Origin of the sequence: Bradyrhizobium sp. 191 (assembly GCF_023100985.1) — a bacterium.
In the GTDB taxonomy this organism is placed as follows: Bacteria; Pseudomonadota; Alphaproteobacteria; order Rhizobiales; family Xanthobacteraceae; genus Bradyrhizobium; species Bradyrhizobium diversitatis.
Genome location: NZ_CP064692.1, coordinates 7497682 through 7552975, shown reverse-complemented (window position 1 = coordinate 7552975; position 55294 = coordinate 7497682). Strand labels below are relative to the sequence as shown.

59 protein-coding genes (2 of these 59 running past the window's edge) are annotated in these 55294 nt (G+C 64.9%); 32 read left to right on the top strand and 27 right to left on the bottom strand.

Features of this window, described 5'->3' with window-relative positions; genetic code table 11:
* The 11 genes from adhP to IVB23_RS35365 all read right to left on the bottom strand — a co-directional run.
* A protein-coding gene (adhP, locus tag IVB23_RS35415) for an alcohol dehydrogenase AdhP (RefSeq protein ID WP_061882908.1) crosses the window boundary here: on the bottom strand, window positions 1-748 show its 5' portion. The gene continues 278 nt to the left of window position 1, outside the view; 748 of the gene's 1026 nt are visible here — the first part of the coding sequence; its start codon is at window positions 746-748; the stop codon falls past the left edge of the window.
* 136 nt (window positions 749-884) lie between these two features.
* Entirely contained in the window at window positions 885-1295 is a 411-nt protein-coding gene (locus IVB23_RS35410) for a DUF2000 family protein (protein ID WP_247801597.1), read from the bottom strand.
* A gap of 161 nt (window positions 1296-1456) precedes the next feature.
* The gene (locus tag IVB23_RS35405) at window positions 1457-1846 is read right to left on the bottom strand and encodes a DUF4189 domain-containing protein (protein WP_061882910.1); all 390 of its coding nucleotides are present in this window, start codon (window positions 1844-1846) and stop codon (window positions 1457-1459) included.
* A gap of 203 nt (window positions 1847-2049) precedes the next feature.
* The gene (locus tag IVB23_RS35400; RefSeq protein ID WP_247801595.1) at window positions 2050-3654 is read right to left on the bottom strand and encodes a molybdopterin-binding/glycosyltransferase family 2 protein; all 1605 of its coding nucleotides are present in this window, start codon (window positions 3652-3654) and stop codon (window positions 2050-2052) included.
* Window positions 3651-4352 carry an XdhC family protein gene (locus tag IVB23_RS35395; protein WP_247805019.1) on the bottom strand — a complete coding sequence of 234 codons (702 nt, stop codon included), beginning with the start codon at window positions 4350-4352 and terminating at the stop codon, window positions 3651-3653. The genes IVB23_RS35400 and IVB23_RS35395 overlap by 4 nt, the downstream gene beginning before the upstream one ends.
* A 2-nt stretch (window positions 4353-4354) precedes the next feature.
* Window positions 4355-4678 (bottom strand): XdhC family protein, encoded by a 324-nt coding sequence (locus tag IVB23_RS35390; RefSeq protein ID WP_007602422.1) that lies wholly within the window; start codon window positions 4676-4678, stop codon window positions 4355-4357.
* A 9-nt stretch (window positions 4679-4687) separates the two neighbouring features.
* The gene (locus IVB23_RS35385; RefSeq protein WP_247801594.1) at window positions 4688-5890 is read right to left on the bottom strand and encodes a VWA domain-containing protein; all 1203 of its coding nucleotides are present in this window, start codon (window positions 5888-5890) and stop codon (window positions 4688-4690) included.
* A gap of 99 nt (window positions 5891-5989) precedes the next feature.
* Complete coding sequence (locus tag IVB23_RS35380; protein ID WP_061882914.1) at window positions 5990-6913, bottom strand: MoxR family ATPase; 924 nt, start codon at window positions 6911-6913, stop codon at window positions 5990-5992.
* Window positions 6914-6975: 62 nt separating this feature from the next.
* Complete coding sequence (locus IVB23_RS35375; RefSeq protein WP_247801593.1) at window positions 6976-7782, bottom strand: xanthine dehydrogenase family protein subunit M; 807 nt, start codon at window positions 7780-7782, stop codon at window positions 6976-6978.
* Window positions 7783-7809: 27 nt separating this feature from the next.
* The gene (locus IVB23_RS35370; protein WP_028137319.1) at window positions 7810-8295 is read right to left on the bottom strand and encodes a (2Fe-2S)-binding protein; all 486 of its coding nucleotides are present in this window, start codon (window positions 8293-8295) and stop codon (window positions 7810-7812) included.
* Between the two features lie 134 nt (window positions 8296-8429).
* On the bottom strand, window positions 8430-8876 hold the full coding sequence (locus IVB23_RS35365; RefSeq protein WP_131871258.1) for a carbon monoxide dehydrogenase subunit G: 447 nt from the start codon (window positions 8874-8876) through the stop codon (window positions 8430-8432).
* A 171-nt stretch (window positions 8877-9047) separates the two neighbouring features.
* On the opposite strand from IVB23_RS35365, the gene IVB23_RS35360 reads away from it, so the two are divergent.
* The 3 genes from IVB23_RS35360 to IVB23_RS35350 all read left to right on the top strand — a co-directional run bounded on the left by IVB23_RS35360 (window position 9048) and on the right by IVB23_RS35350 (window position 11706).
* Window positions 9048-10403: a 3-carboxy-cis,cis-muconate cycloisomerase gene (locus tag IVB23_RS35360; protein WP_247801591.1), complete on the top strand. Its 1356-nt coding sequence runs from the start codon at window positions 9048-9050 to the stop codon at window positions 10401-10403.
* Between the two features lie 19 nt (window positions 10404-10422).
* The gene (gene pcaD, locus IVB23_RS35355) at window positions 10423-11205 is read left to right on the top strand and encodes a 3-oxoadipate enol-lactonase (RefSeq protein ID WP_247801590.1); all 783 of its coding nucleotides are present in this window, start codon (window positions 10423-10425) and stop codon (window positions 11203-11205) included.
* Window positions 11206-11313: 108 nt separating this feature from the next.
* Complete coding sequence (locus tag IVB23_RS35350) at window positions 11314-11706, top strand: carboxymuconolactone decarboxylase family protein (protein ID WP_028179272.1); 393 nt, start codon at window positions 11314-11316, stop codon at window positions 11704-11706.
* Here the strand turns inward: IVB23_RS35350 and IVB23_RS35345 are convergent.
* Complete coding sequence (locus IVB23_RS35345) at window positions 11668-12237, bottom strand: hypothetical protein (RefSeq protein ID WP_061882919.1); 570 nt, start codon at window positions 12235-12237, stop codon at window positions 11668-11670. The two genes, IVB23_RS35350 and IVB23_RS35345, sit on opposite strands and share 39 nt — an antisense overlap.
* Window positions 12238-12511: 274 nt before the next feature.
* The gene (locus IVB23_RS35340) at window positions 12512-12697 is read right to left on the bottom strand and encodes a hypothetical protein (protein WP_063195310.1); all 186 of its coding nucleotides are present in this window, start codon (window positions 12695-12697) and stop codon (window positions 12512-12514) included.
* Between the two features lie 290 nt (window positions 12698-12987).
* On the opposite strand from IVB23_RS35340, the gene IVB23_RS35335 reads away from it, so the two are divergent.
* The 5 genes from IVB23_RS35335 (at window position 12988) to IVB23_RS35315 (ending at window position 18081) form a co-directional block, all read left to right on the top strand.
* The gene (locus tag IVB23_RS35335; RefSeq protein WP_028179275.1) at window positions 12988-13905 is read left to right on the top strand and encodes a branched-chain amino acid ABC transporter permease; all 918 of its coding nucleotides are present in this window, start codon (window positions 12988-12990) and stop codon (window positions 13903-13905) included.
* Between the two features lie 27 nt (window positions 13906-13932).
* Window positions 13933-15234 (top strand): high-affinity branched-chain amino acid ABC transporter permease LivM, encoded by a 1302-nt coding sequence (gene livM / locus IVB23_RS35330; protein ID WP_247801589.1) that lies wholly within the window; start codon window positions 13933-13935, stop codon window positions 15232-15234.
* Window positions 15231-16064, top strand: a complete 834-nt coding sequence (locus IVB23_RS35325) for an ATP-binding cassette domain-containing protein (protein WP_247801588.1) — start codon at window positions 15231-15233, stop codon at window positions 16062-16064. Before livM ends, IVB23_RS35325 begins: the two co-directional genes overlap by 4 nt.
* The gene (locus IVB23_RS35320; RefSeq protein ID WP_247801587.1) at window positions 16061-16804 is read left to right on the top strand and encodes an ABC transporter ATP-binding protein; all 744 of its coding nucleotides are present in this window, start codon (window positions 16061-16063) and stop codon (window positions 16802-16804) included. Before IVB23_RS35325 ends, IVB23_RS35320 begins: the two co-directional genes overlap by 4 nt.
* 158 nt (window positions 16805-16962) lie before the next feature.
* Window positions 16963-18081: a branched-chain amino acid ABC transporter substrate-binding protein gene (locus tag IVB23_RS35315; protein WP_247801585.1), complete on the top strand. Its 1119-nt coding sequence runs from the start codon at window positions 16963-16965 to the stop codon at window positions 18079-18081.
* 82 nt (window positions 18082-18163) lie between these two features.
* On the opposite strand, the gene IVB23_RS35310 is transcribed toward IVB23_RS35315, so the two are convergent.
* Complete coding sequence (locus IVB23_RS35310) at window positions 18164-18550, bottom strand: response regulator (RefSeq protein ID WP_061882925.1); 387 nt, start codon at window positions 18548-18550, stop codon at window positions 18164-18166.
* 238 nt (window positions 18551-18788) lie between these two features.
* On the opposite strand from IVB23_RS35310, the gene IVB23_RS35305 reads away from it, so the two are divergent.
* The gene (locus IVB23_RS35305) at window positions 18789-21614 is read left to right on the top strand and encodes a PAS domain S-box protein (protein ID WP_247801583.1); all 2826 of its coding nucleotides are present in this window, start codon (window positions 18789-18791) and stop codon (window positions 21612-21614) included.
* A gap of 58 nt (window positions 21615-21672) precedes the next feature.
* Entirely contained in the window at window positions 21673-22668 is a 996-nt protein-coding gene (locus tag IVB23_RS35300; protein ID WP_247801581.1) for a P1 family peptidase, read from the top strand.
* 1241 nt (window positions 22669-23909) lie between these two features.
* On the opposite strand, the gene IVB23_RS35295 is transcribed toward IVB23_RS35300, so the two are convergent.
* Together IVB23_RS35295 and IVB23_RS35290 are read right to left on the bottom strand one after the other, a co-directional pair.
* The gene (locus tag IVB23_RS35295; RefSeq protein ID WP_247801579.1) at window positions 23910-25280 is read right to left on the bottom strand and encodes a transposase; all 1371 of its coding nucleotides are present in this window, start codon (window positions 25278-25280) and stop codon (window positions 23910-23912) included.
* Between the two features lie 98 nt (window positions 25281-25378).
* Window positions 25379-25906, bottom strand: coding sequence for a MaoC family dehydratase (locus tag IVB23_RS35290; RefSeq protein WP_276578554.1), 528 nt, complete (start codon window positions 25904-25906; stop codon window positions 25379-25381).
* Between the two features lie 730 nt (window positions 25907-26636).
* On the opposite strand from IVB23_RS35290, the gene IVB23_RS35285 reads away from it, so the two are divergent.
* Complete coding sequence (locus IVB23_RS35285; RefSeq protein ID WP_247801577.1) at window positions 26637-26885, top strand: KTSC domain-containing protein; 249 nt, start codon at window positions 26637-26639, stop codon at window positions 26883-26885.
* Here the strand turns inward: IVB23_RS35285 and IVB23_RS35280 are convergent.
* Window positions 26862-27647, bottom strand: a complete 786-nt coding sequence (locus IVB23_RS35280) for an EF-hand domain-containing protein (protein WP_197969625.1) — start codon at window positions 27645-27647, stop codon at window positions 26862-26864. The two genes, IVB23_RS35285 and IVB23_RS35280, sit on opposite strands and share 24 nt — an antisense overlap.
* Before the next feature lie 250 nt (window positions 27648-27897).
* Between IVB23_RS35280 and rpe the strand changes: the two genes are divergently transcribed.
* The 5 genes from rpe (at window position 27898) to IVB23_RS35260 (ending at window position 29867) form a co-directional block, all read left to right on the top strand.
* Complete coding sequence (gene rpe, locus IVB23_RS35275) at window positions 27898-28599, top strand: ribulose-phosphate 3-epimerase (protein ID WP_247801575.1); 702 nt, start codon at window positions 27898-27900, stop codon at window positions 28597-28599.
* 85 nt (window positions 28600-28684) lie between these two features.
* Complete coding sequence (locus IVB23_RS35270) at window positions 28685-29209, top strand: hypothetical protein (protein WP_247801573.1); 525 nt, start codon at window positions 28685-28687, stop codon at window positions 29207-29209.
* A gap of 131 nt (window positions 29210-29340) precedes the next feature.
* A complete protein-coding gene (locus tag IVB23_RS39380; protein ID WP_256469037.1) occupies window positions 29341-29475 on the top strand; it encodes a hypothetical protein in 135 nt (44 codons plus the stop codon).
* A gap of 4 nt (window positions 29476-29479) precedes the next feature.
* Window positions 29480-29659, top strand: a complete 180-nt coding sequence (locus tag IVB23_RS35265; protein ID WP_239624932.1) for a hypothetical protein — start codon at window positions 29480-29482, stop codon at window positions 29657-29659.
* Window positions 29660-29684: 25 nt separating this feature from the next.
* The gene (locus IVB23_RS35260) at window positions 29685-29867 is read left to right on the top strand and encodes a hypothetical protein (protein WP_247801571.1); all 183 of its coding nucleotides are present in this window, start codon (window positions 29685-29687) and stop codon (window positions 29865-29867) included.
* A gap of 26 nt (window positions 29868-29893) precedes the next feature.
* Here IVB23_RS35260 and IVB23_RS35255 read toward each other — a convergent pair whose 3' ends face one another.
* The 5 genes from IVB23_RS35255 to IVB23_RS35235 form a co-directional block, all read right to left on the bottom strand.
* Window positions 29894-31333, bottom strand: coding sequence for a bifunctional serine/threonine-protein kinase/universal stress protein (locus tag IVB23_RS35255; RefSeq protein ID WP_247805018.1), 1440 nt, complete (start codon window positions 31331-31333; stop codon window positions 29894-29896).
* A 5-nt stretch (window positions 31334-31338) separates the two neighbouring features.
* A complete protein-coding gene (locus tag IVB23_RS35250) occupies window positions 31339-32079 on the bottom strand; it encodes a metallophosphoesterase family protein (RefSeq protein WP_247801570.1) in 741 nt (246 codons plus the stop codon).
* 117 nt (window positions 32080-32196) lie between these two features.
* The gene (locus IVB23_RS35245) at window positions 32197-32802 is read right to left on the bottom strand and encodes a hypothetical protein (RefSeq protein WP_247801568.1); all 606 of its coding nucleotides are present in this window, start codon (window positions 32800-32802) and stop codon (window positions 32197-32199) included.
* On the bottom strand, window positions 32795-33481 hold the full coding sequence (locus IVB23_RS35240; protein ID WP_061882936.1) for a hypothetical protein: 687 nt from the start codon (window positions 33479-33481) through the stop codon (window positions 32795-32797). Before IVB23_RS35240 ends, IVB23_RS35245 begins: the two co-directional genes overlap by 8 nt.
* The gene (locus IVB23_RS35235; RefSeq protein ID WP_131871279.1) at window positions 33478-34248 is read right to left on the bottom strand and encodes a MotA/TolQ/ExbB proton channel family protein; all 771 of its coding nucleotides are present in this window, start codon (window positions 34246-34248) and stop codon (window positions 33478-33480) included. Before IVB23_RS35235 ends, IVB23_RS35240 begins: the two co-directional genes overlap by 4 nt.
* Before the next feature lie 199 nt (window positions 34249-34447).
* Here IVB23_RS35235 and IVB23_RS35230 point away from each other — a divergent pair, with 199 nt between their 5' ends.
* From IVB23_RS35230 to IVB23_RS35220, 3 genes are all read left to right on the top strand, one after another.
* Window positions 34448-35815, top strand: coding sequence for a histidine kinase (locus tag IVB23_RS35230; RefSeq protein WP_061882938.1), 1368 nt, complete (start codon window positions 34448-34450; stop codon window positions 35813-35815).
* Window positions 35816-35822: 7 nt separating this feature from the next.
* Window positions 35823-36476 (top strand): response regulator transcription factor, encoded by a 654-nt coding sequence (locus IVB23_RS35225; RefSeq protein ID WP_061882939.1) that lies wholly within the window; start codon window positions 35823-35825, stop codon window positions 36474-36476.
* A 112-nt stretch (window positions 36477-36588) separates the two neighbouring features.
* On the top strand, window positions 36589-36894 hold the full coding sequence (locus tag IVB23_RS35220; RefSeq protein ID WP_061882940.1) for a hypothetical protein: 306 nt from the start codon (window positions 36589-36591) through the stop codon (window positions 36892-36894).
* Between the two features lie 60 nt (window positions 36895-36954).
* On the opposite strand, the gene IVB23_RS35215 is transcribed toward IVB23_RS35220, so the two are convergent.
* Window positions 36955-37542: a TetR family transcriptional regulator gene (locus tag IVB23_RS35215; RefSeq protein ID WP_197969619.1), complete on the bottom strand. Its 588-nt coding sequence runs from the start codon at window positions 37540-37542 to the stop codon at window positions 36955-36957.
* 541 nt (window positions 37543-38083) lie between these two features.
* On the opposite strand from IVB23_RS35215, the gene purB reads away from it, so the two are divergent.
* Both purB and IVB23_RS35205 read left to right on the top strand, forming a co-directional pair.
* Entirely contained in the window at window positions 38084-39391 is a 1308-nt protein-coding gene (gene purB, locus IVB23_RS35210; protein WP_247801566.1) for an adenylosuccinate lyase, read from the top strand.
* 172 nt (window positions 39392-39563) lie between these two features.
* Window positions 39564-40736, top strand: a complete 1173-nt coding sequence (locus IVB23_RS35205; RefSeq protein ID WP_061882943.1) for a M20 aminoacylase family protein — start codon at window positions 39564-39566, stop codon at window positions 40734-40736.
* A 125-nt stretch (window positions 40737-40861) separates the two neighbouring features.
* Here IVB23_RS35205 and IVB23_RS35200 read toward each other — a convergent pair whose 3' ends face one another.
* A complete protein-coding gene (locus tag IVB23_RS35200) occupies window positions 40862-42769 on the bottom strand; it encodes an acyl-CoA synthetase (RefSeq protein ID WP_247801565.1) in 1908 nt (635 codons plus the stop codon).
* Window positions 42770-42997: 228 nt separating this feature from the next.
* On the opposite strand from IVB23_RS35200, the gene IVB23_RS35195 reads away from it, so the two are divergent.
* The 9 genes from IVB23_RS35195 to IVB23_RS35155 all read left to right on the top strand — a co-directional run bounded on the left by IVB23_RS35195 (window position 42998) and on the right by IVB23_RS35155 (window position 50601).
* Window positions 42998-44080, top strand: a complete 1083-nt coding sequence (locus IVB23_RS35195) for a preprotein translocase subunit SecD (RefSeq protein WP_247801563.1) — start codon at window positions 42998-43000, stop codon at window positions 44078-44080.
* A gap of 256 nt (window positions 44081-44336) precedes the next feature.
* On the top strand, window positions 44337-45143 hold the full coding sequence (locus IVB23_RS35190) for a cyclic nucleotide-binding domain-containing protein (protein WP_061883060.1): 807 nt from the start codon (window positions 44337-44339) through the stop codon (window positions 45141-45143).
* 108 nt (window positions 45144-45251) lie between these two features.
* Window positions 45252-46049 carry a glutamate racemase gene (murI, locus tag IVB23_RS35185; protein WP_247801561.1) on the top strand — a complete coding sequence of 266 codons (798 nt, stop codon included), beginning with the start codon at window positions 45252-45254 and terminating at the stop codon, window positions 46047-46049.
* Window positions 46050-46110: 61 nt separating this feature from the next.
* A complete protein-coding gene (locus IVB23_RS35180) occupies window positions 46111-46884 on the top strand; it encodes an aldolase/citrate lyase family protein (RefSeq protein ID WP_247801559.1) in 774 nt (257 codons plus the stop codon).
* A gap of 312 nt (window positions 46885-47196) precedes the next feature.
* A complete protein-coding gene (locus IVB23_RS35175; protein WP_061882947.1) occupies window positions 47197-47964 on the top strand; it encodes a hypothetical protein in 768 nt (255 codons plus the stop codon).
* Between the two features lie 297 nt (window positions 47965-48261).
* Complete coding sequence (gene rpsD / locus IVB23_RS35170; protein WP_061882948.1) at window positions 48262-48879, top strand: 30S ribosomal protein S4; 618 nt, start codon at window positions 48262-48264, stop codon at window positions 48877-48879.
* Between the two features lie 113 nt (window positions 48880-48992).
* Window positions 48993-49220 (top strand): hypothetical protein, encoded by a 228-nt coding sequence (locus IVB23_RS35165; RefSeq protein WP_197967348.1) that lies wholly within the window; start codon window positions 48993-48995, stop codon window positions 49218-49220.
* Window positions 49199-49501 (top strand): type II toxin-antitoxin system RelE/ParE family toxin, encoded by a 303-nt coding sequence (locus IVB23_RS35160; protein WP_247801558.1) that lies wholly within the window; start codon window positions 49199-49201, stop codon window positions 49499-49501. Before IVB23_RS35165 ends, IVB23_RS35160 begins: the two co-directional genes overlap by 22 nt.
* Before the next feature lie 32 nt (window positions 49502-49533).
* Complete coding sequence (locus tag IVB23_RS35155) at window positions 49534-50601, top strand: threonine aldolase family protein (RefSeq protein WP_247801557.1); 1068 nt, start codon at window positions 49534-49536, stop codon at window positions 50599-50601.
* Here IVB23_RS35155 and IVB23_RS35150 read toward each other — a convergent pair whose 3' ends face one another.
* From IVB23_RS35150 to grxD, 3 genes are all read right to left on the bottom strand, one after another.
* Window positions 50602-51864 carry a serine hydrolase domain-containing protein gene (locus IVB23_RS35150; RefSeq protein WP_247801555.1) on the bottom strand — a complete coding sequence of 421 codons (1263 nt, stop codon included), beginning with the start codon at window positions 51862-51864 and terminating at the stop codon, window positions 50602-50604.
* Window positions 51865-51975: 111 nt separating this feature from the next.
* Entirely contained in the window at window positions 51976-52533 is a 558-nt protein-coding gene (locus IVB23_RS35145; RefSeq protein ID WP_247801554.1) for a macro domain-containing protein, read from the bottom strand.
* A 3-nt stretch (window positions 52534-52536) separates the two neighbouring features.
* Window positions 52537-52863 carry a Grx4 family monothiol glutaredoxin gene (gene grxD / locus IVB23_RS35140; RefSeq protein WP_061883061.1) on the bottom strand — a complete coding sequence of 109 codons (327 nt, stop codon included), beginning with the start codon at window positions 52861-52863 and terminating at the stop codon, window positions 52537-52539.
* 237 nt (window positions 52864-53100) lie between these two features.
* Here grxD and egtB point away from each other — a divergent pair, with 237 nt between their 5' ends.
* Window positions 53101-54399: an ergothioneine biosynthesis protein EgtB gene (egtB, locus tag IVB23_RS35135; protein ID WP_247801553.1), complete on the top strand. Its 1299-nt coding sequence runs from the start codon at window positions 53101-53103 to the stop codon at window positions 54397-54399.
* A 135-nt stretch (window positions 54400-54534) separates the two neighbouring features.
* A protein-coding gene (egtD, locus tag IVB23_RS35130) for an L-histidine N(alpha)-methyltransferase (protein ID WP_247801552.1) crosses the window boundary here: on the top strand, window positions 54535-55294 show its 5' portion. Its footprint extends 212 nt past the window's final position; 760 of the gene's 972 nt are visible here — the first part of the coding sequence; its start codon is at window positions 54535-54537; the stop codon falls past the right edge of the window.

The window sequence follows — 55294 nt, the reverse complement described above, 5'->3', positions numbered from 1 at the left end:
GCGCAAACGCGGCCGTCGAGACGGCCGTCACCAGCACGCCGTGGGCTCCACCCCCGGTCGCGGCCAGCACCTTGTCAACAGCGCCGGCTGCGAGCGCATCGACCGCGAGATCGGCGCCGGCCTCACGTGCAAGCGCGAGCTTGTCCTCGGCGATGTCGACCGCGGCCACCTTGAGCCCCATCGCCTTGGCGTACTGGATCGCGACATGGCCGAGCCCGCCGACGCCCGAGATCACCACCCACTCGCCGGGCTTGGCCTCGGTCTCCTTCAATCCCTTGTAGGTGGTGACGCCGGCGCACAGGATCGGCGCGATGGCAGCAAAGTCCACCGTCGCCGGCAGCTTCGCGGCGAAGGCGGCCGAGGCGATGACATATTCGGCGAAGCCGCCGTTCACGCTGTAGCCGGTGTTGTGCTGGTGCTCGCACAATGTTTCCCAGCCGGTCTCGCAATATTCGCACGCCATGCACGCATCGTGCAGCCAGGCGACGCCGACGGCGTCGCCGACCTTGAGGTTCTTCACGCCGGGCCCGAGCGCGGCGACGATGCCAGCGGCCTCATGGCCGGGGATGAAGGGCGGAACCGGCTTGACCGGCCAGTCGCCGGAGGCGGCGTGCAGATCGGTATGGCAGACGCCACAGGCCTTGACCTTGACCAGAACCTCGCCGGGACCGGGCTGCGGCACCGGCACGTCCTCGATCACCAATGGCTTGCCGAATTGCTTGACGATTGCGGCTTTCATGGTCGGCATATCTCTGCTCCTTCGCATTGCGAATGGCTGAGTAGCGGCCGCACGCGGCCGGCACTTGATCCGGGTCAAACCGCCCAATCGTTGCGCAGCGTGCCGCCGTCATGACAGCGCGGTGACAGGACTTCGCAGGCGGACATCAACCATGGAACTTCAGGCCGTCGACGATCTTGTCGATCACCTTGCGCTCGGCGCGCATGGCTATGCCGACGAGATTGAGCTCGGTGCGCGCGACCGCCCTCACCGCCTCGCGGTTGGCGGCATCGTGCGTGGTTTTGAACATGTCCTCGGTATAGACGGCTGGCTTAACGTTCCGAGTGAGCGCGCGGTCCAGCGCGCGCGACAACGCCGGACCGTCGGCGCCATAGATCAGGATCGGCTGGCCGATCAGAGCGTGATATTTCGTGCCTGAGGCGTCTTCATAGGCTTCGCCGATGCATTCGGGAAAAGTGGCGGCGATGCCGCTGGTGAGGAAGGAGGCGACGTTGAGCTTCTGCCAGACCTGAAGATCGGTGCGGATCACGACTGCAATCTTGGTGTCGAACTGCATGGGGTTCCTCAGTGTCATTCAGGGGCGCGCCATTTTGGCGCGAGCTACGGTGCGCAATTGCGCATCTGAGAATCCATCGGGCCACAGAGCAAGTGGACGAATGGCTTCCGGGTTCGATGCTACGCATCGCCCCGGAATGACAGCAAGAGAGATGGATGGAATCAACCCTTGGCGTCGCAGGCCCAGGCGCGGATCACGCATTCCTTGCCGCCGTACTTGTAGCATTCGCGCGTGGCGGCATTGAGCGAGGCCGATATCTTCGGCTTGACGGCATAGCCATAGGCGCCGCAGGGATTTGTCATATCGACCGACATCGCGGCACAGGCGCGCTTCATCGTCACGGTGGTGCAATCGCCCTTGCACTGCTTCTGCGCCGCGGCGCGGGCCTCGTGCTCGTGGCCATAGTCATAGGCCTGGCCATAAGCGCCGCATTTGCCGACTGCAAAGGCGCCGGCGGCATGGGCTTCGGTGATGTAGCGGGCACCCGTGATGGCAACTGACAAGACAAAGCAAAACATCGCGCAACGGCGCGCGACGACGTTCGAAACCATGGAAAATCCCCTCCCCCCAAGGCAGGTGCGACTGACTCTAAGCCGCGGTCGTTTCCAGATGGTGAACGGGTGGTTGAATTCGCCAGGCTTGGAGGATGCCGTAGTCCCGTAGGGCGGATCAGCGAAGCGTAATCCGCCTCTTTTGTTTCCGCGGAGAAACACAGCGGCGGATTACGCCTTCGGCTAATCCGCCTTACGCCCCTTCATCCCCGCCTTGCCGCCTCCAGCGCCTGCGGGGTGTCGATGTCGAGAAAGGCGCTCTCGCCATCAACGGGCACTTCGGCGACCGCCTCGGCGTGCTTGGCGATCAGATGCCGCGCGCCGACGTCGCCGTCGAGCGTCATCAGCTCCTTGAAGAAGCGGCGCGACCACAGCACGGGATTGCCACGGCGGCCTTCGCTGACGGGAACGACGATGAGATTGCCGCGGTCGGGCGCAAAGCTGTCGATCAGGCGGTCGATCAGGCCGGAATCGATCAGCGGCATGTCGCCGAGGCACACCACGGCGCCGCCGCAGGTCTCCGGCACGGCCGCGATGCCCGCCTTGACCGAGCCGGCGATACCGCCGGCGAAATCCGGATTGCGGACGAATTTCACGTTCAGGCCTTGCAGCGCCTGCTCGACGAGCTCCGCCTGGTGCCCGGTCACGACGATCACCTCTGATGCCTTCGAGGCCAGCGCCTGCTCGGTCGCAAGGCGCACCAGCTTCTTGCCGTCGAGCTCGGCGAGCAGCTTGTTCGGGCCGCCCATGCGGGTCGAACGGCCCGCCGCGAGCACGATGGCCGCGACCTGGCTATTGCCCTCGGTCTCCGGCTTGGCGCGCGGCTGCGGCCGCGTCACGATTTCCATCAGGAGACCGCCGACGCCCATGCCCATCAGTTCGGACCGCGTCACCTTGATGCCGGCGAGGAGCCGCATCAACACCCAGTCGAAACCGTTCTCGACCGGCGAGCGCGCGCAACCCGGCGCGCCCAGCACCGGGACGCCGCCGGCGCGGGCGATCAGCAGCAGATTGCCGGGATCGACCGGCATGCCGAAATGCTCGATCTCGCCGCCGATACCGGTGACGGCCGCGGGGATCACGTCGCGGCGATCGGCGATCGCAGAGGCGCCGAACACGATGACGAGTTCGGCACCAAGGTCGAGCAAGTCCTTGATCGCGGCCGACAGCGCCTGCTCCTCATGAGGGACACGCCGCTCGGCGACGATGCTGGCGCCGGCCGGCGCGAGCCGCTCGGCGGTGACGCGCAGCGTTTTGTCGATCACTTTGGAGGACAGGCCCGGCAGCAGCGTCGAGACGACGCCGACGCGCTTGATCACGTAAGGCGCGACCTTCAGCACGTCCTTGCCGGCCGCCTTCACCGCCGCATCGCGCAACGCGCCCTCGACGCCGAACGGGATGATCTTGACGGTACCGACCATCTCGCCCTCGACCACCGGCTTGTAGGCGGTGAGCGTCGCGAAGGTGATGGCCTCGTCGACATTGTTGATGCGGTCGACCGCAGCGCGGTCGATCACCAGCACGCCCGGGCGCGCGGCGAACAGATTGGCGCGCCCGGTGAAGGCGCGCTCGACATGAATGCCCTCGCCGCCGACGGCGAGCGCGATGCTGGCAGCTGCGACGTCCTCGGAGACGTCACCCGCCTCCATCCGCACCACGACGATATCCTTGATGCCGGCACGCTCCAGCGCCTCGACCTCGGCGGCGCCGATCGTCGTGCCTTTCTTCAGCACCAGCGGCCCCTGGCGCAGGGTGTGGACGGTCACCCCGCCAATCGCATCCCTCGGGCTCGCCGGTCCGAATTTCATGCCGCTTCTTCTTTTTCTTTCGGAGGCAGCCGAAGCACCGCCGTGATCTCGGCCATGATCGCCACCGCGATCTCGGATGGAGAGACCGCACCGATCGGAAGGCCAATGGGCGCGTGGATGCGCGCGATGTCGCTCTCCTTGGCGCCCTGCGCCCGCAACCGGTCGGCCCGCTTGGCATGGGTCTTTCGCGAACCGAGCGCGCCGATATAGAAGCAGTTGCGCTCGAACGCGTGCAGCAGCGCGGGATCGTCGATCTTCGGATCGTGCGTCACCGCGACGAAGCCGGTGTAGGCATCGACGTTGAGCGGCGGCAGCGCCGTGTCGGGCCATTCGGCGATCAGCGGAATGTCCGGGAAGCGCTCCGGGCTTGCAAAGGCCGTGCGCGGATCGACCACGGTGACGTCGTAGCCGAGCGAGCGCGCCAGCGGCGCCAGCGCCTGGCTGATATGGACCGCGCCGACGATGACGAGCTTTGCCGTCGGCGCGTAGACGTTGAGGAACAGCTTCTTGCCACCGGCCTCGACACTGGCGCTCTTGCCCATGCGAAGCTGCTTCTCCAGCTCAGCGCGCAGCGGATCCTTGGCAAAATCCTTCGCCTTCACCAGCCGCTGCTCGCCGCTCTCGGTGTCGGTCACCAGGATCACCGGCCGGCGCGCGGTGCGCTCGGCATTGAGTTCGTGCAGGATCTCGAGCTTCACGATCAACCGACCTTCTCGACGAAGACGCGGATGGTGCCGCCGCAGGATAGGCCGACATTCCAGGCGGTCTCGTCGGCCACGCCGAACTCCAGCATTCTCGGTTTGCCGCTCTGGATCACGTCCATGGCCTCGGTCACCACGGCGCCCTCGACGCAGCCGCCGGAGACCGAGCCGAGGAAGGTGCCCTCATCGTTGATGACGAGGCTCGAGCCGGCCGGGCGCGGCGCCGAACCCCAGGTCTCCACAACGGTGGCGAGCGCGACGCCACGGCCGGCCTTCTGCCAGTCCTCCGCCGCCTTCAGGATATCCTCGTCGCGATCGAGCATGGGTGCCTCTCAAGCTGCGGAGCGGATCAGGCTGCGGTGATGCGGCGGCAGCGGCTGGGAGAGCGTCGTGATCAGCTCCTGGATCGAACTCAAATTATGTACCGGGCGGAATTCGTCAACGTGGGGAAGCATCATTTTGATGCCCTGCGCCTTGGCCTCGAAACCGCCGAACCGCAACAGCGGGTTGAGCCAGATCAGTCGCCGGCAGGACCGGTGCAGCCGGTCCATCTCGAAAGCCAGCTTGGAATCGGCTTCCCGTTCCAGCCCATCGGAGATCAGCAGCACGATGGCGCCCTGGCTCAGCACGCGCCGCGCCCACAATTTGTTGAAGTTGTGCAGCGAGGCCGAGATCCGGGTGCCGCCGGCCCAGTCCTCGACCGAGGCCGAGCAGCTCGCCAGCGCCTCGTCGGGGTCGCGCTGGCGCAGCGCGCGGCTGACGTTGGTCAGACGGGTGCCGAACAGGAACACCGAGACGCGCTTGCGCGCGTCGGTGATGGCGTGGAGGAAGTGCAGGAACAGGCGGGTATACTCGCTCATCGAGCCCGAGATATCGAGCAGCGCGACGATCGGCGCCGGCTTCTGGATCCGCCCGAGGCGATGGATGTCGATGATGTCGCCGCCGGTGCGGAGCGATGCGCGGAGCGTGCGGCGCAGGTCGAGCCGCAGGCCCCGGGCGTCGGGCTGGCGACGGCGCGTCAGAAGCTCGGCCTGCGGCAGGTGCATCCGCTCGATGGCGCGGAGCGCCTCGGTGATCTCGGCCGCGCTCATCTGCGCGAAATCCTTCTTCTGAAGGATCTCCTTGTCGGAGACGGACAGGCGCAGATCCTGCTCCTGGTGCTGCGGCGTCTCGGTCATCCGCGGCTGCGACATCGCCTCCTGCACGCGGCGCGCACCCGCCTGCGGCTTCTTCTTGGCCTGCTCCGGCAGCGGCACCGAATCCAGCATGTGCTTCCATTCCTCCGAGGCGCGGAAGAACAGGTTGAAGGCCTGCTTGAAGATCAGCGCATGCTCGTGGCGCTTGACGAAGATCGCCTCCAGCGTCGTGAAGACGTCGGCGCGGTTGCCGATGTCAATCACCTCGAGCGCTTTCATGGCATCGATCACCGCACCCGGCCCGACGGGAATGCCGGCGGCACGCAGCGCGCGGGCAAAGCCGACGATGTTGTCGGCGAACTGCTCGGTTTGCTCCGGGGCAAGGTGGTTGATGGCCATGGTCTGTCGCCCCTGCCGTCATTCCGTGGCACGCGTAGCGTGAACCCGGAATCTCGAGGTTCCGGGTTCGATGCTACGCATCGCCCCGGAACGACCCAACTAATTCTCGCTCGTCGCTTCCTTCAGCACCTTCTGCAAGGCATCGCCCTGCATCCGGGTGATGTCGTCCTGATACTTGAGCAGCGCACCCAGCGTGTCGCCGACCACTTGCGGGGTCAGCGACCGGGCATCGAGCTCGGACAGGGCGGTCGCCCAGTCGATCGTCTCGGCGACACCTGGCGACTTGTAGAAATCCTGGTTGCGCAGCGCCTGCACGAAGCGCACCACCTGCTGCGAGAGCTTGGCGGAGATCCCGGGCACGCGCGTCTTGACGATCGCAAGCTCACGCTCGGCGGCAGGATAATCCACCCAATGATAGAGGCAGCGCCGCTTCAGCGCGTCATGGATCTCGCGGGTGCGATTGGAGGTGATGATGACGATCGGCGGATGCGGCGCCTTCACGGTGCCGAATTCGGGGATGGTCACCTGGAAGTCGCTGAGGATCTCGAGCAGGTAGGCCTCGAACGCCTCGTCGGCGCGGTCGAGCTCGTCGATCAGCAGCACCGGCGGACCGGCGACGTCGGGCTCCAGTGCCTGAAGCAGCGGCCGCTTGATCATGTAGCGGTCGGCGAAGATATCGCTCGAGAGCTGGTCGCGATCGGTGTCGCCGGCGGCTTCCGCCATCCGGATCGCGATCATCTGCGCGGCGCTGTTCCACTCGTAGACCGCGGAGGAAACGTCGAGGCCTTCATAGCATTGGAGGCGGATCAGCTTCCGCCCCAGCGCCGCCGAGAGCACCTTGGCGATCTCGGTCTTGCCGACGCCGGCCTCGCCCTCCAGGAACAGCGGCCGGCCCATGCGCAAGGAGAGGTAGGTCACCGTCGCAAGCGACCGCTCAGCGAGGTAGCCCCGCGACGTCAGAAGTTCGAGCATCGCATCGACCGATGCCGGCAAAGCACCGGACGAATTGGGCGTTGAAGTCATGAGAAAGCCAGTCTTACTACGCCCTCATCGGGACATGTTCGGGGCCGATGCGTGAGGTCACCTCACGCCTTGGCGTTGGCGGCATCGACGGCACGCCGCGTCAGCACCCCGATGAGGTGCGCGCGGTATTCGGCGCTGCCGTGGATATCGCTGTTGAGACCTTCCGCCGGCACCGCGATGCCGTCCAGCGCCTTCGAGGCGAAGCGCTTCTTCAGGGCCTCCTCGAATGCGGTGACGCGGAATACGCCTTCGGAGCCGGCGCCGGTGACGGCAACGCGCACGTCCGAAGGACGCCGCGCCACGAACACGCCGACCAGCGCATAGCGAGAGGCCTGGTTGCGGAACTTGATGTAGGCTGCCTTTTTCGGCAGCGGAAACATCACCTTGGTGATGATCTCGTCGGCCTCGAGCGCCGTGGTGAACAGGCCCTGGAAGAACTCTTCGGCCTTCAGGCGGCGCTTGTTGGTGACGATGGTGGCACCCAGCGCCAGCACCGCGGCCGGATAGTCGGCCGTCGGATCGTTGTTGGCGAGCGAGCCGCCGATCGTGCCCTTGTGACGCACGGCCGGATCGCCGATTCCGCTGGCGAGATCCGCCAGCGCCGGGATCGCCTCACCGACGATGGCGGAGGTGGCGACCTCGGCGTGCCTGGCGGTGGCGCCGATCACAAGCGCGCGGCCCTTCATCTCGATCGCGTCGAGCCCCTCGATATGGGAGAGATCGACCAGATGCGGAGGGCTTGCGAGGCGCTGCTTCATGACGGGAATCAGCGTGTGGCCGCCGGCGATCACCTTGGCGTCTTCGTTCTTCACCAGGAGGTTGGCCGCCTGGCGAACCGTCCCAGGGCGATGATATTTGAATTCGTACATCTGGATGTCCTGATCGCGGGATGCGCGTTACGCGAGGTCGGATTTCGCCATCGCCTTCGCGCCGGCGGAGATCGAAGCGACGATGTTCTGATAGCCCGTGCAGCGGCAGAGATTGCCTTCGAGCTCCTCGCGAATCGTGTGGTCGTCGAGTTCGTGGCCCTTGCGATGCACGATGTCGATCGCGGTCATGATCATGCCCGGCGTGCAGAAGCCGCACTGCAGGCCATGGTGTTCGCGAAAGGCCTCCTGCATCGGATGCAGCGGCGCGCCGTCGGCGGCCAGCCCCTCGATCGTCTTGACCTCGTGGCCGTCGGCCATCACGGCAAGCGTGGTGCAGGACTTCACGGCCTTGCCGTCGAGATGCACCACGCAGGCGCCGCACTGCGAGGTGTCGCAGCCGACATGGGTGCCCGTCAGCTTCAGATTCTCGCGCAGAAATTGCACCAGAAGCGTGCGGGGATCGACATTGGCCGTGACAGGATTGCCGTTCACGATGAGGGAGATTTTTGCCATAAGCACTCTCTATCAGCGCCCCGACGGGTCCCGTCGAAGCGGTTCTTATAATTATTCCAACCCATCATATGGGCCAATATGCCCGGGGGCAACATCGCCCGGAATGCAAGGCGCCATGCCGAAAGCGATAGGTGTCAGCCTTGTACCGCCTTGGCGAAGTTCGCGAAAAATTCGTCGGCCAGTTTCTTGGCGGCGCCGTTGATGAGGCGCTGGCCGAGCTGCGCCAACTTGCCGCCGATCTGCGCCTCGACGTCGTACGACAGCAGCGTGCCGCCGTCCTTCTCCGCGAGCTTGACCACCGCGCCGCCCTTGGCGAATCCGGCCACCCCGCCCTCGCCCTCACCGGAGATCTTGTAGCCATTCGGCGGGTCGAGATCGGACAGCGTGACCTTGCCCTTGAAGCGCGCCGACACCGGGCCGACCTTCATTTTAGCCGTTGCGCGGAAGCCGCCATCGTCGGTCTTCTCCAGCTCCTCGCAGCCGGGGATGCAGGCCTTCAGCACCTCGGGGTCGTTGAGCTTGGCCCACACGGCCTCGCGCGGCGCCGCAAGCTCGACTTCGCCGTTCATCGTCATGGCCATGAGGTGCCTCCCGGATCGGACAACTATAGTGCTGATCAAGTAACGCAGCGGCGCGGCAAAGGAAAGGGCGGGCCCGGGTCACGTGCAATGCATATTCGCAACTGCAAAAAAATGTGTGGGGCCGGTTGGGGATTGGCACAGCCGGGCCATGATGGTTAGGTCGCGCGCAAGATGAGCACATCCCTCTCCCCCCTGCTCGCGCCAATGCTGTCGAGCGCCGCCATGCGCGCGGTCTGCGACGACCGCTCTGCCCTGCAGAACATGCTCGATTTCGAGGCAGCCTTGGCACGCGCCGAGGCCGCCACGGCTGTGATTCCGGTATCCGCTATCGGCCCGATCGAGGCCGCATGCAAGGCCGATTCCTTCGACATGGCCGCACTGGCCGAGGCCGCGACGCGATCGGGAAATCTCGCGATTCCCCTGGTCAAGACGCTGACCGCCCATGTCGGCAAGACCGACGCGGAGGCCGCGCGCTACGTGCATTGGGGCGCGACCAGCCAGGACGTCATCGACACCGCGACGATGCTGACGCTTCGTGCCGGCATCGATGCATTGGATGTCGACCTCAGCCGCGCCATCAAGGGCTTTGCCGCGCTGGCGCGCAGCCATCGCAGCACCGCGATGGTGGCGCGGACCTGGCTCCAGCATGCGCTGCCGATGCCGTTCGGACTGAAGGCGGCCGAATATGCCGCAAGCCTTGCCCGCGCCCGCTGCCGCCTGCGGCGACTCCGCCGCGAGGGCCTGGCGCTGCAATTCGGCGGTGCCGCCGGCACGCTCGCCGCGCTCGGCGACAAGGGGCTCGCGGTTGCCGAACGGCTGGCGCAGGAGCTCGGTCTGCCGCTGCCGGAGGCGCCCTGGCACACCCATCGCGACCGCATCGCCGAGGCTGCATCCTGTTTTGCGATTCTCGCCGGCAGCTGCGGCAAGATCGCGCGCGACGTCTCGCTGCTGATGCAGACCGACGTCGCCGAAGCGTTCGAGCCCGCCGGCGAAGGCCGCGGCGGCTCCTCGACCATGCCGCACAAACGCAACCCGGTCGCCGCGGCGAGCGCGCTGGGCGCCGCCACCATGGCCCCGCAGCTCGCCGCGACGATCTTGGCCGCGCAGGTGCAGGACCACGAGCGCAGCGCCGGCCCCTGGCATGCGGAATGGCCGACGCTGCCGCAACTGATGCTGGTCACATCAGGCGCGCTTGCGGCCATCGTCGACATCGCCGAGGGACTCGAGGTCGATGCGGTGCGCATGCGCAGCAATCTCGATGCGACGCAGGGGCTGATCATGGCCGAAGCGGTCACCTTCGCGCTGGCCGAAAAGATCGGCAAGAGCGATGCGCATCATCTGATCGAGGCCGCGAGCAAGCGCGCGGTCGCCGAGAGGAAGCATCTGCGCGAGGTGCTGTCGGCCGATTCGCAGGTCAACGCGCACCTTTCTCCGGAAAAAATTGCGGCATTGTTCGAGCCGATGGCCTATCAAGGGGCCTCCCAAGCCCTGATCGACCGGCTGCTCGACAGCCTCGACCGCGAATAAGACACGACGGAGACGCCGCATGCCCATGATCGATGCCGACGGTTGCCTGCTCAACGTCTCCGTCGAGGGCCGCGACGGCGGGCCCACCCTGATGCTGTCGAACTCGCTGGGCTGCACGCTGCAGATGTGGGAGCCGCAGATGAAGGCGCTGACGCAGGTGTTCCGCGTCATCCGCTACGACCGCCGCGGCCACGGCAAGTCCAACGTCCCCCCGGGTCCTTACTCGATGGAGCGGTTTGGCCACGACGTGCTCGCGATCCTCGACGATCTCAACATCGAGAAGGTGCATTGGTGCGGCCTGTCGATGGGCGGCATGGTCGGGCAATGGCTGGGCGCCAACGCGCCGGAGCGCATGGGCAAGCTCATCCTTGCCAACACGTCCTGCTACTATCCCGATCCAACAAACTGGCACAACCGCATCAAGGCGGTGAAGGAGGGCGGCATCGCGGCGGTTGCCGACGCCGTGATCGCGGGCTGGCTGACGCAAGATTTCCGCGAGCGCGAGCCGGAGATCACCGCGAAGATGAAGGCGATGCTGCTCGCCTCCCCTGTCGAGGGCTATCTCGCCTGCTGCGAGGCGCTGTCGACACTCGACCAACGCGCGCTGCTGCCCAGGATCAACAGTCCGACGCTGGTGATCGCCGGCCGCCACGACATGGCGACGCCGATCTCGGCGGCCGAGTTGATCCGCTCGAACATTCCCGGCGCGAGCATGACCATCATCGACGCCGCGCACATTTCGAACGTCGAGCAGCCGCATGCGTTCACGGATGCGGTGGTGGGATTTTTGACGCAGCGCTAGTTGTTATCACCGTCATTCCGGGGCGCCTCGAAGAGGCGAACCCGGAATCTCGAGATTCCGGGTTCGATGCTTCGCATCGCCCCGGAATGACTGATCCGGAGAGACACCATGGACGACCAGAAGCGCCGCGATGCCGGCATGAATGTGCGCCGCAAGGTGCTGGGCAATGCCTGGGTCGACAAGTCGATCGCGAACCGCAACGCCTTCAACACCGACTTCCAGGACATGATCACGCGCTACGCCTGGGGCGAGATCTGGACGCGGCCGCATTTCGACGAGCGCACGCGGCGCGTGCTGGTGATCGGCACCATGGTGGCGCTCGGGCAATGGGACGAGTTTCGCCTGCATGTGCGTGCCGCGCTCGCCGAGGGTGGCTTCACGCCTGACGACATCAAGGAAATCCTGCTTCAGCAGGCAATCTATTGCGGCGTGCCGGCGGTGAACCACGCCGTCAAGGAAGCCTCAGCGATTGTGCAGGAGCTCGGCCTGCTCAAGGCCTAGTGGCTCAAGGCTTAGCGGCTCAAGGCTTGGCGGCTTAAGGCTTGGCGGCGCGGCGATCTCCGACGTCTTCGGCGCTGGCGCCGGCTTCTCGATCACCACAACGATCGCGGCACCGAGCAAGAGCAGGAGCTCGGTGGCATGCAGCCGGAGCGCAGCCATCTCGCCGACCTTCGAGGCCATCACCATGCTGGCAAACGAGATCAGGCTGCCGATCGCCAGCGCGATGCCGAGCGCCTCGTCGCTGCCGCCGTTCTTGCGGATTCGGGGAATGCACAGCAGCACGAGGAAGAATGCAAAGAACGCCACGACCGTCAGCCGGCCCAGCGCAAGCAGCCAGGCGGCGCGCACCGTGTCCATCCCCGCCATCTGGAGATGGTCGCTCAGGAACAGCGCGACCGCAACGCTCGGGCGCTCGTAGAGGCCGTGCACCGGGGCGACAATGATGTTGAAGGCAACCATCGCCCAGGCCGGAATGAAATAGGCCGCCAGCAGCGCGCCGTTGACCGAACCGATCCGCCAATTCCCGAACATGCCGCTTCCCGCCTGTTTGCCGGCCTTCGACGAAAAGGCCGCGGCTTCGCCGAGCTAACTCGCATCAGACCGTGGCGGCAATTTAAACTCTTTGTTTACCTTAACTGCCCTCGCACCCATCATTCCGGGGCGGCTCGCGGAGCCGAACCCGGAATCTCGAGATTCCGGGTCTGGTGCTGGCGCACCATCCCGGAATGACGCAGGCAAACGATCACTAAATAAAAAAGGCCCCGCCTCTCGGCAGGGCCTCCTCACTCCTGGGCTCCCAAACTCGCTATTCCTGACCGCGCTGGCCGCCCTGTTGCTGGCCTGGACGATCGCCTTGGCGCATCGGATCGTTCTGCTGCTGCTGTCCGGGTTTCTGGCCGCCGCCCTGCTGCTGCCCAGGCTGTTGACCGGGGCGCTGCTGGCCGGGGTTCTGACTCTGCTGGCCCGGATTCTGGTTCTGCTGTTTCGTCATTTCGGGAAACTCCCTTGTTGGACGTCAGAGCTGAGATAACGGCCGGCATCCGCTTTGGTTGCCTGAGGGAACCCGGTTCCTCGCAGTTGCGGAACCGGAGTAGACGACAGTCGTAACGAAATGACCATTGTACAAGCCCGTCTGCCGCGGCTTCGCCAGTTGCAGCCGCCAGTTCCCTCCTGTTACAAAACCTGAAGAAGGCTCAAGGGCTGCCGGGGCCCGAGAAGAAACTCAAGACTCTCTCTCGAATAGCTCCCTTTGAGCGGCGTCAGGTTTGGTAACGGCAGCCCATGGATTATTTCGCCCAGCAGCTCATCAACGGTCTCGTCCTGGGCTCGATCTACGGCCTGATCGCGATCGGCTACACGATGGTCTACGGCATCGTCGGCATGATCAACTTCGCCCATGGCGACGTCTTCATGATCGGCGGCTTCATCGCGCTCATCACCTTCGTGATCCTGATCTCGCTCGGGCTGACCGCCATCCCCGTGATCCTGCTCGTCGTGCTGCTGGTCTCGATGGCGATCACGGCGCTCTATGGCTGGACCATCGAGCGCATCGCCTACCGGCCGCTGCGCCATTCCTTCCGTCTCGCCCCGATGCTGTCGGCGATCGGCATGTCCTTCGTGCTCACCAACTATTCGCAGGTGGCGCAAGGCGCCCGCGTCAAGCCGATCCCGCCCTTCATCACCGGCGGCTACACGCTGCATGAGAGCGCGGACGGTTTCGTGATCCAGCTCTCCAACATCCAGATCATGGTGGTCGTCACGACCATCGTGCTGCTGGCGATCTTCACCTGGCTGGTCTCCCGCACCCGGCTCGGGCGCGACATGCGCGCCTGCGAGCAGGACCAGACCATGGCGGCCCTGCTCGGCGTGAACGTCGACCGCACAATCTCCATGACCTTCGTGATCGGGGCCGCGCTCGCCGCCGTCGCGGGCCTGATGTACCTGCTCTATTACGGCCTGGTCGATTTCTTCATGGGCTTCGTCGCCGGCATCAAGGCGTTCACCGCTGCCGTGCTCGGCGGCATCGGCTCGTTGCCCGGCGCCATGCTCGGAGGGCTTGCGATCGGCCTGATCGAGACGTTCTGGTCGGCCTATTTCTCGGTCGAATACAAGGACGTCGCGGCGTTCTCGATCCTGATCGTCGTGCTGATCTTCATGCCGACCGGCCTGCTCGGTCGTCCCGAAGTCGAAAAAGTCTGACGGTCACGCGTGGCAGCTCCCTCGACCATGACGGCAAAACCCGCAACAGGCATCACCTCCCTCCTGAAGACGGCTTTCATCAACGCGCTGATCGCGCTGGTGCTGTTCTCGTTGATGGTCGGTATCCGCACCGAGGCGGGCCCCGACGGCCAGCTCACCTACTGGACGCGCTTCGGCGAACTCGCCTCCCTCGTCGGGGCGGTGTTCGGCGGCTCGATCGTGATCGAGCTGCTGCGGCAGTGGATCGGCCCGACCGGCGCCGAGAAGCTGGTGCCGCCGGCGGTGCAGAGCGGTATGTCCTTCATCGGCCGGTACCTCGCGCCGGCACTTCTGATCTTTACGGTGCTGGTGCCCGTCATCTTCTATGACCAGCGTTACATCCTCGACCTCGCGATCCTCGTGCTCACCTATGTGATGCTGGGCTGGGGGTTGAACGTCGTGGTCGGGCTCGCCGGCCTGCTCGATCTCGGCTACGTCGCGTTTTATGCGGTCGGCGCCTATTCCTACGGACTGCTCGCCACCAATTTCGGCTGGTCGTTCTGGATCTGCCTCCCGCTCGCCGGCATCCTCGCCGCGTTCTGGGGCGTGCTGCTCGGCTTCCCCGTGCTCCGCCTGCGCGGCGACTACCTCGCCATCGTGACGCTCGCCTTCGGCGAGATCATCCGCCTCGTCATCATCAACTGGCAGGAGCTGACCGGCGGTCCGAACGGCGTCTCCGGCATTCCGCGCCCCTCCTTCTTCGGCATCCCGCTGGACAACAGCGACGAAGGGCTCGCCGCCAGGCTCGGCATCGAGTATTCGCCGACCCACCGCATCGTCTTCCTGTTCTACCTGATCCTGGCGCTGGCGCTCCTCACCAACTGGGTGACGATCCGGCTGCGGCGCCTGCCGATCGGGCGGGCATGGGAGGCCTTGCGCGAGGACGAGGTCGCCTGCCGTGCGCTCGGCATCAACACCACGACCACCAAGCTCACGGCGTTCGCGACCGGCGCCATGTTCGGCGGCTTCGCGGGCGCGTTCTTCGCCACCCGCCAGGGCTTCATCAGCCCGGAATCCTTCACCTTCCAGGAATCGGCACTGGTGCTCGCCATCGTCGTTCTCGGTGGCATGGGCTCGCAGCTCGGCGTGGCGCTTGCCGCGCTCGCCATGATCGGCGGCTTCGAGCTGTTCCGCGGCCTCGAGACCTACCGCATGCTGGTGTTCGGCATGTCGATGGTGCTGATCATGATCTGGCGGCCGCGCGGCCTGATCGGCCATCGCGCACCCACCGTGTATCTGACCAAGGCGGAGGCGATCTCGTCCGACCTCGTCAAGGAAGGGCACGGATGAGCGCCGACCAGATTCTGAGCGTCGACCGGCTCGTCATGCGCTTCGGCGGCATCGTTGCCGTGCAGGACCTGTCATTTTCGGCGGAGCGGAAGAAGATCACCGCGCTGATCGGGCCGAACGGCGCCGGCAAGACCACGGTCTTCAACTGCATCACCGGGTTCTACAAGCCGAGCGGCGGCACCATTCGCCTCACCCACGACGACAGCAGGGTGATGGCGCTGGAGCGGCTGAACGACTTCCGCATCGCCAAGCAGGCCAAGGTCGCGCGCACCTTCCAGAACATCCGCCTGTTTCCCGGCATGACCGCGCTGGAGAACCTGATGGTGGCGCAGCACAACGCGCTGATGCGCGCCTCCGGCTACACCCTTCTCGGTCTCCTCGGCGTTCCCACCTACCGTGACGCCGAAAAGCGTGCGATCGATCTGGCCACCGACTGGCTGAAGCGGGTCAATTTGCTCGACCGCGCCGACGACGCCGCCGGCAATTTCGCCTATGGCGACCAACGCCGGCTGGAAATCGCCCGCGCGATGTGCACCGAGCCCGCCCTGTTGTGCCTGGACGAACCCGCGGCCGGCCTCAATGCGCGCGAGAGCGCGGCCCTGAGCGAGCTCCTGCTCTCGATCCGGGACGAACTCGGCACCTCGATCCTGCTGATCGAGCACGACATGTCGGTGGTGATGGAGATCTCCGACCACATCGTGGTCATGGACCATGGCGTGAAGATCGCGGAGGGCACGCCGCGCGAGGTCCGCGACGATCCGAAGGTGATCGCCGCCTATCTCGGCGCCGACGAGGACGAGGCCGTGGCCGTGATGGAGAACGGGACGTGACATCGGCGCCCACTCCCCTGCTCGCGATCCGCGGTCTTCGCGCCGCCTACGGCAAGATCGAGGCGCTGAAGGGCGTCGACATCGAGATCAATGCCGGCGAGATCGTCGCGCTGATCGGCGCCAACGGCGCCGGCAAGTCGACACTGATGATGACGATCTTCGGCAAGCCGCGCGCCCGCGCCGGCCAGATCCTCTATGAAGGCCGCGACATCACCGACGTTCCCACCCACGAGATCGCGCATTTGCGCATCGCGCAATCGCCGGAGGGCCGCCGCATCTTCCCGCGCATGAGCGTTGCGGAAAATCTTCAGATGGGGGCGGACTCGACCGAATGCACCGACGCCGAGCGCGAGGCGACGCTGCAACGCGTGTTCGCGCTGTTTCCGCGGCTGAAGGAACGCTATGCCCAGCGCGGTGGAACCCTGTCCGGCGGCGAGCAGCAGATGCTGGCCATCGGCCGCGCGCTGATGAGCCGCCCCCGCCTGCTCCTGCTCGACGAGCCCTCGCTCGGCCTCGCACCGCTGATCGCACGCCAGATCTTCGATGCGATCCGCACCCTGAACCGGCAGGACGGTCTGACCGTCCTGATCGTCGAGCAGAACGCCAACCATGCGCTCAAGCTCGCCCATCGCGGTTACGTCATGGTCAATGGCCTGATCACTTTGGCCGGGACCGGCACCGAATTGCTGCAGCGCCCGGAGATTCGCGCCGCCTATCTGGAAGGCGGCCGCCACGGCTGACGGAGCCAAGACCGACAAGTGCGGCCGAATGTGGCGAGATATCTCCGCAAATGCCCGTATTTTGCCGGTGACTTCTCCTCGAATTCATTCAAGAATGGCGCCGGTTTGAACCGGGCATTCCCGGCAACTTCCACAGGCGACCACCCGCGAGGTATCTCATGAAATCACTGAAGCTCATCGGTCTGGCATTCGGCGCATCGCTCGCGCTGTCGGGCGCGGCATTCGCGCAGGATGTCACCGTCGCAGTCGCAGGCCCGATGACCGGCGGCGAGTCCGCCTTCGGCCGCCAGATGAAGAAAGGCGCCGAGATGGCCGTGGCCGATATCAATGCCGCCGGCGGCGTCAACGGCAAGAAGCTCGCGCTCTCCGTCGAAGACGACGCCTGCGATCCGAAACAGGCGCGCTCGATCGCCGAGAAGATCGCCGGCGCGAAAATCCCGTTCGTGGCTGGGCACTATTGCTCGTCGTCGTCGATCCCGGCTTCGGAAGCCTATGCCGACGGCAACGTGCTCCAGATCACGCCGGCCTCGACCAACCCGTTGTTCACCGAGCGCAAGCTCTGGAACGTGGCTCGCGTCTGCGGCCGTGACGATCAGCAGGGCCTGATCGCCGCGCAGTACATCGCCAAGAACTACAAGGGCAAGAACATCGCGATTCTCAACGACAAGACCACCTACGGCAAAGGTCTTGCCGACGAGACCAAGAAGGCGCTCAACAAGGCCGGCGTCACCGAGAAGATGTACGAGTCCTACAACAAGGGCGACAAGGATTTCAACGCGATCGTCTCCCGCCTGAAGCGCGACAACATCGACCTCGTCTATGTCGGCGGCTATCATCAGGAAAGCGGCCTGATCCTGCGCCAGATGCGGGACCAGGGCCTCAAGACCGTGCTGATGGCCGGCGACGCGCTCGCCGACAAGGAGTACGCCTCCATCACCGGCCCCGCCGGCGAAGGCACGCTGTTCACCTTCGGCCCCGACCCGCGCAACAAGCCGACCGCCAAGAAGATCGTCGAGGCATTCAAGGCCAAGAACATCGACCCCGAGGGCTACACCCTCTACACCTACGCGGCGATGCAGGTGTGGTCGCAGGCGGCCAAGAAGGCCGGCACCACCGACGCCAAGAAGGTCATGGCGGCGATGAAGGCCGGCAAGTGGGACACCGTGATCGGCCCGGTCGAATATGACGCCAAGGGCGACATCAAGCAGATCGACTACGTCGTCTACAAGTGGGACGCCAAGGGCGGCTACGCCGAGATCAGCGGCAACGGCACCTGAGCGCGCTTGCCGGGCCTTTGGGCCGCCATCCAAGCATCATCGCGCCCCGGCCTGGCCCGGGGCGTTTCTTCTTGCGGCAGGATCAGACGGCTGCGGCCAGCTTGCCGCCGGCCGCGGCCTGGGCCTTCCGCAAGGCCTGCAGCAGGTCGTTCGGCCGAAACGGCTTTTGCAGGCAGACCACGTTGGCGAGGTGAGGCGATTGGTCCACGAAGTCGAGCGTCGTCATGCCGGATATCGCAATGATGGGCAGCGCCGGTGCGCGCTCGCGCAGGGTCGCGATGACGTCGGCGCCGCTGGTGTCGCCGAGAAAGATGTCGACGATCGCCGCGTCAAAGGGGCTTTCTGCGAAGGCCTTCAGTCCCGCCGCGCCGCTTTCGGCCTCCGCGACCTCGAAATGATTGACCCGAAGCACGATCGCGACCATCGCACGGACGTCCTTCTGGTCGTCGATGATGAGAACGCGGGGCATGGGGGAACAACTCCCGATATCGAGATCAGAATCGCCAGGTTCGAACCTGGAACCCGCCGTGGCGGAGCGGCATTGTGGCATCGCCCCGGTAAAGCGCACCTTACCCAAGCCCCATTCCGTGTTCCCACCGAGATTAAGAAAGCTGTAACCTTCGGTTGAGTCGTGGCCGGTCCTGTTCACGATCCGCGCCCAGAACCGCTACCATGAACGGACTGCCGGCCGAATGAGACTTGCGGAGATGCTCAGACCCGACCAGCTCAAGACCGACCCGCGAGAGGTGGATGTGCCTGCGACGGTCGACCGGAGCACATTTCTCTCGACCCTGCCGGCCACTTCGGCCGACCGCACCGCAGCGTCGACGATCGTCGGCGTGTCCTCGCTCCTGTTCGCAGCGGCCGTGCCCTTCGCGGGTACCCCGCTCCTGCCGGTGCCGGCCTTCGTCGCGAGTTATCAATCGGCGCTCGCCGTAAGCGACATCGTCACGGCGGTGCTGCTGCTGTCGCAGTTTGCGGTCTTGCGGACCCGCGCGCTGCTGTGGCTCGCGACGGGCTATCTCTTCACCGCCGCGGCGGCGCTGGTTCATGCCCTCACCTTCCCCGGACTGTTCGCACCCGCCGGGCTCTTCGGCGCGGGCCGGCAGACCACGGTCTGGCTCTACATGATCTGGCACGCCGTCTTTCCGCTGTGCGTGATGGGCTATGCCTGGCTGAAAGAAAAGGACGGTGGCCCCCGGATCCGCGGCGCGGCAAGCCGGGCGATTTACGCCAGCCTGCTCGGCGTCATCGCCGCGGTGGCGGTCTTCACCTGGATCGTGACCGCGCAGCACGATCTGCTGCCGGTCCTGTTGCGCGACGGCCGGTACACGCCAACCATGATCGGCGTCGTGTCCTTCGTGTGGTCGCTGAGCTTTGCCGCACTGGTCTCGCTCTGGTTCCGCAGGCCGCATACAGTGATCGACGTCTGGCTCATGGTGGTCATGTGCGCCTGGCTGTTCGACATCGCGCTGTCGGCGATCGTCAACGTCGCACGCTTCGATCTCGGCTTCTATGCCGGACGGCTCTACGGCCTCGCTGCGGCGACCTTCGTGCTCGCAGTGCTTCTCATCGAGAATGTCCGCCTCCAGGCACATACGGTGGGCCTCGTCGGCAGGCTGCGGCAGCAATCGGCCTCGGAACGCGACTATTACGGCAAGCGGCTTGCGCTATACGGCGCGGTCGTCGAGTCGTCCAACGATGCCATCATCACGAAATCGCTCGATGGCATCATCACCGGCTGGAACAAGGCCGCCGAACATCTTTTCGGCTATTCCGCTGCCGAGGCCATCGGCAAGCCGATCGACATCATCGTGCCGCCGGATCTCAAGGGCGAGGTCAGGAGCATCCTCAACCGGATCGCCGGCAATGAGTCGATCGCCCAGCACGAGACGATCCGGATCCGAAAAGACGGAAGCCCGCTCGACGTCGTCCTCAACGTTACACCGCTGCGGACCGATGAGGGCGAGATCATCGGCGCCTCCAAGATCGCCCACGACATTACCGAAGAGAAGCAGGCGAGAGAGAAGTTGCGCCGGGAGACCGAAGAACGCCAGCGCATCTTCGAGACGTCGCAGGACCTGATCCTGGTCACCGACGGCTATGGCAATTTCGTCCAGGTCAGCCCGAGCGTGAAGAATATTCTCGGCTACGACCCCGAGGACATGGTCGGTCACAGCGCGACCGAGTTCATCCATCCCGACGATCTCGATAAGACGCGGAATGAGATGCGCGCAGCCCGTCGTGGTGCGGTCAAGCGCAGCTTCGAGGCGCGCTACTACCATTACGACGGTCACGAGGTCACGCTGAACTGGATGGGCACCTGGTCCGAGCCGGTGAAGCGCCATTACTTCATCGGCCGCGACCTCACCGACAAGCAGGCCGCCGAAGCCCAGCTCAGACAGATCCAGAAGATGGACTCGATCGGGCAATTGACCGGCGGCGTCGCCCACGACTTCAACAACGTGCTGACCGTCATCACGGGCACGATCGGCATTCTCGGCGACGCGGTCGCCGACCGGCCCGAGCTTGCCGCCATCACCAAGCTGATCGACGATGCCGCCGAGCGCGGCGCGCAGCTGACCAGGCATCTGCTCGCCTTCGCCCGCAAGCAGCCGCTCCAGCCACGCGAGATCGACGTCAATGCGCTGGCGCTCGAAGCCGCCAAGCTGCTGCATCCGACGCTCGGCGAGCAGATAACCATCATGCCGCAGCTCACCGAGGATGCCTGGCCGACGCTGGTCGATCCGGGCCAGCTGTCCACCGCGATCCTCAATCTCGCGCTGAATGCGCGCGACGCCATGCCCGATGGCGGCACCCTGGTGCTGGAGACCCGCAACATCTTCCTCGACGACGGCTATGCCAGCATGAACCCCGACGTCGCTGCCGGCAATTATGTGATGATTGCGGTCAGCGACACCGGCAGCGGGATCCCGGCGGAGCTGATCGACCGGGTGTTCGATCCCTTCTTCACCACCAAGGAGGTCGGCAAGGGCACCGGCCTCGGCTTGAGCATGGTGTTCGGCTTCGTCAAGCAGTCGGGCGGCCACATCAAGATCTACAGCGAGGAAGGCCACGGCACGAGCGTGAAGATCTACCTGCCGCGCTCGAGCGGGGTGCAGGATGCCGAGTTCGAGGCGTTCCAGAACGCGCCGATCGCCGGCGGCGACGAGAAGGTCCTGATCGTCGAGGACGATGCGCTGGTGCGGCAGTATGTCGTGACGCAGGTCAAGAGCCTCGGCTATACCGCGCTCGAGGCCGCCAACGGCACCGAGGCCCTCAATATCATCGACAGCGACGAGACCATCGACCTGCTCTTCACCGACATCATCATGCCCGGCAACATGAACGGACGCCAGCTCGCCGACGAAGCGGCCCGGCGCCGCCCGGACCTGAAGACGTTGTTCACCTCGGGCTACACCGAAAATGCCATCGTCCATCATGGCCGGCTCGATTCCGGCGTGCTGCTGCTGGCCAAGCCCTACCGCAAGTCCGAGCTCGCCAAGATGCTCAGGACCGCGCTCGCCGGTTGAGCCTGCGGCATCGCTGCGCTATCGCAGATCGCGAAATGCTCTCAACGACGAGGCCGTCTTGAAAAACCTTCTCACCGATATCGCCGGCGTCCGGGTCGGCCATGCCGAGAATACGGAAGTGGCCTCCGGCACGACCGCCATCATTTTCGACCAGCCGGCCGTCGCGGCGATCGACGTCCGCGGCGGCGGCCCAGGTACGCGCGAGGCCTCGACGCTCGACGTCGCCAATACCGTCGAGCGGATCGATGCGATCGCGCTTTCCGGCGGCTCCGCCTTCGGCCTCGATGCCGGCGGCGGCGTGCAGGCCTGGCTCGCCGAACAGGGCCGCGGCTTCAGGGTCCGGGACGCCGTGGTCCCCCTCGTTCCGGGCGCGATCGTGTTCGACCTGCTCAACGGCGGCAACAAGGCCTGGGGCCGCTTCTCGCCCTATCGCGATCTCGGCTATGCCGCCGCCGCCGCGGCCGGCACCGACTTCACGCTCGGCAGCGTCGGTGCAGGCCTGGGTGCGACCACCGCCACCTTCAAGGGCGGGATCGGCTCGGCGTCGGCCGTCACGACGAACGGCGTCAAGGTCGCCGCGATCATGGTGGTGAACGCGGTCGGCAGCGTCACCGTCGGCAACGGTCCCTGGTTCTGGGCCGCGCCGTTCGAGGAAAACGGCGAGTTCGGCGGACAGGGCCTGCCGCCTGCGTTCACGCCCGACATGCTGGCGATGCGCATCAAGGGCGGGCCGGCCGCGCGTGAGCGCGAGAACACCACGATCGGCCTCGTCGTCACCGACGCAATCCTGAACAAGGCGCAGGCCAAGCGGCTCGCGATGATCGCCCAGACCGGATTTGCCCGCGCGATCTATCCGGTGCATGCCCCGCTCGACGGCGACGTGCTGTTCGCCGCGGCCACCTGCGAGAAGCCGATCGAGCCGCTGGTGGGGCTCACCGAGCTCGGCATGGTCGCCGCCAACGTGGTCGCACGCGCGATCGCACGCGGCGTGTACAGCGCGACCGCGCTGCCGTTCCCCGGTGCACTGCCGGCGTGGAAGGACAAGTTCGGCTAAGCCGTGTACTCATTAAGCGGCTGGCCGCCGCCTGATATCCGCTTACGCCTCAACACCGGTGGAGAAGCAGCAATCGACCAATGTCGCTGAAGGGCCAAGAGCGACTTAGGGACGACGATCGCCGAAGGCGAGTTACGGGCCATTATCGGACTTCAGATCCGGATCAACCCGAATGTCAGCGAAGGGCCAGGTGACCAACGCCACAGTTATCGACAGGTTGTATGCTCCCAACCAAAGGTTGCGCAGTCCAGTATGTCTGCTAGGGTGCACTTACCGGTGCGGCATTTCCCGCCCGGACCTGGAAGGACATGGTCATGAGATTGTCATCGAGCCTTGTCGTGCCTTCAACCGTCGCTGTCTTGTCGACTGTCTTGCTGTGCGCCCCGGCGGCGTCGCAGATCCCAACCGGCTCCGCCGCGACGCTTCCTCCCGTCACAGTCGATGCGCCGAAACAGGTGGCGAAGCCGCACGTCTCGGAGCGGGGAACAAACACAACGGCGCCGCGTCGGACTGCATCAACAACTCGACCGTCAACCGCGCGCGCGCCTGCATATGCGCCAGGTTCTGTTATGGGGAGGATTGCCAGCCTGGAGAAAGTCGCCAGCAGTTGCAACGGTGGCTGTGCATCGAGTTTTCCGAAAGGCAAGGAGCCTTGGATCGGATGTAGCGAGTCGGGCGGCCAAATAGACTACGGACCCTTCTCACCAACCTGCCGAGACACCATCACCCACACATCTTACCTGGGTTGCGTCGAAACAAAGACGTTCTTGGGCGAAGGCCGCAACAAGGCCCACTGGTTGTGCAGCAGCCTGGCCGCTGGCAACAGGTTTAAGGTCGCAGAACTTAAACGATCAGGGCGCCGCTAGTCCATATTGCCTTTGGTCACGCGCGAGCACAGCGAACTCAGCGAAGTTGAGACCAAAACAGGGTCACGTGCTTGATCAGGGACAACGGGGCGCTGCGGGCTGCCGTCTTCAATTCGACTCTCTCCAAAGGCTCTGGCGAGCGGGAGTACGACCATCGAGTCCGCCATGGGTCAGAAGCGCCGGTTTGAACGGCGCCGCGTCACTTCCGGTGTGCCCCGATCAGCTGACCATACCTGGCCTGGGCCAAAACCACACTTCGCCATCGGGCCGATTTTGTTGCAAAAGTTGGCTGCAATGGATTTGGCCGCTGGGCCTTCGTTGAGCCGCGCCCTGAAGCGCTGGCCCTCACGCATTTTACGCAACTTCGACGCTACGCTACGCGATGCGCAGAGCCTGAGCCGGTGGCGGACGTGCGACCAGCGATGCAAACCGCCTCAAATTCTGGGCGATGGCGGCTAGAATAAACTCATCCTGAGCACCTTGCGGGCCACGCAATCGGAGCCGGCCAAGCTTCAGGATGCGTTTCAAGTGTGCAAACCTCATCTCGATCTTCTTGCGCTGACGCCGAGAGAGCTCGAAGCCCTCGGTGCCAGCGAACGACCGGGCAACGTCTCGGGCATGCTCATGGATATCGCGCGGGATCTTGCGTGACGGTTCCTTTGGGCAGCACTGCGGTTTGAGCGGGCATACATCGCAGTCCAGCTTGCTTGCACGATACAAAAGGGTCTTGCCCTCGTGCACGGTACCGCTCGTCCCAAGCCGCTTACCACCCGGGCAGTGGTAAACGTCGCCGGTCGGGTCATAGCGAAAGTCGCTCCGCGAGAAGGTGCCATCATCGCGCTTCGACTTATCGAACACAGGGATATGCGGCGCGATGCCCTTCTCCTCAACCAGCCAGTTCAGCATCGGAGCCGCTCCGTAAGCGGTATCCCCGACAAGTCGCTCTGGCTTGAGACCGAAGCGCTCTTCGGTCCGTTCGATCATAGTCTTTGCTGCACCGACCTCGGCCTGGCGAATCGCGCGGGAGGCCTCGACATCAACGATGACGCCGAACTTCACGTCGATGAGATAGTTGTCGGAGTAGGCGAAGAATGCCGGCCCCTTGTGAGCGCCGGTCCACTGCGCTGCCGGATCGGATGGTGAGACAAACTTTGGGACGACATCGCTGGCGGCGCCCCACGCCGGATCGTCGAGGGTTGCCAAATACTCCTTCACCGCGCGGCTAGACCTGGCCGGATCGCGATCCCTGCGCCAGTCCTGACCTGCGATCGAGCGCTGCTTGTTCGCGTCGGCCGCAATCAAGCTCGCATCGACTGCGAATCCTTCGCCACCAACCAGACCGGCGGCAATGCATGTCTCGACAATCCGTTCGAACACGCGGCGGAGAACATCTCCATCGCGGAAGCGCTCATTGCGGGCGCGCGAGGACGCCGAATGATCCGGGACAGCGTCCTCGATACCGAGCTTGCAGAACCAGCGATAGGCGAGGTTCACCTGCACTTCGCGGCAGATCAGCCGTTCCGAGCGGATCGCAAAGACATACCCCACGACCAGCATCCGGATCATCAGTTCCGGATCAATCGACGGGCGTCCCATCGACGAATAGTGAGATGCTAGTTCACCGCGAAGCCAGGACAGATCGAGAGCAGCATCGATCTTCCGCACCAGATGATCTTCAGGAATCGCGTCGCCAAGACGAAACTCGTAGAACAGTTGACCTTGGTCACTCTTCAGACGGCCCATCATGGATCGACCTCGCCGAGATTCGCGTCAACACAACGGAATCACGCTTCGTGACTTGTCTCAACCGACTTTTGCAACAAAATCGGCCATAACCGAACCTTTCAAAGGGACTGCACTGGCCGCTCGTCTGGATCAATCAACGCCAAGGTGATCCAGTGCGCTTCGATAGCCGGCCTGATCACACCTTCAACCTCTACCACCGTGTCCCATGCTGACTGGATAGAGACCGCGCGCTCGGTCAATCCAATCAGACGGAATTTACCTCGCACCCGGGCTCCAGACTTAACCGGGCTGAGGAAACGAACCCGCTCGAACCCGTAGTTGACACCCATTCGTATCCCCTCGACGCCCGGCATCGCATCGAAAGCGAGCGCCGATAGGAGCGATAGCGTGAGAAATCCATGTGCAATTGTTCCTCCAAAGGGCGTTTCGCTCTCGGCTCGTTGACGGTCGGTGTGAATAAACTGGTGATCGTGGGTGGCATCAGCGAACGTGTCGATCATCGACTGATTGACCAGCAGCCAATCCGACACGTGCTCGGGGCCGTTGAGAAGCTGACGGTACGCCGTCAATGGAATAAGCTTTCGGCGGATAGCTTCGAGTTCAGCGGCTCGCTTGATGTCTGACACCTTCGACCTCGGCAATGATGATTTGGTCTTTGACCCGTTTAAGCGAGCCCGCCGCATCGCACCAGTGGTAAGAAAGTTTCGGCCCGGACCGTCCTTGTGACGGCTGAGAGTCGTTCGAAATCTGGTCGGCTGTGGGGCAAAAGCGGTAGCGCTCAGCCCAGCAGAAGATTTCCGATCTTCCCTCAGGAGCTGACATTGCTTTTATGAGTACGCGCCCAAAGCGTAATGGCCTTAGGTTGAATCGATCGCGACGGGCTCGGTGCAACCTCTCCCGCTTGCGGAAGAGGTCGCGCCCACCGGGTCGCGCCGAAGGCGCCCGATGACAGGCGCGGGTGAGGACTTTCTCCTATAGGGGATCGTCCCATTTCGGAAGCACCCTCTCCCCAAGCCTCTCCCGCTAGCGCAGGGCAATCGCATATGGTGCTTTGCGCAAGCTGAACGCGCGCCTGTCCTTCGAGACGACAGCTTCGCTGTCTCCTCAGGATGAGGCTAAGCGGCATCGGAGCCCGCTGAAACCAGCGCCACGCACTCGGTCCTCATCCTGAGGGCCCGCCAACGGCGGGCGTCTCGAAGGATGGCCACAAGCGATATCACTCTCATATGCGGTTACCCTCCCCCGCAAGCGGCAGAGATAGTGCACTTCCGTTGTAGCGATCGAACGGATCTCATCGCTCTACGCGAGAAACGAAACGGCCTCCAACGCGTTAACGGGCGGACAAGGTACGCGGCCATGCCCTCTTCCGTGATCCGGTTCTTTCGCTATGCGCCAGAGAAACGCGAGCTCAAGGTAACGTTCGTCAGCGGGCGACTCTATGTTTATGAGGATGTTCCGCCCGAGGTCGTTGCCGCGTTCAGGGATTCGCGCTCGAAAGGTACGTTCTTCAATCGCGAGATCCGCGACCGCTATGTCTATCGTGACATCACGCACCAATATGCGGGTAGCCCTGGAGCGCGCTTACACGCTCATCGACATCGATGAAGCCGACCCCGCCGAAGCCTGCGCCTGACGCTGCATCATTTGCCCGAACCAGTCATAAGGCGAATTGCCGCCGCCGCTGGCATTCGAACTGCTGGAGGCGCCAGGCACGGTGGTCGACATCTTGAAGCCGTCGGCATAGGTGACGGTGGTGGTGGTCGAGCCATCGGCATTGGTCGTCGTGGTCGACGTCGAGCCGCCGCCGGATTGCGACGAGGAGTCCGAACCACCGCCCGAGCCGCCGGCACCCTCAGCGTGATGGCCGTGGCCGCCCCGCAGCGCCTTCGTCATCTCTCCGAGATTGATGTCGCCATCCGCATTCGCGTCCATCTTCGAGAACACCTCGTCGGCCTTGGCCAGATTGGTGCCGCCCGCGCCGAGGGCGTCCTCGAACTCGGACTTGGTGATCTTGCCGTCACCGTCGCCATCGATCTGCGAGAACAGGTCCTTCAGCGCATCCTCGGGACTCTTCGATGCCGAAGACGCCGACCTGATCGAGGATGCGCTGGTCGCGGCGCTCGTGTCCGTCGACTGGCCCTGCGCCGCGAACAGCGCGTTCATCGTCTCCGGCGAGATCTGCGGATATCTGCCCGAGTTGACCGACGGGGCCGCGCCGCTGGTCGTGCTGCTGCCGCTGTCGATTGCGAACGGGTTAGTCGCGCCTTGCGTCGATCCCGTCTTCTGCGTCGATGAGGACGATTTCGAGTTCGTCAGCGACTGGATCGCGCCGAGCGCACTCGAGACCGCACCAAGGGCGAACAACATTGCACAACTCCAACCGATGCGGCATGCCGCGGCCAATGTTCCGGACTGACGTGAGCAAGCGTCGTGCCATCGTGAAAAGCTCAATGAAATCCGCCTCCGCCGCGCTCGGCACCGCCGGGGAGCACCGGCAATTCGTGCCGGTCGCGGCAGAAATTTCCGCCCACAGGAAGCGCGGCTTCCCTGCATTGCCCGCCACGGAGGCCCATGTTAGGCGAGGCCATCTTTCACGGCCGCCACGGGAAAACGCGCCATGACCCAAGCCTTCGCCCCCCGCCCCCTGGCCATCGCGCCCTCGATCCTGGCCTCGGACTTCTCCAGACTCGGCGAGGAGGTGCGCGCGGTGGATGCCGCCGGCGCCGACTGGATCCATCTCGACGTGATGGACGGGCACTTCGTTCCGAACATCTCCTACGGCCCCGATGTCATCAAGGCGATGCGCCCGCACACGCAGAAGATCTTCGACGCGCATCTGATGATCTCGCCCTGCGATCCCTATCTCGAGGCCTTCGCGAAAGCCGGCTGCGACCACATCACCGTGCATGCGGAGGCAGGTCCCCACCTGCACCGCTCGCTGCAGGCGATCCGCGCGCTCGGCAAGAAGGCCGGCGTCTCGCTCAATCCGGCGACGCCGATCAGCGCGCTCGAATACGTCCTCGACCTCGTCGACCTCGTGCTGGTGATGTCGGTCAATCCCGGCTTCGGCGGCCAGGCTTTCATCGCCTCGGCGATCGGCAAGATCCGCGACATCCGCGCGATGACGGCGGGCCGTCCGATCGACATCGAGGTCGACGGCGGCGTCGGCCCCGACGTTGCCGGCGCGCTCGCGGCGGCCGGCGCCAACGCCTTCGTCGCCGGCACCTCCGTGTTCAAGGGCGGCACGCAGGACGCCTACAAGGCCAACATCGCCGCGATCCGCAACGCCGCGCTGGGAGCCCGCGGCGAGGCCATCTGACCTCCATTCGCGCGCCGAACCGGCCTTATGGCCGCAGCGACCAACGGGAATGGATGAGATCCGTGCCACTCCCTTCCTGGCAGGCTTGCGGCGCCTGCTCGCCGAGACCTTGCAGGACGGCGAGCAAGTGGTCTGGCAGGGCCAGCCCGACGGCGTTACCCGGATGATCATGTGGCGATTTCTGTGGTGGATCGGCTTCCCCTGGCTGTTGCTGACCGCCGTCGCCGCCGGGAACGATTGGATCGACCAAGCGGCCCAACCTCTCCTTATGGTTGGCGTTGCGATGGTTGCGGCTCCGCTGGTGATGCTGCTGCACGATCTGCAGACGCTCTATGTGATCACCGATCGCCGCGCGCTGATCCTGCGAACGGCCTGGGGCAGACGGACCGTCAGCCAGACGCCGTTCCGGGCGATGGACGCTGCGTTCGAAATTCTCGACATCGGCGGCGGCGCCGGCCATCTCAACTTCGCGTCAAGGCGATCGACCCGTTCGCCCGATACCGACTACACCGGCCGCTACGGGTTTCGCTGTGTTCGAAACGCTCCGCGCATCCGGGATATCCTCGAGGGCGCACGCGCCGGAAAGGTGCGGCGGTCGCCCGCGCAATAAACTGGAGCGCCTCCAGGCGCTGCAGTGAGCAATTGCTGAAAATTGCAACCTCGTTCCGTACTCCTCCGGACTTCCCTGATTCGCGCAAATCACTGCTAGTGGTTCTTGCCTGTTTTTCACGGGAGCACATCATGACGACGACCCTGGTCTGGACTGGCGTGGCGTTGTGGCTTGGTTTCAGTGCGTTTGTTCTGTTCGGCCCTTCGACCGGACCGGTGCAGGTCCCGGCACGTTCGGCGCGCAGCGTCCCTCGCAACCGGATCTGACGCCGTGCAATTCGCGCTCGTGAAGCGCCAGCCGAAGCGCAGGTGCCGCATCCCGCGTCGTCCGCATCCCGGCCTCGACTACTTCTTCGGTCGGCTCGAACTCGCCGAAGGCGAGATGCGGGACGATCCGGGAGAGGAAGCGGCGGACCTGGACTACCCGCTCCGGTCGCCGAACCGGCATTGAAGATTCTGGATTGGACTCGATACTGATGAAGCCGCATTGCCCGAACTGCCTGAAGGAAATGACCAAGGCGTCCGCGTCGCGTAACCTGTTCAGTTGCGAGCCTTGCCGCGAGATCATCCAGTATTTTGGCGGCGGCGCGGATCACGGCGAACCCGGCCCGGAATTCTCCTGGCCCATCCGCCGCAAGCGCTCCGTCCACGCGGCCTGATCCAGACCCGCAGGACGCCAGGCGGGCTATCCCGCCCTGTCGCCGGCATCTGAGCCGCCGACATTGCCAGCCAGCCGCTGCGGCCGCACCACGGTGACGGTGCAGCTCGCTTCCGCGGCCACCTTGGCCGAGACACTGCCGAGCAGCGTGCGCCTGAACGAGCTCTGCCGCGCGCCGATGATGACGTGGTCGACCTGGTTGGCCTCGGCGAATTCCAGGATCGCGGCGGCGGGATCGACCGACTCCAGCACATGAGCCGTCAGCCGGCTCTCATCCAGCTTGAGCGGCGTCGCCCAATGCCTGAGCGCGACCAGGCGGTCGATATGCTTGTTGGAACCCTGCTCGTCCAGGGTCCGGTCGATCGCGATCCGGTTCAGCTTGAGCACGTTGACGCAGGCGAGCCGCGCCGACGGCAAGGTGGCGAGGATGCGCTCGGTGGTCACGCGCAACGCCTCGTTCAGCTCCGGTGCGCCCTCCACGGTGTCGAGCGCGACAGCGAGGATCGGGCTCGATGCGATCTGGACGGCGACATCCGATTTCGCGCGCGGCGCCATGGCGCCAAGGTTGAAACGACGCCGCCACGCGACGCTGAGGGGATCACGTTTCACCCGCTCCGAGCGCGCGGTGAGCTTGACCTGGTCCGGATGGGCGAGATCGAAGGCGAGCTGGGACGCCGTCGGGTAGCGCCACACCGGCTCGATCTCGAGACACCGCAACACCACCTCCTGAAGCCAGGGCGGATAGTCCGCGCGGATCTTGCGCGGCGGATGCGGGTCGCGCCAGAGCCGGCGCCGCATCGCGCGCAGCGTCTCGCCCTCGCCGAACGGCCGCTCGCCGGTCGTGAAGAAATAGAGCAGCACGCCGAGCGAGAACAGGTCGCTGCGCGGATCGTCGCGCACCCCTGACAGCCGCTCGGGCGCCATATAGGGCGCGGTGCCGTAAGGCAGGCGGAATTCCTCCTGCAGGAGGTCCGGCAGGTGGTTGTGATGCGACAGCCCGTAGTCGATCAGCACCGCCTCGCCGGAATCGCGGAACATGATGCTGCTCGGCTTGATGTCGTGATGGATCACGTTCTGCCGGTGCAAATCAGCGAGCGCAGTTGCGATCTTGGCGACGAGCTGTCGCGCCTCGTCATACGGCAGCGGCAGGTCAGGGAGCCGCTTGTAGAGCGTGGCGCCTGGGATGCGCTCGATCACGACATAGGCCTGGTGGGCGAAATCACCGGTGCCGAAGCAGGCCGGCACGTGCGGACCCGCGAGCCGCGGCAGGATCATCATCTCCATCTCGAAGGAGACGATCGCGGCGGGGTCCTCGCCCTCCGACACCCGCGGGATCTTCATCAGCAAGGGCACGTCGATGCCCGGATGGGTGACGGTCCACAGCGTCGCCATGCCGCCGGCATGCACGCATTCACCGATGGTGTAACCGTCGATCTCCGCGCCTGACTTGACCAGGAGTTTCGGCATCGCGGTCAGCGCCCTTGCGACAGCCTGTCGGCCAGCCACGGCGGCAGTCCGTTGTCGCGGATCCTGCTTGCCGCGGTCGCAATGTCATAGGGTGCGCGGCAATAGGTGATCTGGCACGAGACCGTGTCGAACAGCACGAAGGACGCCGAGGGATCGCCGTCGCGGGGCTGGCCGACCGAGCCAAGCACGGCGAGCCATTGCCGTCCGCGCAGGAGCTGCACGGGGACGTCGGTCTTCGGCACGAAGCTCGTCATCTTGGCCGTCACCGACATCGAATAGAGCGCGGGGCGATGGATGTGGCCGCAGAACGTGACATGGGCGGGCGTCGCGATCAGGCTCTTGGCGGCGTCCACCGTCGAGCGGACATAGTGCCAGCGCTGGGGGCTGGAGGCCTCCGAATGCACGAACAGGCGGTCGCTGTCCTCCACCAGCATCGGCAATTCAGCCAGGAACCGCCGCTGCGCGGTGTCGAGCCGGCCGCGGGTCCATTCGATCGCGATCTGCGCCTCGGCGTTCATGGTCTCGGCCGAGGAATTGACCGCTTGGTCGTGATTGCCGCGAACGGCGACGGCGCCCTGCGCAACGAGCTCCATCGCGGTATCCACCACCCACTCCGGATCGGCGCCATATCCGACGAAATCGCCGAGCAGGACGAAGCGCTCCGCGCCCTTCGCACGGGCGATCTTCAAGCAAGCTTCGAACGCCTGCCGGTTGCCGTGGATATCCGAGAAGACAGCGAGAAGCACGCACCCTCCACCCTCAAATTCTTATTCGAGGCCGATGAGGCCAAATTGAGGGAGGTCAACAGGATGCGCCAACATTGGGCCCTTTGCCAGCACTGCTCTGCGGTGATGGTGAAGGGCCTATTGCTCGTCCTTTGGCGGCATTCGGGGCGGTGGAATCGGGGTGAACACCGCGCCTTCCGCGCCGGCGGGCGGGGCATTGAACTCGCCGGTCGAGGAATCGCCGCCGCTGGTCTCCAGGATGGTCTTCGGGGTCACATATTCCCGGACCATGTCGATCAGGCTGCCGTCGCCGCCGCCGAAATCGGCCGCGCGCCCTCCTTGCGGATGACCGGCCGCGATCTCGTTCTCGGCGGCGTGGGTCTTGTCGGCCAGCCGGTCATTGTAGGGCACACGGAAGGCGCGCGGGATGCCGCTCGGGCGATTGTCCTCATCCAGCGCCTCGACCCAGAGGTAGATCGAGCCGGGATCGCCCTGAAGCGAATGCGGCTCGACGATGCGGGCTTTCAAGAGCTTGAAGGCGGCCGGCAGCCGGTCGGAACTGGCCCAGCCGAGCAGCCCGCGCATTTCGGTGAAGCTGACGATGTAGAAGGTGCTGGTCACGACCACCGCGACCGCCTTCAGTGACCAGTGCAGCCGTGCATAGACCAGAACGACCAGCAGCAGCGCGCCGATGACGGCATAAGCGACCGACAGCGTCAGGATGATCGTTTGCAGGCTAGTCACGGCGGACCCTCGTAGCGTTCCTGCTCACGCCGGTCCTGGGATCGAGATCGCCGCCGTTGCGCCAGCTGCTGCGGAACGTCTCCAGCAGCGATTTCGGCCGCTGATCGACATCGACGACCTTGCCTTCCGCATCGATCCGGAATCGGACCGCGGTCTTTTCGTCGCCGGTGTGGTCGAGCGTGAACTTGTTATCGAAGATCACCTGCGCGGTCGGATTGAGCTTCTGCACCTTCACACTGGCGGTCACAGGCTCGCCGGTGGTGGCGACGAAATGCGAGACGTTGACGGTGTACTCGCCGGCGACGATGCCGCGCACGGTGACGATCTCCTCTCGGATGGGCGAGGCGATCTTCTTGCCGTTGACGATGATGAAGTCATTGGCTCCGCCGCGATCATCGCGGTCGAGCGTCAGGAAGCCGGCCTCGCGGTGGCGATACCAGGCGATGTTGCCGGCCGGATCCTGCACGAAGAGGTCGAGATCATCAGGATGATTGTCCGGCCAATCCATCGTAATGATGAACTCCGCCTTGGAATCGATCTTGCCCTCCTTGGCGTCCGGCGAGACCGCGAGCAGCGCCAGGAAGAACAGGAACGCGATCACCTGGAGCGCCTTGAACAGCATCACGCCGAGCGGATCGAACGGCTCCTCGCGCGGATAGAGACCGAAATCATCCATCATGACGGCGCACCGGAACCTTTGCGCTCCAGCACCGGCGTCACATAGGTCTCCGTCAGCAGCACCGCATCCGAGAACACCCGCTGGGTCGCGGCGTCCAGCATGTAGTACTGGATGCGGACCAGGATCGAGCCGACGAGGCCGGCGAGCGTCGTGTACATCGCGACCGCCATGCCGTCGCTCATTAGGCCCATCGAAGAGCGCATCGCGACCTTGTCGGCGGCATCCAGCCCCGCGATCGGCGCCAGCATGATGATGAAGCCGATGATGGTGCCGAGCAGGCCGAGCTTCATCAGCGTGTCGGAGACGAAAGCACCGAAGCCATTGGAGCCGCGCAGGCGATCGGCGAGGTTTCGCAACAGCAGCGTCTGGTCGACCGGCCGGTAGTCCTGCGCCGCGGCTTTCGTCACCAGGCTCTGGATGTGGTCGCGCACGAGGCCGCGCGGCAGCACCGCCGCGCTCGCATCCAGCGCCTTGCTGCCGTCCGGCGCCGCCAACACCGCCCGGCAGCGCCGCGCCGCCGCGCCTTCACGCGCAATCGCCCGCGTGCGCAGGAAGCAATGGCCGCAGGTGAGGACATAGAGCGCCGCGATCACGCTCGAGATGTAGGTGCGGTCCGAGGTCAGCATCAGGTGGATCAGGCCGAAGCGCCACAGCAGCACGACGGCGAAGATCGAGAGCCCGGTGAAGATCATCCAGAACAGCAGCGCACTGCGCTCGGACGGGTCGGTCGCAGTCCCCGCGATCGGTCCAATCGTGATCGAGCTCATGCTGCACCGCTCCCGGATTGCAGGCACTGCCTGCAGCGTGTCCCCACCGATTAGATCAAAGCCGCCGTTTCAGGTCCAAAGACGCATGCCCAATCCGGCTTGGGAAATTTGCCCAAGCTGCAATCCACCCCAACCACCACAATTGGCAAGACGCGGCGGCGTTGTTAGGCTGACCTTACCAAACGTCGGGGGTGATCGCATGCGCCTCGTGCTTCAGCTTGTCGCCCGTCTGCTGCTCATCGTCGTGCTCTGCCTTGGAGCCGCGACCGTATGGGCCACCTTCGACGCCTATCGCAGCGTCGATCGGGCGACCGCAGCCTCGGCGCAGCGGGTCGCCCAAGCGCTCCAGGCACTGTATTGGCGCGAGCTTTTGTTGCGGAGCAGCAGAGCGCGCGAGCATCTCCTGCCGGTTCCGGACTGGCGCACGCTGGAGACGATGAAGCTGATCTCACCCGGCGTCTGCGTCGAGTTCCAGCCGGCTGTGGCATTCGAGAAGCCGCTCTGCGGCCAGAGCGAGGGGCTGGGCAAGGCGGCGCCGCGCTGGTTCGCCGCCATTGTGCCCACCTTCCTCGGCAGCCACGCCGAGGTCATCCGGCCCGTCAGCCCCCGCGCGGCGGCTGCCGGCACGGTGGTTGCGACGCCGGACGGCGCGGCGGCCGTCTCGCTGGCCTGGGAGTACATCCTCAATGTGATCGATGTCGCGCTGCTCATGGCGGCGGCAATTGCGCTGCTGGCCTCGCTCGCGATCGCACATGCGCTGGCGCCGGCGCGCACGATCGTGACCGCCTTGCAGCGCATGGCGCGCGGTCAATATCGCACGAAGCTGCCGCGCTTCCGCTCGATGGAGCTGGCGATGATCGGCAGCGCCGTCGGCGAGCTCGGCAACAGGCTGGAGGAAGCTACCGAGCAGCGCGCCGCCCTGACGCGGCGCCTGATCGAAATCCGCGACGACGAGCGTCGCGCCCTCGCCCGCGAGCTGCACGACGAGTTCGGGCAGAATCTTTCCGCCATTCTCGCCTTCGCCAACACAATCGAGACAGCGAGCACGAAGGATCGCAGCACGGGAATCGCCCAGGATGCGCGCATGATCTCGCAGGCCACCCATCATCTGATGGCCTCGCTCCGCGATGCGCTGAAGCGTCTGCGCAATCCGCTGCCCGAGGAGCTCGGGCTCGAGGCAAGCCTCGTCAATCTCGTCGACAGCTGGCGCTCACAGAGCGCGGCGCGGCCGACGATCCAGCTCGATCTCAGGGGTGACCTCACCGACATCAGCGGTTCGGCCGCCAACACGGCCTATCGCGTGGCACAGGAATGCCTGACCAACGCGCTGCGTCACGGCGCGGCGCGCGAGATCAGCCTGCGCGTCGAACGTCGTGCCGGCGAGGACGATGCGCTGCTGATCCGCGTCGAGGATGACGGCGGCGGCGACGCGGCCCGTGTCGCGCAGTCGGCCGGTTTCGGCCTGACGGGCATCCGCGAGCGCGTCACGGCGGCCGGCGGATCGCTGTCGATCCTGCCGGCCCGCGGCGGCCTCAGCGTTGCCGCCACCATCCCGCTCGCTGCGTGAGGCCGGGATGAGCGAGGTTGCAGCAACAGGCATCTCCGTGCTGCTGGTCGACGACCACCCGATCGTCCGGCAAGGCTACCGGCGCGTGCTGGAAAGCCAGGGCGATCTGCACGTCGTGGCGGAGGCCGACAACGCCGCGGATGCCTACAGCGCGTTCAAGGCGCATGACCCCGACGTCGTCGTGCTCGATATCTCGATGCCCGGCGCGAGCGGGCTGGAGGCGATCCGCAACATCCGCGCGCGCAGCCCGCGGGCGCGGATCCTCGTCTTCACCATGCACAACGAAGCCGTGCTGGTGAAGGCCGCCTTCGGCGCCGGAGCCTCGGGCTTCGTCACCAAGAGCAGCGAGCCGTCCGCGGTTGTGCACGCCATCCGCAGCGTGGCACGCGGTGAGCGCGCCATGAGCGACGACATCGCGCATATTCTGGCCGAGGACAGCCTGTCGCCGACGGGTTCGGCGCTGGACCAGCTGGGTGAGCGCGAGATCGAGATCCTGCGTCAATTCGCCGGCGGCGCCACCACCGAGCAGATCGCGACGCATCTCAATCTCAGCGTCAAGACGGTGCAGAACTATCACTACCTGATCAAGACCAAGACCGGCGCGCGCACGGATGCGCAACTCGTGCGGCTGGCCGCGACCTGTGGGCTGACCAGGATCTAGCAGCCAGGCTGCCGCACTGCCTTATCCCCCTGAAGCTTCTCAATCTGCTGAACGAAATTGGAACGGAGCCGATCCGGCTCCGGTTAGTACGCCAGAGAAGGAGTAAAGGGTCATGAGTAAGGGTCACCATAAGGCAGTCGACCATCCCCCGATCATCACGGTAGGCGAGCTCATCGATGAACTTTGCCGCCTGCCGGACACGGCCGTCGTCCACTTTCGCTGCCCCATGTTCGATCAGGAGCTGACGTTCTACCGGCTGCGAAAGCGGTCGAAGGACGCCGTCGAAATCGCCGTCAACGCATATCCGGACAGTCCGCCCGTCGTGCCGTCGCCCGATCATGCCTTCCAAGCGCGAAGACAATCGGCATCCTCGCCCTCGCTTCGCGACGGCGCCGCTCTCCAGAAGACGCGAGGTTGATGAGCCCAGCCTGAATGGGCCCTGCGGCCCTGGAGCATGATCGGGATAAGTCTGCCGCGGTTAGGCCGTCCTCAGCCCGCGCAGCAGCAGAGCGAGCGTCGCATCGACGCGCGCGGAGAGATCGGCGTCCTTCCACTCGTCGGCATGGGCCGGATGATGGAAGCGGACGGTCGCATCGAAGATCGCGCGCGCGGTTGCCTTGACGTCGCCCACGGCGAATTCGCCCCGCTTCACGCCATCGGTCAGGATCGCCGCGATCTGGTCGATCATGGTGTCCTTGTGGCATTTGACGGCCGCGCAGGCCTCGCGTGCCAGCGTCAGGTAGGTCTCGAACATTTCGGGATCGTCGAGCACACGCGAACGCTTCGCTGCGAACAGCGTGCGCAGCCAGCGGTCGAGCCTGTCGTGCGCCGACCCCTGCTCGTTGGCGATCGCCAGCAACGGCGCGTCGATGCGGTCCAGCCAGCGTTTGGCAACGGCCTCGCGCAGCGAGGCCTTGCTGGGGAAATGGCGATAGACGCTGCCGTGGCTCACATCGAGCGCACGGGCAACGTCGACCACGGTGGCCTTGGCAAGTCCGTAGCGCCTGAGCACGTCCTCGGTGACTTCGAGGATCCGCTCCGGCGTCAAGACAACGGCTTCATTCATGCCAGCACCATGTTCCCGTTTGGGGCTCAGTTACCCGGCAGTAGGGCTGCTTCCGAAGCGCCCTTGCCGGTCGTTCGGAAGGCCTATGCCTTAATGAGGCAGTTTTGCAGCCTGCGCCGCGATCTGGCGCGCCACCAGCAAATTGAGCCAATGCCCAATTACGCCAGTGAAATTGAGGATTTCGGTCGTCATTGTCGTAAGTCTCCATTCGTCCGCGGTCCCCGTTCTTCGATCCGGGGTCACGCGGGACGCCCAATCGGAGCGTCCGGAGACGGATATACATGTCTCGCTGACAGATTTCAATATCTGTCAGTCAATGATCCGTGATTGACCGCTGATTTCTGTGGCCGGGGGAGGCCCCTCGCCGGATACCGCTACCGGCCGAACCTTGGCGTTGGCTGCCTGCTCGGTCCAATCATCCCCTGCTAGCTTGCGCCCGCCGTTTGTTCAGGCCTCCCAGCTCTGCTAAATCACGGCGTAAAAAGCATTTTGGCCGGCGCCACCCCCTAGGGTCGCCCGCCCACCTTCCTGGAGCCGTCAGATGATCCCCCGCTATACCCGCCCGGAAATGGCCTCGATCTGGGAGCCGCAGACCCGGTTCAAGATCTGGTTTGAGATCGAGGCGCATGCGGCGGACGCGCTCGCCGAGCTCGGAACCATCCCCAAGGAGGCCGCCAAAACGGTCTGGGCCAAGGCCAAGGACGCCACATTCGACGTCGCCCGCATCGACGAGATCGAGCGCGAGACCAAGCACGACGTCATCGCCTTCCTCACCCACCTCGCCGAGATCGTCGGCCCCGAGGCGCGCTTCGTGCACCAGGGCATGACCTCCTCCGACGTGCTCGATACCTGCCTCAACGTCCAGCTCACCCGCGCCGCGGACCTGCTGCTCGCCGACCTCGACAAAGTGCTGGCAGCGCTCAAGAAGCGCGCCTTCGAGCACAAGATGACGCCGACCATTGGCCGCAGCCACGGCATCCACGCCGAGCCCGTCACCTTCGGTCTCAAGCTCGCCTATGCCTATGCCGAGTTCACCCGCGCCAAGGAGCGCCTGATTGCAGCGCGGAAAGAAGTCGCGACCTGCGCCATCTCCGGCGCCGTCGGCACCTTCGCGCAGATCGATCCGCGCGTCGAAGAGCATGTCGCGAAAGCCATGGGCCTTGTCCCCGAGCCGATCTCGACCCAGGTGATCCCGCGCGACCGTCACGCCATGTATTTCTCGACGCTCGGCGTGATTGCCTCCTCGATCGAGCGCCTCGCCGTGGAAATCCGTCACATGCAGCGCACCGAGGTGCTCGAGGCCGAAGAGTTCTTCTCCGAAGGGCAGAAGGGCTCCTCCGCGATGCCGCACAAGCGCAACCCGGTGCTGTCGGAGAACCTCACCGGCCTCTCGCGCATGGTGCGCGCCTATGTGACGCCGGCGCTGGAGAACGTCGTGCTCTGGCACGAACGCGACATCTCGCACTCCTCCGCCGAGCGCATGATGGGGCCGGATGCCACCGTGACGCTCGACTTCGCGCTGGTGCGCCTCGCCGGGCTGATCGACAAGCTTCTCGTCTATCCCGCCAACATGCAGAAGAACCTCGACCGCCTCGGCGGCCTCGTGCATTCGCAGCGCGTGCTGCTGGCGCTGACGCAGAAGGGCGCAAGCCGCGAGGACGCCTACAAGCTCGTGCAGCGTAACGCGATGCCGGTCTGGCGCGGCGAAGGCGACTTCCTCCAGCTCCTGAAGAAGGACACCGAGGTGAAGAAGTATCTCACCGACACCGAGATCGAGGAACAGTTCGACCTCGGCTATCACCTCAAGCACGTCGACACGATTTTCAAGCGCGTGTTCGGGGAAGCGTAAATCGTAGGGTGGGTTAGCCTTGCGGCCTGCGCGCAGCGCAGTCCGCTGGGCGTAACCCACCTCTTTTCGCTCCCGCTGAGACAAACAGTGGTGGGTTACGCCGCGCAGATGCGCTATGCGCATCTGCAGGGCTAACCTACCCTACCAACGACGACAGAAAACGGATCCCCCCATGCCCATCGTCAACCGCGTTGCCGCCCTCTCCGACGAAATGGCCGCCTGGCGCCATGACTTCCACGAGAACCCCGAGCTGCTCTACGAAGTCCACCGCACCGCCGGCATCGTGGCCGACAGGCTTCGCGAGTTCGGGTGCGACGAGGTGGTGACGGGCATCGGCCGCACCGGCGTGGTCGGCGTGATCCGCGGCCGCAAGTCAGCCTCCGGCAAGGCCATCGGCCTGCGCGCCGACATGGACGCGCTGCCGATCATGGAGACGTCGGGCGTGCCCTATGCCTCCAAGGTCCCCGGCAAGATGCACGCCTGCGGGCATGACGGCCACACCGCCATGCTGCTGGGCGCCGCCAAATACCTCGCCGAGACCCGCAATTTCGACGGCACGGCCGTGATGATCTTCCAGCCCGCCGAAGAAGGCGGCGGCGGCGGCAAGGCGATGGTCGAGGACGGGCTGATGACGCGCTGGAACATCCAGGAGGTGTACGGCATGCACAACATGCCGGGCCTGCCCGAGGGTCATTTCGCGACCACGCCCGGCGCGATGCTCGCGTCCTCCGACAACATCCAGATCACCGTCCGCGGCAAGGGCGGGCACGCCGGCGCAGGCCCGCACAAATCAGTCGACAGCGTGCTGATCGGCTCGCAGATCGTGAATGCGCTGCAATCGATCGTCGCGCGCAACGTCGACCCGCTGAAATCGGCGGTGATCTCGATCACGCAGTTCCATTCCGGCACCGCCTTCAACATCATCCCGGAGGTCGCCGAGCTCGGCGGCACCGTGCGCACGCTCGACCCCGAGGTGCGCGATCTCGTCGAGCGCCGCATCGGCGAAGTCGCCGACAGTATCGCCCGCGCCTATGGCGGCTCGGCCGAGACGAAGTACACGCGGATGTACCCGGTGACGATGAACCATGCCCGCGAGGCCGGCATTGCCGCCGACGTCGCCCGCGACATCGTCGGCACCGATCGCGTCAACGACAAGTTCGTCCCGATGATGGGCGCCGAGGATTTCTCGTTCATGCTGGAAGCACGCCCCGGCGCAATGGTGCTTGTCGGCATGGGCGACGGCAACGAGTGCCACCACCCGGGTTACATCTTCAACGACAACATCCTGGGCCATGGCGCCTCGTTCTGGGCGCGCCTGGTCGAGACGCGGATGCCGGCGGGGTAGCACCGCCTTCGCGCTTGTAGCTTGTAGCCCGGGTGAGCGAAGCGACACCCGGGAAAGCCACACCGGGTGGTCCCATAGTCCCGGATATCGCTTCGCTCATCCGGGCCACGGTTCAACGCAAGCGTCTACACCTGCACCACCTCGTGGCGCATCACGAACGGTGCAAGCAGCGCATGCACTTCGCTCGCAACTACCTCGCGCTGATCCTCCGGTAATCCCGTCAGCGTCACGGTCGCGATCGAGCCGTGGCTGCCATGGGCGCCGACCTTCACCTTGCAATCGATGCCGCGCTCGACCAGCGGGGCCAGCACCTTGGTGAACACGCGCTGCGCCGCGTCCCAGCGCAGCTGCGGCTTGAACACTTTTCCAACACCGGTCACCGGCATCGGATCGATCGGAATGACCTGTACCGGGACGGCGGCGCGCTCCGGCGTACGCTCGCGCACCCACGCTTCCAGCTCGCCCGGCTCGACCTTGGCGCCCGACTTCAACTGCACGTAGCCCACCGGCAGCTCGCCGGCATAGGCATCGGGCTGGCCAACCACCGCGGCGAAGCCGACCGCGGGGTGACCGAACATGATCTCCTCGATCGGTGCCGGATCGATGTTGTGGCCACCGCGGATCACGAGGTCCTTGGCGCGGCCGGTGATCCAGAGATAGCCGTCGGCATCGAGCCGGCCGAGATCGCCGGAGTTGACCCAGACCTCGTCGACGAAGGCGCCCCTGTTGTGCTCGTCGTTGAGATAGCCGCCGAACACGCCTGGCCCGGCCATGATGACGACGCCGATCTCGTCGGTCGCGCAGTCGCGGATCAGGCGTCCCTCGGCATCGAGCTGCACGATGCGCACCCGCGCATAGGGCATGGGAAGGCCGACCGAGCCGAGCCGGATCGGCCGGCCGGGATAGGCGAGCGTATGCACGCTCGAGGTCTCGGTCATGCCGTAGACCTCGACCACCGGTAGCTTCAGTTTCTCCTGAATCGCCGAGCCGACCGCGACCGGAATCGCCGAGCCGCCACCTGCCGCATATTTCAGGCTCGAGATATCCGCGTTGCCCGGCGGCACCGCGAGCGTGGCGGCAAGCACCGTCGGCACGCTCGACAGCGCTTCGGGCTTGAACCGCTCGGCGAGTTGCCAGATGTTCTTCACCGCATTCGGGTTGCGCCAGCCGCTCGGCGACAGCACGACCAGCGAGCCGCCGCTCGACAGCGTCGTCAGCACCTGTGTCAGCGATCCACCGACGTGAAACAGCGGCATGCCAAACAGCAGATTGGCGCCGGGCTTGCCCTTCAACAGCAGATTGAGCGCCCAGGCCTGATAGACTTGGTTGGCATGCGTGTGCCGCACCAGCTTTGGCGTGCCGGTGGTGCCGCCGGTATGGAAATAAGCAGCGATGTCGCTGCCCAGAATCTGGCGTCCGCCGACGAGCCGGTCCGCCGGGTGCTGCTTGATCAGGTCGCTGAAGGCGAAGATGCCCTTGACCGGATCGCCGCCGCCGAACACCTGCACGATGGCCTTTAGATTCTTGAGCTGCGGGCGGATCTGCTCGACCTTCTGCCAGATGTCGGTACCCGGCATCGGTCCGAGCGCCACCAGGATCTTGGTGTTCGCGGCCTCCAGGATCTCGGCGATCTGGTGTGGCTCGAGCAGCGGGTTGACGGGATTGGCGATGCCGGCGGCCTCCGCGCCGAACAGCGTGACGAAGGCATCGGGCACCAGCGGCAGCATGAAGCTGATGACGTCGCCCTTCTCGGCGCCAAGCGCGTGAAACATGTTGGCGGCCTGCGTGACGCGCGCGATGAAGTCGCGATAGGTGACGACTAGCGGCGTGTCGGCGGGATCGGCGTTTTGCAGGAACTGGATCGCCGCCCCGTCGGGATTGCGCGCCGCACCTAGCCTGATGGCGTCATAGGTGCTCTCGGCCGCGACGCGGTCTGCGTAAGGGACCTGCTCGAACGCCCGGACCTCCTCGTCCGTCAACAGATCCGGATAGTCGTTGCCGATCAACCGATCGAGCGCGTGGATACCCGCCATGAAATTCCGTCCTCCCTCAGATGCATGTCCCCGCCCCCGTATCTTCTGACATCTTGGTTCGGCGAGGCTCCGGCCGATGGCCGGCCGAGCGCGGACAGAATGATGGATGATTGAGCGTTCGTCCATTGCCTACCGGCCGTGGCACTTGAACCTCTGCAGCTGATGCGGTGACCAAGAACTGGCACTGAATTCGCTCGCCAGCGTCCTGCCGCAAGACTTGAGGTGATCATGACGACGCCCCTGCGGAATCGCATCACGCAGCTGATCGCCGCGTTCGCGACGGTATTCGCGATCGCTCTGCCCTCTGCCACTCTCGGCGCGGACACCCAGTTCGACAAGATGCGGGCCAAAATCGCAGCCTTCGTCGCCGACAAGATGGAGAAGCTGGGCGGGTCCCGCATCGTCTACAAGGTAGACACTGACGGCTTGCAGGCGGCGGCCGTCACGGATCTGCGCGACGATGTCTACAAGACCCTGCGCGAGGGACGGATCGCTTTCTCCGGCCTTGCGATCCGCGACGGCGGCGTCGACGTGAAGATCGCGGACGCGAAGGGCCGCGAACAGCTCACGCGCAAACTCGCATCGGCGGCCGAGGGACTGCCGGCGCATGCGTTCACCGTGACTGATGGCGGAGACGGTCTGATCAGGCTTGCACCGACCGATGCCGCATCCGCCGAGCGGCTGCGCGACCTCGTCGAAGATTCCATCGCCATGATCGAGCAGCGCCTCAAGGACGCCGGCGTCAAGCTTGCCAGCGTTCAAGTCGATGGGACCGACCGCATCCGCATCTTCCTGCCCGGCGTGATGGAGCCCGAGCATGTCACCGCGATCTTCGCCAGGAAGGTCAAGGTCGGCTTCCGACTGATCGATCTCTCGATGCCGGCGGAGCGGGCACAGACGGGCACGCCGCCGGCAGGCACGGAAGTCCTGCTCGGCTTCAAGGACAGGCTTCCTTATCTCGTCGCCAGGGACAGCGCGCTCGAGGGCGACGACATCAGCTATGCCGGCCCGGGATTTACGAGCGACACGAAGGAGCCGATCGCCTCGTTCCGCTTCAACGGCCGCGGCGCGCGGCGCTTCGCCCACATCACCGCAGAGAACGTCGGGAAGCCCTTTGCCATCGTGCTCGACGACAAGGTGATCTCCGCTCCCGTGATCCGCGAGCCCATCACCGGCGGCTCGGGCCAGATCGCCGGCAACTTCACCCTGGAAGAGGCCAACAGCGTCGCGATGCTGCTGCGCGCCGGCTCGCTGCCAGGCCGCCTCGGCCTCGTCGAGCAGCAGGTCGTGCAGCCCGCCACCAAGCCTTAAGCGACAGGTCGCGCCACGCCCTGGCCGCACCGGCATCCTGGCCGGTCCGCGACGCCGCAGCCCGCACCGGCTGCCCCGAATCACGCCCCGCGCCGTGGCCAGCCGGGCAACCAAGGGGCAATTGCCGAAACGCCCGATCAGGCTAAAATTTGCCTCTTGCAGCATGACGGCCGGAAGCGTCATTCAGGCGGTCGTCATTCGATTTCGGCTATACGGGTGCCGACCAGGATTGAAGGCCTTACGCGAGGACCAGATCATGCCGTCCGGCAGCGCAGACATTTCGTCGATCCTCGACCGCATTCTCGATGCGGCAACCGACAACCTCAGGATCGCCAAGATCCTGATCCAGATGGGCCTCGACCCGAACAACGTCACTTACGATGCGATCTTCAACCGGCTGCTGGAGATCTTCGTCAGCAATATCACGCTGGCCAATCTGTTCGCCGCGGTTGGCGCCGGCTTCTTCGTCGCCACCCTCTTGATGCGGACGATGGTGCCGCTGCGCGTCGCCAATATGATCGGCTGCGCGTTGTTCACCGTTTTCGGCGCGCTCTCCGCCAATGTCGCGACGTTCCTGCTGTACCTTCTGCTGCTTCCGATCAACGCCCTGCGCCTGCGGCAGATGCTCAAGCTGGTCAAGAAGGCCCGCCATGCGGCCGAAGGCGACATGTCGATCGAATGGCTCAAGCCGTTCATGACCGAGCGCAAATACCGCCGCGGCGACACTCTGTTCAAGCTGGGCGATCCCGCAAAGGAAATGCTCCTCACGGTCACCGGCAAGTTCCTGGTCAAGGAGATCAACGTCGAGATTGGGCCCGGGGCGCTGATGGGCGAGCTCGGCTTCCTCACACCTGACAACCGGCGCACCGGAACGATTCAATGCATCGAAGACGGCCAGGTGCTGACGATCACCTATGACCGGCTGCTCGAGATCTACTTCCAGGACCCGCAGTTCGGCTATTATTTCCTGGTGCTGACCAGCCAGCGCCTCCTGCAAAACATCGATCGCCTGCAGAAGCAGCTGGCGGCGGAGCGCGCGGCGACGACGAACAGGATCGCGTGACCGCCCGCGGGGCCACGTGACGTCGACCTCCGTCCGGGACTTTGCGGGGCCCCGCCGCAAAATCGCCCTAAAAACCGAATGGTAACCATGACGGGCTAGGGTATCGGCGTGACCAATTCTGAGACCATCCTGGTGTTCGATTCCGGCCTTGGCGGGCTCACGGTGCTCCGTGAGGTCGTGGCCGCGCGCCCGGGTGCCCATTACGTCTATGTCGCCGACGACGCCTTCTTCCCCTATGGGCACCATGACGAGGCTGAGATCATCGCCCGCGTGGTGCCGCTGATGGGCGAGTTGATCGGCACGCATGATCCCGACCTCGTCGTCATCGCCTGCAACACGGCGTCCACCCTGGTCCTGTCTCACTTGCGCGCCGCGTATTCCGTGCCCTTCGTCGGCACGGTGCCGGCGATCAAGCCGGCCTGCGCGCAGTCGAGGACCCGCCGCGTCTCGGTGCTCGGCACCAAGGGAACGGTGAAGCGGGAATACACGAAGGCGCTGATCCGCGACTTCGCGCAAGGCTGCGAGGTGACGCTGGTCGGCTCGCCCGAGCTTGCGTCGCTGGCCGAAGCCGAGCTCCGCGGCGCGCCGGTCAGCGACGAGGCCCTCGTCGCCGAACTCGCGCCCTGCTTCATCGGCGATCCCGCCGACGCGACATCGCGCACCGACACGGTGGTGCTCGCCTGCACGCATTATCCGCTGCTGCTCGACCGGCTGAGGCGGCTCGCGCCCTGGCCGGTCGACTGGATCGATCCGGCCCCGGCGATCGCCCGCCGCGTCTCCGATCTGCTTGGCCCGCGGATCGGCGCACTCGCGCAATCGGGCGCTGAGATGATCTTCACATCGAACCGCGCACACGGCCTGTCGGCCACGCTGACGCCGTTCTTCGGCGGGCGCGCGCTGGCCTGACTTTGCGCGGCAACGAGCCGCTGCTAGGCTTCGACGTCGTCACCTGCCCGCAGGCCTCTCCATGTCGATCCCGACCACGCCGCTCAACCGCCTCCGCCAATTGTGGCGCGAGGGCCGCCCCGCCTTCGGCGCCATTGCGACGATTCCGAGCGTGCAGACCGTGCAGATCATGGCGCGCTCGCTCAACTGGATCATCGTCGATCTCGAGCACGGTCCAATCGGATTGGCCGAAGCGCATGCGATGATCGCCGCCACGACCGGCACGCCCTGCACCCCCTTGGTGCGGATCGCGGCGAACGAGCCATGGCTTGCCAAGGCACCGATGGACATCGGCGCCTTCGGCATCAACTTCCCCATGATCACCAATCGCGCGGAGGCTGAGAAAGCGGTCCGTAGCGTGCGCTACCCGCCACGCGGGGACCGGCTCTGGGGTCCGTTCCACGCCCCGTTCCGCTGGGGCCAGTCGATGCCGGACTACATGGCGAGCGCCGATGACGAGATGATCTGCATGATCACCATTGAGCATGTCGACGCGGTCAACCGCATCGACGAGATCATGGCGACGCCGGGCATCGACGTCGCCGTGATCGGCCCCGGCGATCTCGCCACCTCCATCAACAAGCGCGGCCAGATGGACGACCCGGAGTTGCTCGAACTGATCGCGCGCGCCGAGGCCGGCATCCTCAGAAGCGGCGTGCCGATCGGGGGCGTGGCGCGCACCGCCGATCAGGCCAACGCCCTGATCGACCGCGGCTACCGCGCGATCGCGCTCGGCTTCGACTGGTCGCTGTTCCAGCGCGGCATCATGGCGGCCTTCGAGGGCATCAAGCGCTGAATCGCCGCAGCGAGCGGGTCGGCCTTGCCGCCGCGGCGCTGTCAGGGTCCGCGGTTCAGGGGGAAACGTGCTCAAGGAGACTTTGCTCGCGCTGTTATTTGCCTGCCTCGCCCAACAGGTCTTGCCTCTGACGACAAATAATTGAAGTTATTAGATTTGAGCCGCCAACAACACCAAGCCACTTGGCTTCGCCGGCGCGCTGAAAGCGACGAACCCAGGGGCCCCAAGCCGGTTGGTTCATGCTAAGCACGCGGCGAGCGGTCGACGCGCTCGTTGCACATATTTTAGTCTTATCCCAGGAACCGGAGACCAATGCGCGGGACGCCCAAGACCATTTCGCTGCGGCGCCGCCTGATTTGCGACCTCATGCACGCCTCGATGGGCGTGCCGTTCGTTTCGCTCTCCCGTTCGCTCAATATCCGCCCCCTGCTGGACGCCCGCGCAGCTGCAACGGCGCCCGCCGGCTGGGCCGCGATGTTCGTCAAGGCTTTCGCCCTGGTCGCCGGAGACGAGCCGATCCTGCGCACCGTCTACGTCAAATGGCCGTGGCCGGCCTTTTATGAGCTGCCGAAGAGCGTGGCGCTGGTGGCGATCGCCCGGGTCGAGGCCGGCGAGGAATGCATGATGCCGCAGCGAATCGCGGCCCCGGAGGCCCTGTCGCTGGCGGCGATCGATGCCGAGATCCGACGCGGCAAGACGGCACCGATCGCTGACGTCCCGATGTTCCGCAAGATCATGCGGGCGACCCGCCTGCCGTTGCCGCTCCGGCGGCTGTCGTGGGCCATCGGTCTGAATTTCGGCCGCCAGCGCGGCAATTGGTTCGGCAGCTTCGGGGTGAGTTCGGTGGCCGCCTATGGCGGCGGCGAGCTCCACCCCATCACGCCGGGCCCCTATATCGTCAGTTACGGGCGCGTCGAGCCCGACCAGACCATCCATGTCGTGATCCGCTGGGACCACCGGGTCACCGACGCCGCCCCGATTGCCCGGGTCCTGACCCGGCTGGAGCAGGTCCTGAACACTGAAATCGCTGCGGAATTGCGGGCGGCGGGGTCGAAGCCGATTCGGGCGGTCGGGACGTAGAAGATATCGTCGTTCCGGGGCGGCGGCTCGAAGAGCCGAACCCGGAACCTCGAGATTCCGGGTTCGATGCTGCGCATCGCCCCGGAATGACGGGCTAGAGAGACAGGCTAATGAATTGACAGCCGGCCCCAAACTCCCCTAAAAGCCGCCTGCTCGCGGGCCGATTTCGGCCCGCGAAGCGTTTCGCGACCCGTGGTCAAATCCCTTAAGCTTTGGGGATCGGACCTGTCGGTGCCGGGATCATCCCGTCACACAGGAGGGCGCGTTTCCTCAAACCATGCAACCGAAGAGGACGCGATGACTAAGCGCAGTGAGGCGAAGTACAAGATCGATCGCCGTATGGGCCAGAACATCTGGGGCCGCCCGAAGAGCCCCGTGAACCGCCGCGAATATGGCCCCGGCCAGCACGGCCAGCGCCGCAAGGGCAAGCTCTCCGACTTCGGCGTGCAGCTGCGCGCCAAGCAGAAGCTGAAGGGCTATTACGCCAACATCTCCGAGCGTCAGTTCCACGGCATCTATGTCGAGGCGAGCCGCCTCAAGGGTGACACCGGCGAGAACCTGATCGGCCTCCTGGAGCGCCGTCTCGACGCGGTCGTGTATCGCGCCAAGTTCGTCTCCACCATCTTCGCCGCCCGCCAGTTCATCAACCACGGCCACGTCAAGGTGAACGGCCGCAAGGTCAACATCTCGAGCTACCAGCTCAAGGTCGGCGACGTGATCGAGGTCAAGGAAGCTTCCAAGCAGCTCGCCCACGTGCTCGAAGCCAGCCAGCTCCCAGAGCGCGAGGTCCCCGACTATCTCGAAGTCGACCACGGCAAGATGACCGCGAAGTACACCCGCATTCCCGGCCTCTCCGACGTGCCGTTCCCGGTGCAGATGGAGCCGCATCTGGTCGTCGAATTCTATTCGCGCTGATATCTTCGCGATCCATTGCTCAAAGGCCCCGGTTTCCGGGGCCTTTTTGTTTGAGCCGGCCATTCCCATGTCTCAGGCCATCTGTGCTATGATCCCTCATCGCGGAGTTGAGCATGACTCGTCTTCTGGAAGAGGCTTTCAGCAAGGTTTCCGGCCTGCCCGATTCGCAGCAGGATGAGTTGGCGCGAGCCCTGCTTGAACTTGCGGGCGTCGAGCAGCCTCCGATCCAGCTGACGGCGGCGGAAGATGCCGATCTCGCGGAGGCCGAAGCTGAAATCACTCGCGGCGAGCTGGCTAGCCCCGACGAGGTCCGCGCGATGTGGGCCAAGCACGGGCTGTGAAGGTCCGTTATACGACGCGGGCTCTCGCCCAGATCGACCAAGTCCTGACTTGCATCGAGACGCGCTCGCCCCAGGGAGCGGGCCACGTACGCGACCGCATTGTCGCGCTCATCGCTCTGCTTCAGGATCATCCTTATGCAGGGCGGCAGACCACTCGAGCATACGTCCGTCGCTTGCCAGTCAACCCTTATCCTTATCTGATCGATTATCGTGTGACCGAGACGGAAATCGTTATTATGCGGTTTCGCCACGCCGCCCGGCGTCCATCCAGAACTCGCTGATCGCGAGTGAGTGCCATGCGAGGAGCAAGTTGATGCTCTACACCCCTCCCCCGATCGATCCCAAGGCACCACCTGTCCGAATCAACCTGCTCTCGGACACGCAGACCAGGCCGACGGCCGGGATGCGCGAGGCGATGGCGCGGGCTGAGGTCGGCGACGAGCAGGTCGGCGACGATCCGACCGTCAATGCGCTGTGCGAGCGCGTCGCGGATCTGCTGGGCAAGGAAGCGGCGGTCTACATGCCCTCCGGCACGATGTGCAACGTCACCGCGACGCTGGTTCATTGCCGTCCCGGCGACGAGATCCTCGCGCATGAGACCGCGCACATCATCGCGCGCGAGGGCGGCGCGCATGCGGCGATCGGCGGCTTCCAGGTCACGCAGCTCAAGGGCCCCGATGGCCAGTTCACACCCGAGACTCTTCGCAAGGCGCTGCATCCTCGCACGCGCTACCAGCCGCCGCAGACCGTCGTCAGCGTCGAGCAGACCGCCAATATCGGCGGCGGCACGATCTGGAAGAAGACCGCGCTCGACGAAATCGTCGCGATTGCCAGGCAACACGGGCTCGTCACCCACATGGACGGCGCACGCCTGCTCAACGCCACCGTGGCAAGCGGCATCTCTCCGCGCGACATGACCGCTGGCTGGGATTCAGCCTGGATCGACTTCTCCAAGGGCCTCGGTGCGCCGATCGGCGGCGTGCTCGCGGGCTCACGCACCTTCATCGACGCGGTGTGGCAGTGGAAGCAGCGCCTCGGCGGCTCGATGCGGCAGGCTGGAATCTGCGCGGCGGCCTGCATCTACGCGCTCGACCATCACGTCGAGCGCCTGGCCGACGACCACGCCAATGCGCGGGCGCTTGCCCGCGGACTGTCGCAGATCTCGGGCATCGAGGTGCAGGAGCCCGAGACCAATCTCGTGTTCTTCAGGCCCGATGGCGCCGGCATTCCCGGCGATAAGATGGTCTCAGCCCTCCGTCAGCGCGGCGTGACGCTCGCGATGATGGACGGCCGCATCCGCGCCTGCACCCATCTGGACGTCAATGCGAGCCAGATCGAGGAGACGATCGGATACGTGCGCGAGATCGTGCGCGGCGCCTGATCACCGCCCCATCGCCTGATAGATCAGCGTCTTCAGCTCGAGTTGAATCCGGCCGCGCTGCGACGGCGTCTGCGCCATGAAGATCCCGAACAGATCGTCTTCGGGATCGATGAAGAAGAACGTGCCGGCAACACCGTCCCAGCGATATTCGCCGAGCGGCCAAGAGGTGCCCGGCGGCACCGAGGTGCGCACCGCGAAGCCGAGGCCGAAGCCTGATCCTCCACCCGGATAGTACATCTGGTCGCGGACGATCTTCGTCTCGGGTCCGATGTGGTCCGAAACCATCAGCGCAATGGTCTCGGGCTTCAGATAGCGACGGCCCTCATAAGTGCCGCCATTCAGCAGCATCTGCGCGAAACGGGCGTAGTCGCCGATCGTGCCGACCATGCCGGCGCCGCCCGATTCCCATCTCACGGGCCGCCTGATGTCGCGGACTGCAGTCGTCGGGCTGATACTGCGGTCCTCCGGCATCGGCTCGGCGATACGTGCAAACCTGGCGGGATCGGCAACGTAGAACGCAGTCTCGGTCATGCCGAGCGGGTCGAGTAGCCGCTCCTTCTCGAACTGGAGCAGCGTCTTGCCCGAGACCACCTCAACGACGCGGCCGAGCACATCGGTGGCAAAACCGTAGGTCCACACCGTGCCGGGCTGCTCGGCGAGCGGCATCGTGGCGAGCTTCGCGACGAACTCGGCATTGGAAAGATCGCTGTTGAAGAGGTCGGCCGCGGCATGGACCTCGCGCACCAGTCCACCGCCACGAAAGCCGTAAGGCAGCCCCGCGGTGTGGCGCAAAAGGTCCTTGATCGTGATCGGACGCTGCTGCGGCTCCAGCATCAGCGAAACCTTGCCGTCCGCTGCTTTCCTTTCGATGCCCACCTTCATGCCGGCAAAGGCCCGAATGTATTTGGACACGGGATCGTCGAGCGAAAGCCTGCCTTCCTCGACCAGCATCATCGCCACGACGGATGTGATCGGCTTCGACATCGAATAGAGGCGGAAGATCGTATCCGCGCTCATCGATATCTGGGTGCCGACATCGCGAACGCCGAAATTCGCGTAGTAGACCGGCTTGCCGTGTTGCTGGAGCAGCAGGATGGCGCCGGGGATCTTGCCTGTGGCAACCTCGTTCCGGATGTAGTCGGAAACCTTCGCCAGCCCTTCCGTAGAGAGCGTGCGGGCAGCGCGTCCCTCGGCGCCGGCCTTCGCACCGACGACGGCAACGAGAAGAACGAGCCCCGCGATGAACGCGCGGCGCCCACGCATGTCATTTCTCCATGGCTTCATGAACCGACTGCTTCAATGTTTGCTGCACGCGCTCGCACTCGGTCGGGATCTGCTTCAGGAGGACGAGGAACTTGTCCTGCCTCGGATCGATCACGAAACAGCGCCGCCGATATTGCCGGGGCCGCCGTGTCGCGCAAGCGCTTCGGCATGGAGATCGGCGCCAGGCTCGGCGAAGCAGCAGAACACCACGCGAGCAACGGACGGCGCAGCAGCGAGCGCTTCGATCGTGGTGCGTACCGCAATATCGGCCGCCCTGTCGGCCGGAAAGCGAAAAATGCCGGTCGAAATCGCGGGGAATGCCACCGAGGTCAGCTCGTGCCGACCGCACAGCTCCATCGATCGGCGATAACAGGAGGCGAGCAGGTCGTCCTCGCCGAGCGTGCCGCCATTCCACACCGGACCGACGGTGTGGATCACATGTGCGGCCCTGAGCCGATAGCCCCTGGTGATCTTCGCGTCACCCGTCTTGCAGCCGTGGAGCATGCGGCATTCAGCGACGAGCTCGGGCCCGGCCGCCCGATGGATCGCACCGTCCACGCCGCCCCCGCCAAGCAGCGACGTGTTGGCGGCGTTGACGCCGAGTGTCGTGATGTCGGCAACGATGACCTCAAGCCTGGCGCCGCCGATCCGGCGCGTCAGCACGGTCACGTATCAGGCCGCGACGACGACGCCCTTTTCGGAGAAGAGCTGCTGCAATTCGCCGGCCTGGAACATCTCGCGGACGATGTCGCAGCCGCCGACGAACTCGCCCTTCACGTAGAGCTGCGGGATGGTCGGCCAGTTCGAGTATTCCTTGATGCCATTGCGCAGCTCGGCGGATTCGAGGACATTGAGGCCCTTATAGCCGACACCGATATGGTCGAGGATCTGGACGACCTGGCCGGAGAATCCGCACTGCGGAAATTGCGGCGTGCCCTTCATGAACAGGACCACGTCGTTCGACTTCACTTCGTTGGCGATGAATTCCTCGATGCTCATATCCATGTCCTTCTGGGCCGAGCCCCCACCAATCATTTCGGGCCGGCTCGACCGATTTAACCCGATACCTACCCATATATGTAGCCCAAACCGTTGTGCATCCAAAGTAAAATGGCGGCGACGGGCCCCTGGCGAACGTGCAGAGCCCAACAGGTCCATAGGCTGATGACATCAATATCATCGCCGGAGAGGACTTTCATACCGTAACGGAGCCCCTATCTAGGACGAACCCTCGTTATGGAACCGGGTCGCGCAAACAACGTTCTCTTGTCCTGTCTGGAGAAAAACGTGACGAAACAAGCCTCAGCTACGGCCGCCCCCCAGCTTTCGTCACCGTCCTCCCTTCCGGACGACCTCGCCCAGCGGCTGGAATCGGCGTTTCTCACCGTCCGCAATGAGACCGAACGGCGGGCAGCGCCGCTGTCACCAGAGGACCAGCAGATCCAGTCCATGCCCGATGCCAGCCCGACCAAATGGCACCGGGCCCATACCACATGGTTCTGGGAGCAATTCCTGCTCGGCGAGCACGCTGCGGGCTACCGGCCCTTCCACCCCGATTTCGCGTTCCTGTTCAATTCCTATTACGTCAGCGCCGGCCCGCGACATGCCCGCAATCATCGCGGCGACATCACCCGGCCGAGCGCCGACCAGGTCGGCGCCTATCGCAATTACGTCGATGCCGCAGTCGTCAAATTCTTCCGCGACGCTGGCGAGGACAAGCTCCGCGCAATCGCGCCGCTGGTCGAGGTGGGACTCAATCATGAGCAGCAGCATCAGGAGCTGATGTTCACCGACATCCTGCATGCCTTTGCGCAGAACCCGATCTATCCGGCCTACGATCCGGACTGGCGCTTCCCGGCCGCAACGCGCAACGGCGAGGATTGGCCGGCGCTCAACGAAGGCATCCACACCGTCGGCCATGTCGACGACAGCTTCCATTTCGACAACGAGAAGCCCGCCCATCGCGCCCTCGTCGGTCCGGTCAGGATCGCCCGCAATCTGGTCACCAATGCCGAGTGGCTCGCCTTCATGCAGGCTGGCGGCTATCGGACGGCAACGCTCTGGCTGATGGACGGCTTTGCTGCGGCCAGCAAGGAAGACTGGCAGGCCCCGGGCTACTGGCGCGAGATCGACGGTCAATGGCACGTGATGACGCTGGCCGGCCTCAAGCCGGTCGATCCGGACGCGCCCGTCTGCCACATCAGCTACTATGAGGCTGACGCCTTCGCGCGCTGGTGCGGAAAACACCTGCCGACCGAGATGGAATGGGAGGTCGCGGCCCGCGCCGGCCAGCTCAACGACGCCTTCGGCATCGTCTGGCAATGGACCCGCAGCTCCTATTCACCCTATCCCGGTTACCGCGCCGTCGAAGGCGCGCTCGGCGAGTACAACGGCAAGTTCATGGTCAACCAGCTGGTGCTGCGCGGCTCCTCGCTCGCAACTCCGCAAGGCCACAGCCGTATCACCTATCGCAACTTCTTCTATCCGCACCATCGCTGGCAGTTCACCGGACTGCGGCTCGCCGATTACGACTAGAGCATGATCCGGAGAGGTGTGCAGCGGTTTCCCGAAATAGGTCATGCTCAAACGACAGCCTGAAGCGCGGTCTCATCGCGCTTCAGGTTCATCCGACGATCAATGCGCGCCGGACAGCGCGTTCAGGAGAGTATCATGAATGTGCACGCCAGCGCTTTGGCCGAAGCCCATCTTCCCGACGAGCAGACCACCGCCTTTGCCCGCGAGGCCATCGAGGACCTCTCGCAGCAGCCGAAAAGGCTGTCGCCGAAATACTTCTATGACGCAACGGGATCGGAACTGTTCGAGGCGATCACACGCCTGCCGGAATATTATCCGACGCGCACAGAGCTTGCGATCCTGAGAGAGCGCGGCGGCGAGATCGCAAACATCATTCCGGAGCACGCGGCGCTCGTCGAGTTCGGCGCCGGCGCGACCACGAAGGTCCGCCTGCTGCTCAATCATTGCAGGTTCGCGGCCTACGTCCCCGTCGATATCTCCGGCGACTTCCTGAAGGCGCAGGCGAACGGGCTGAAGCGGGACTTCCCGACGCTCGGCATCTATCCGGTCGCCGCCGACTTCACGGCGCCGTTCGAGCTGCCCAAGCAGGTCGCGTCCATGTCGAAGGTCGGCTTCTTCCCCGGTTCGACCATCGGCAATTTCGAGCCGCAAGAGGCCCAGGCCTTCCTGAGGAGCGCCCGCAAGATTCTCGGCAAGGGCGCGCAGATGATCATCGGCGCCGATCTCGAGAAGGACGAGCGGATCCTCTTTGACGCCTACAACGACGCCGCCGGCGTCACCGCGCGCTTCAACCTGAATGTGCTGGTGCGCATCAATCGCGAGCTCGGCGGCAATTTCGATCTCTCCGCCTTCACCCATCGCGCGATCTACAATCGCGAGCGGCACCGGATCGAGA

Coding starts and splice junctions, on each gene's coding strand:
- IVB23_RS35410 (WP_247801597.1), bottom strand. CDS start 1,295: ATGCAGTTCGACACCAAGATTGCAGTCGTGATCCGCACCGATCTTCAG.
- IVB23_RS35405 (WP_061882910.1), bottom strand. CDS start 1,846: ATGGTTTCGAACGTCGTCGCGCGCCGTTGCGCGATGTTTTGCTTTGTC.
- IVB23_RS35400 (WP_247801595.1), bottom strand. CDS start 3,654: ATGAAATTCGGACCGGCGAGCCCGAGGGATGCGATTGGCGGGGTGACC.
- IVB23_RS35390 (WP_007602422.1), bottom strand. CDS start 4,678: ATGCTCGATCGCGACGAGGATATCCTGAAGGCGGCGGAGGACTGGCAG.
- IVB23_RS35385 (WP_247801594.1), bottom strand. CDS start 5,890: ATGGCCATCAACCACCTTGCCCCGGAGCAAACCGAGCAGTTCGCCGAC.
- IVB23_RS35380 (WP_061882914.1), bottom strand. CDS start 6,913: ATGACTTCAACGCCCAATTCGTCCGGTGCTTTGCCGGCATCGGTCGAT.
- IVB23_RS35375 (WP_247801593.1), bottom strand. CDS start 7,782: ATGTACGAATTCAAATATCATCGCCCTGGGACGGTTCGCCAGGCGGCC.
- IVB23_RS35370 (WP_028137319.1), bottom strand. CDS start 8,295: ATGGCAAAAATCTCCCTCATCGTGAACGGCAATCCTGTCACGGCCAAT.
- IVB23_RS35365 (WP_131871258.1), bottom strand. CDS start 8,876: ATGGCCATGACGATGAACGGCGAAGTCGAGCTTGCGGCGCCGCGCGAG.
- IVB23_RS35360 (WP_247801591.1), top strand. CDS start 9,048: ATGAGCACATCCCTCTCCCCCCTGCTCGCGCCAATGCTGTCGAGCGCC.
- pcaD (WP_247801590.1), top strand. CDS start 10,423: ATGCCCATGATCGATGCCGACGGTTGCCTGCTCAACGTCTCCGTCGAG.
- IVB23_RS35350 (WP_028179272.1), top strand. CDS start 11,314: ATGGACGACCAGAAGCGCCGCGATGCCGGCATGAATGTGCGCCGCAAG.
- IVB23_RS35345 (WP_061882919.1), bottom strand. CDS start 12,237: ATGTTCGGGAATTGGCGGATCGGTTCGGTCAACGGCGCGCTGCTGGCG.
- IVB23_RS35340 (WP_063195310.1), bottom strand. CDS start 12,697: ATGACGAAACAGCAGAACCAGAATCCGGGCCAGCAGAGTCAGAACCCC.
- IVB23_RS35335 (WP_028179275.1), top strand. CDS start 12,988: ATGGATTATTTCGCCCAGCAGCTCATCAACGGTCTCGTCCTGGGCTCG.
- livM (WP_247801589.1), top strand. CDS start 13,933: ATGACGGCAAAACCCGCAACAGGCATCACCTCCCTCCTGAAGACGGCT.
- IVB23_RS35325 (WP_247801588.1), top strand. CDS start 15,231: ATGAGCGCCGACCAGATTCTGAGCGTCGACCGGCTCGTCATGCGCTTC.
- IVB23_RS35315 (WP_247801585.1), top strand. CDS start 16,963: ATGAAATCACTGAAGCTCATCGGTCTGGCATTCGGCGCATCGCTCGCG.
- IVB23_RS35310 (WP_061882925.1), bottom strand. CDS start 18,550: ATGCCCCGCGTTCTCATCATCGACGACCAGAAGGACGTCCGTGCGATG.
- IVB23_RS35305 (WP_247801583.1), top strand. CDS start 18,789: ATGCTCAGACCCGACCAGCTCAAGACCGACCCGCGAGAGGTGGATGTG.
- IVB23_RS35295 (WP_247801579.1), bottom strand. CDS start 25,280: ATGATGGGCCGTCTGAAGAGTGACCAAGGTCAACTGTTCTACGAGTTT.
- IVB23_RS35285 (WP_247801577.1), top strand. CDS start 26,637: ATGCCCTCTTCCGTGATCCGGTTCTTTCGCTATGCGCCAGAGAAACGC.
- IVB23_RS35280 (WP_197969625.1), bottom strand. CDS start 27,647: ATGTTGTTCGCCCTTGGTGCGGTCTCGAGTGCGCTCGGCGCGATCCAG.
- rpe (WP_247801575.1), top strand. CDS start 27,898: ATGACCCAAGCCTTCGCCCCCCGCCCCCTGGCCATCGCGCCCTCGATC.
- IVB23_RS39380 (WP_256469037.1), top strand. CDS start 29,341: ATGACGACGACCCTGGTCTGGACTGGCGTGGCGTTGTGGCTTGGTTTC.
- IVB23_RS35260 (WP_247801571.1), top strand. CDS start 29,685: ATGAAGCCGCATTGCCCGAACTGCCTGAAGGAAATGACCAAGGCGTCC.
- IVB23_RS35255 (WP_247805018.1), bottom strand. CDS start 31,333: ATGCCGAAACTCCTGGTCAAGTCAGGCGCGGAGATCGACGGTTACACC.
- IVB23_RS35240 (WP_061882936.1), bottom strand. CDS start 33,481: ATGATGGATGATTTCGGTCTCTATCCGCGCGAGGAGCCGTTCGATCCG.
- IVB23_RS35235 (WP_131871279.1), bottom strand. CDS start 34,248: ATGAGCTCGATCACGATTGGACCGATCGCGGGGACTGCGACCGACCCG.
- IVB23_RS35230 (WP_061882938.1), top strand. CDS start 34,448: ATGCGCCTCGTGCTTCAGCTTGTCGCCCGTCTGCTGCTCATCGTCGTG.
- IVB23_RS35225 (WP_061882939.1), top strand. CDS start 35,823: ATGAGCGAGGTTGCAGCAACAGGCATCTCCGTGCTGCTGGTCGACGAC.
- IVB23_RS35220 (WP_061882940.1), top strand. CDS start 36,589: ATGAGTAAGGGTCACCATAAGGCAGTCGACCATCCCCCGATCATCACG.
- IVB23_RS35215 (WP_197969619.1), bottom strand. CDS start 37,542: ATGAATGAAGCCGTTGTCTTGACGCCGGAGCGGATCCTCGAAGTCACC.
- purB (WP_247801566.1), top strand. CDS start 38,084: ATGATCCCCCGCTATACCCGCCCGGAAATGGCCTCGATCTGGGAGCCG.
- IVB23_RS35205 (WP_061882943.1), top strand. CDS start 39,564: ATGCCCATCGTCAACCGCGTTGCCGCCCTCTCCGACGAAATGGCCGCC.
- IVB23_RS35200 (WP_247801565.1), bottom strand. CDS start 42,769: ATGGCGGGTATCCACGCGCTCGATCGGTTGATCGGCAACGACTATCCG.
- IVB23_RS35195 (WP_247801563.1), top strand. CDS start 42,998: ATGACGACGCCCCTGCGGAATCGCATCACGCAGCTGATCGCCGCGTTC.
- IVB23_RS35190 (WP_061883060.1), top strand. CDS start 44,337: ATGCCGTCCGGCAGCGCAGACATTTCGTCGATCCTCGACCGCATTCTC.
- IVB23_RS35180 (WP_247801559.1), top strand. CDS start 46,111: ATGTCGATCCCGACCACGCCGCTCAACCGCCTCCGCCAATTGTGGCGC.
- IVB23_RS35175 (WP_061882947.1), top strand. CDS start 47,197: ATGCGCGGGACGCCCAAGACCATTTCGCTGCGGCGCCGCCTGATTTGC.
- rpsD (WP_061882948.1), top strand. CDS start 48,262: ATGACTAAGCGCAGTGAGGCGAAGTACAAGATCGATCGCCGTATGGGC.
- IVB23_RS35165 (WP_197967348.1), top strand. CDS start 48,993: ATGACTCGTCTTCTGGAAGAGGCTTTCAGCAAGGTTTCCGGCCTGCCC.
- IVB23_RS35155 (WP_247801557.1), top strand. CDS start 49,534: ATGCTCTACACCCCTCCCCCGATCGATCCCAAGGCACCACCTGTCCGA.
- IVB23_RS35150 (WP_247801555.1), bottom strand. CDS start 51,864: ATGCGTGGGCGCCGCGCGTTCATCGCGGGGCTCGTTCTTCTCGTTGCC.
- grxD (WP_061883061.1), bottom strand. CDS start 52,863: ATGAGCATCGAGGAATTCATCGCCAACGAAGTGAAGTCGAACGACGTG.
- egtB (WP_247801553.1), top strand. CDS start 53,101: ATGGAACCGGGTCGCGCAAACAACGTTCTCTTGTCCTGTCTGGAGAAA.